The sequence below is a fragment of the Shewanella sp. genome, assembly GCF_041630135.1.
GTDB lineage: Bacteria > Pseudomonadota > Gammaproteobacteria > Enterobacterales > Shewanellaceae > Shewanella.
The window spans coordinates 1-45,434 of sequence record NZ_JBFKLW010000029.1 but is presented as its reverse complement, the minus strand read 5'-3'; the positions used below and the strand labels follow the sequence as shown (position 1 = coordinate 45,434).

General features: G+C 50.6%; 45 protein-coding genes. 22 read left to right on the top strand and 23 right to left on the bottom strand.

Annotated features, from left to right (window positions below; all coding sequences use genetic code 11):
* Positions 1 to 1,070: methyl-accepting chemotaxis protein (locus ABYK60_RS09965; RefSeq protein ID WP_372871865.1), on the bottom strand; the 1,070-nt coding region annotated here is incomplete at its 3' end.
* 425 nt (positions 1,071 to 1,495) lie between these two features.
* Between ABYK60_RS09965 and pheS the strand changes: the two genes are divergently transcribed.
* The 5 genes from pheS (at position 1,496) to ABYK60_RS09940 (ending at position 7,227) form a co-directional block, all read left to right on the top strand.
* The gene (pheS, locus tag ABYK60_RS09960) at positions 1,496 to 2,479 is read left to right on the top strand and encodes a phenylalanine--tRNA ligase subunit alpha (protein WP_372871864.1); all 984 of its coding nucleotides are present in this window, start codon (positions 1,496 to 1,498) and stop codon (positions 2,477 to 2,479) included.
* A gap of 15 nt (positions 2,480 to 2,494) precedes the next feature.
* Complete coding sequence (pheT, locus tag ABYK60_RS09955; protein WP_372871863.1) at positions 2,495 to 4,882, top strand: phenylalanine--tRNA ligase subunit beta; 2,388 nt, start codon at positions 2,495 to 2,497, stop codon at positions 4,880 to 4,882.
* Positions 4,883 to 4,885: 3 nt separating this feature from the next.
* The gene (gene ihfA, locus ABYK60_RS09950) at positions 4,886 to 5,182 is read left to right on the top strand and encodes an integration host factor subunit alpha (RefSeq protein ID WP_126167093.1); all 297 of its coding nucleotides are present in this window, start codon (positions 4,886 to 4,888) and stop codon (positions 5,180 to 5,182) included.
* An 81-nt stretch (positions 5,183 to 5,263) separates the two neighbouring features.
* A complete protein-coding gene (gene lpxM, locus ABYK60_RS09945) occupies positions 5,264 to 6,190 on the top strand; it encodes a lauroyl-Kdo(2)-lipid IV(A) myristoyltransferase (RefSeq protein WP_372871862.1) in 927 nt (308 codons plus the stop codon).
* Positions 6,191 to 6,246: 56 nt separating this feature from the next.
* Complete coding sequence (locus ABYK60_RS09940; protein ID WP_372871861.1) at positions 6,247 to 7,227, top strand: diguanylate cyclase; 981 nt, start codon at positions 6,247 to 6,249, stop codon at positions 7,225 to 7,227.
* Between the two features lie 31 nt (positions 7,228 to 7,258).
* Here ABYK60_RS09940 and hisIE read toward each other — a convergent pair whose 3' ends face one another.
* Genes hisIE through hisG form a run of 8 tightly spaced genes read right to left on the bottom strand, consistent with a single transcriptional unit; the run spans position 7,259 to position 14,543 of the window.
* Entirely contained in the window at positions 7,259 to 7,885 is a 627-nt protein-coding gene (gene hisIE, locus ABYK60_RS09935; protein WP_372871860.1) for a bifunctional phosphoribosyl-AMP cyclohydrolase/phosphoribosyl-ATP diphosphatase HisIE, read from the bottom strand.
* A 6-nt stretch (positions 7,886 to 7,891) separates the two neighbouring features.
* Positions 7,892 to 8,671: an imidazole glycerol phosphate synthase subunit HisF gene (gene hisF, locus ABYK60_RS09930; protein ID WP_372871859.1), complete on the bottom strand. Its 780-nt coding sequence runs from the start codon at positions 8,669 to 8,671 to the stop codon at positions 7,892 to 7,894.
* Complete coding sequence (hisA, locus tag ABYK60_RS09925) at positions 8,653 to 9,390, bottom strand: 1-(5-phosphoribosyl)-5-[(5-phosphoribosylamino)methylideneamino]imidazole-4-carboxamide isomerase (RefSeq protein ID WP_372871858.1); 738 nt, start codon at positions 9,388 to 9,390, stop codon at positions 8,653 to 8,655. Before hisA ends, hisF begins: the two co-directional genes overlap by 19 nt.
* Positions 9,387 to 10,130, bottom strand: coding sequence for an imidazole glycerol phosphate synthase subunit HisH (gene hisH / locus ABYK60_RS09920; RefSeq protein WP_372871857.1), 744 nt, complete (start codon positions 10,128 to 10,130; stop codon positions 9,387 to 9,389). The genes hisA and hisH overlap by 4 nt, the downstream gene beginning before the upstream one ends.
* Positions 10,131 to 10,166: 36 nt before the next feature.
* Positions 10,167 to 11,234, bottom strand: a complete 1,068-nt coding sequence (gene hisB / locus ABYK60_RS09915) for a bifunctional histidinol-phosphatase/imidazoleglycerol-phosphate dehydratase HisB (RefSeq protein WP_372871856.1) — start codon at positions 11,232 to 11,234, stop codon at positions 10,167 to 10,169.
* Positions 11,235 to 11,253: 19 nt separating this feature from the next.
* Positions 11,254 to 12,342 carry a histidinol-phosphate transaminase gene (gene hisC / locus ABYK60_RS09910; RefSeq protein WP_372871855.1) on the bottom strand — a complete coding sequence of 363 codons (1,089 nt, stop codon included), beginning with the start codon at positions 12,340 to 12,342 and terminating at the stop codon, positions 11,254 to 11,256.
* Positions 12,339 to 13,646 carry a histidinol dehydrogenase gene (gene hisD / locus ABYK60_RS09905; protein ID WP_372871854.1) on the bottom strand — a complete coding sequence of 436 codons (1,308 nt, stop codon included), beginning with the start codon at positions 13,644 to 13,646 and terminating at the stop codon, positions 12,339 to 12,341. Before hisD ends, hisC begins: the two co-directional genes overlap by 4 nt.
* Before the next feature lie 3 nt (positions 13,647 to 13,649).
* A complete protein-coding gene (hisG, locus tag ABYK60_RS09900; RefSeq protein ID WP_372871853.1) occupies positions 13,650 to 14,543 on the bottom strand; it encodes an ATP phosphoribosyltransferase in 894 nt (297 codons plus the stop codon).
* 461 nt (positions 14,544 to 15,004) lie between these two features.
* Here hisG and ABYK60_RS09895 point away from each other — a divergent pair, with 461 nt between their 5' ends.
* From ABYK60_RS09895 to rnd, 8 genes are all read left to right on the top strand, one after another.
* On the top strand, positions 15,005 to 17,050 hold the full coding sequence (locus ABYK60_RS09895; RefSeq protein WP_372871851.1) for an ATP-dependent DNA helicase: 2,046 nt from the start codon (positions 15,005 to 15,007) through the stop codon (positions 17,048 to 17,050).
* 117 nt (positions 17,051 to 17,167) lie between these two features.
* The gene (gene tsaB / locus ABYK60_RS09890; RefSeq protein WP_240590653.1) at positions 17,168 to 17,878 is read left to right on the top strand and encodes a tRNA (adenosine(37)-N6)-threonylcarbamoyltransferase complex dimerization subunit type 1 TsaB; all 711 of its coding nucleotides are present in this window, start codon (positions 17,168 to 17,170) and stop codon (positions 17,876 to 17,878) included.
* 144 nt (positions 17,879 to 18,022) lie between these two features.
* Entirely contained in the window at positions 18,023 to 18,352 is a 330-nt protein-coding gene (locus ABYK60_RS09885; RefSeq protein WP_372871850.1) for a hypothetical protein, read from the top strand.
* Between the two features lie 61 nt (positions 18,353 to 18,413).
* The gene (locus tag ABYK60_RS09880; protein WP_372871867.1) at positions 18,414 to 19,061 is read left to right on the top strand and encodes a M50 family metallopeptidase; all 648 of its coding nucleotides are present in this window, start codon (positions 18,414 to 18,416) and stop codon (positions 19,059 to 19,061) included.
* A gap of 85 nt (positions 19,062 to 19,146) precedes the next feature.
* Positions 19,147 to 19,956: a class I SAM-dependent methyltransferase gene (locus tag ABYK60_RS09875; protein WP_372871849.1), complete on the top strand. Its 810-nt coding sequence runs from the start codon at positions 19,147 to 19,149 to the stop codon at positions 19,954 to 19,956.
* A 166-nt stretch (positions 19,957 to 20,122) separates the two neighbouring features.
* On the top strand, positions 20,123 to 21,004 hold the full coding sequence (locus ABYK60_RS09870) for an alpha/beta fold hydrolase (RefSeq protein ID WP_372871848.1): 882 nt from the start codon (positions 20,123 to 20,125) through the stop codon (positions 21,002 to 21,004).
* Between the two features lie 166 nt (positions 21,005 to 21,170).
* Positions 21,171 to 22,847 carry a long-chain-fatty-acid--CoA ligase FadD gene (fadD, locus tag ABYK60_RS09865; RefSeq protein WP_372871847.1) on the top strand — a complete coding sequence of 559 codons (1,677 nt, stop codon included), beginning with the start codon at positions 21,171 to 21,173 and terminating at the stop codon, positions 22,845 to 22,847.
* A gap of 62 nt (positions 22,848 to 22,909) precedes the next feature.
* Positions 22,910 to 24,037 carry a ribonuclease D gene (rnd, locus tag ABYK60_RS09860; RefSeq protein WP_372871846.1) on the top strand — a complete coding sequence of 376 codons (1,128 nt, stop codon included), beginning with the start codon at positions 22,910 to 22,912 and terminating at the stop codon, positions 24,035 to 24,037.
* 45 nt (positions 24,038 to 24,082) lie between these two features.
* Here rnd and minE read toward each other — a convergent pair whose 3' ends face one another.
* The 3 genes from minE to minC are packed head-to-tail and all read right to left on the bottom strand — an operon-like array spanning position 24,083 to position 25,868.
* Complete coding sequence (gene minE / locus ABYK60_RS09855; protein ID WP_372871845.1) at positions 24,083 to 24,340, bottom strand: cell division topological specificity factor MinE; 258 nt, start codon at positions 24,338 to 24,340, stop codon at positions 24,083 to 24,085.
* A 2-nt stretch (positions 24,341 to 24,342) separates the two neighbouring features.
* Complete coding sequence (gene minD / locus ABYK60_RS09850; protein ID WP_372871844.1) at positions 24,343 to 25,152, bottom strand: septum site-determining protein MinD; 810 nt, start codon at positions 25,150 to 25,152, stop codon at positions 24,343 to 24,345.
* Positions 25,153 to 25,181: 29 nt separating this feature from the next.
* Entirely contained in the window at positions 25,182 to 25,868 is a 687-nt protein-coding gene (gene minC, locus ABYK60_RS09845; protein WP_372871843.1) for a septum site-determining protein MinC, read from the bottom strand.
* Positions 25,869 to 25,987: 119 nt separating this feature from the next.
* Between minC and ABYK60_RS09840 the strand changes: the two genes are divergently transcribed.
* From ABYK60_RS09840 to ABYK60_RS09830, 3 genes are read left to right on the top strand one after another with little or no spacing between them, the layout of a single operon-like run.
* Positions 25,988 to 26,266, top strand: a complete 279-nt coding sequence (locus tag ABYK60_RS09840; RefSeq protein ID WP_372871866.1) for a YcgL domain-containing protein — start codon at positions 25,988 to 25,990, stop codon at positions 26,264 to 26,266.
* Between the two features lie 37 nt (positions 26,267 to 26,303).
* Positions 26,304 to 27,299: a lytic murein transglycosylase gene (locus ABYK60_RS09835; RefSeq protein ID WP_372871842.1), complete on the top strand. Its 996-nt coding sequence runs from the start codon at positions 26,304 to 26,306 to the stop codon at positions 27,297 to 27,299.
* Between the two features lie 39 nt (positions 27,300 to 27,338).
* Complete coding sequence (locus ABYK60_RS09830) at positions 27,339 to 27,782, top strand: YcgN family cysteine cluster protein (RefSeq protein WP_372871841.1); 444 nt, start codon at positions 27,339 to 27,341, stop codon at positions 27,780 to 27,782.
* Positions 27,783 to 27,862: 80 nt separating this feature from the next.
* On the opposite strand, the gene dsbB is transcribed toward ABYK60_RS09830, so the two are convergent.
* Positions 27,863 to 28,372 (bottom strand): disulfide bond formation protein DsbB, encoded by a 510-nt coding sequence (gene dsbB / locus ABYK60_RS09825; RefSeq protein WP_372871840.1) that lies wholly within the window; start codon positions 28,370 to 28,372, stop codon positions 27,863 to 27,865.
* Positions 28,373 to 28,473: 101 nt separating this feature from the next.
* Positions 28,474 to 30,060, bottom strand: a complete 1,587-nt coding sequence (gene nhaB, locus ABYK60_RS09820) for a sodium/proton antiporter NhaB (protein WP_372871839.1) — start codon at positions 30,058 to 30,060, stop codon at positions 28,474 to 28,476.
* Positions 30,061 to 30,368: 308 nt separating this feature from the next.
* On the opposite strand from nhaB, the gene fadR reads away from it, so the two are divergent.
* On the top strand, positions 30,369 to 31,082 hold the full coding sequence (gene fadR / locus ABYK60_RS09815) for a fatty acid metabolism transcriptional regulator FadR (protein ID WP_372871838.1): 714 nt from the start codon (positions 30,369 to 30,371) through the stop codon (positions 31,080 to 31,082).
* Positions 31,083 to 31,140: 58 nt separating this feature from the next.
* Here fadR and ABYK60_RS09810 read toward each other — a convergent pair whose 3' ends face one another.
* The 4 genes from ABYK60_RS09810 to sodB all read right to left on the bottom strand — a co-directional run bounded on the left by ABYK60_RS09810 (position 31,141) and on the right by sodB (position 36,771).
* The gene (locus tag ABYK60_RS09810) at positions 31,141 to 32,661 is read right to left on the bottom strand and encodes a SpoVR family protein (protein WP_372871837.1); all 1,521 of its coding nucleotides are present in this window, start codon (positions 32,659 to 32,661) and stop codon (positions 31,141 to 31,143) included.
* Between the two features lie 9 nt (positions 32,662 to 32,670).
* A complete protein-coding gene (locus tag ABYK60_RS09805) occupies positions 32,671 to 33,939 on the bottom strand; it encodes a YeaH/YhbH family protein (RefSeq protein ID WP_372871836.1) in 1,269 nt (422 codons plus the stop codon).
* A gap of 58 nt (positions 33,940 to 33,997) precedes the next feature.
* Positions 33,998 to 35,932, bottom strand: a complete 1,935-nt coding sequence (locus ABYK60_RS09800) for a PrkA family serine protein kinase (RefSeq protein WP_372871834.1) — start codon at positions 35,930 to 35,932, stop codon at positions 33,998 to 34,000.
* A 254-nt stretch (positions 35,933 to 36,186) separates the two neighbouring features.
* Positions 36,187 to 36,771 carry a superoxide dismutase [Fe] gene (gene sodB, locus ABYK60_RS09795; protein WP_372871833.1) on the bottom strand — a complete coding sequence of 195 codons (585 nt, stop codon included), beginning with the start codon at positions 36,769 to 36,771 and terminating at the stop codon, positions 36,187 to 36,189.
* A gap of 242 nt (positions 36,772 to 37,013) precedes the next feature.
* On the opposite strand from sodB, the gene grxD reads away from it, so the two are divergent.
* Positions 37,014 to 37,346: a Grx4 family monothiol glutaredoxin gene (gene grxD / locus ABYK60_RS09790; RefSeq protein ID WP_011760032.1), complete on the top strand. Its 333-nt coding sequence runs from the start codon at positions 37,014 to 37,016 to the stop codon at positions 37,344 to 37,346.
* Between the two features lie 114 nt (positions 37,347 to 37,460).
* Here the strand turns inward: grxD and ABYK60_RS09785 are convergent, their stop codons facing one another.
* Positions 37,461 to 38,690, bottom strand: coding sequence for a uracil-xanthine permease family protein (locus ABYK60_RS09785; protein WP_372871832.1), 1,230 nt, complete (start codon positions 38,688 to 38,690; stop codon positions 37,461 to 37,463).
* Positions 38,691 to 38,900: 210 nt separating this feature from the next.
* On the opposite strand from ABYK60_RS09785, the gene ABYK60_RS09780 reads away from it, so the two are divergent.
* Positions 38,901 to 40,067 (top strand): DUF2066 domain-containing protein, encoded by a 1,167-nt coding sequence (locus ABYK60_RS09780; protein WP_372871831.1) that lies wholly within the window; start codon positions 38,901 to 38,903, stop codon positions 40,065 to 40,067.
* Between the two features lie 87 nt (positions 40,068 to 40,154).
* Positions 40,155 to 40,865: a DnaA inactivator Hda gene (gene hda, locus ABYK60_RS09775; RefSeq protein WP_372871830.1), complete on the top strand. Its 711-nt coding sequence runs from the start codon at positions 40,155 to 40,157 to the stop codon at positions 40,863 to 40,865.
* Between the two features lie 149 nt (positions 40,866 to 41,014).
* On the opposite strand, the gene ABYK60_RS09770 is transcribed toward hda, so the two are convergent.
* The 3 genes from ABYK60_RS09770 to ABYK60_RS09760 all read right to left on the bottom strand — a co-directional run bounded on the left by ABYK60_RS09770 (position 41,015) and on the right by ABYK60_RS09760 (position 43,324).
* Positions 41,015 to 41,419, bottom strand: a complete 405-nt coding sequence (locus ABYK60_RS09770; protein ID WP_372871829.1) for a DUF2069 domain-containing protein — start codon at positions 41,417 to 41,419, stop codon at positions 41,015 to 41,017.
* The gene (arsC, locus tag ABYK60_RS09765) at positions 41,416 to 41,766 is read right to left on the bottom strand and encodes an arsenate reductase (glutaredoxin) (protein WP_372871828.1); all 351 of its coding nucleotides are present in this window, start codon (positions 41,764 to 41,766) and stop codon (positions 41,416 to 41,418) included. Before arsC ends, ABYK60_RS09770 begins: the two co-directional genes overlap by 4 nt.
* Positions 41,767 to 41,857: 91 nt before the next feature.
* The gene (locus ABYK60_RS09760) at positions 41,858 to 43,324 is read right to left on the bottom strand and encodes a M48 family metalloprotease (protein ID WP_372871827.1); all 1,467 of its coding nucleotides are present in this window, start codon (positions 43,322 to 43,324) and stop codon (positions 41,858 to 41,860) included.
* Between the two features lie 103 nt (positions 43,325 to 43,427).
* Here ABYK60_RS09760 and ABYK60_RS09755 point away from each other — a divergent pair, with 103 nt between their 5' ends.
* Positions 43,428 to 43,655, top strand: coding sequence for a sulfurtransferase TusA family protein (locus ABYK60_RS09755; RefSeq protein ID WP_372871826.1), 228 nt, complete (start codon positions 43,428 to 43,430; stop codon positions 43,653 to 43,655).
* A 36-nt stretch (positions 43,656 to 43,691) separates the two neighbouring features.
* Positions 43,692 to 44,795 (top strand): AI-2E family transporter, encoded by a 1,104-nt coding sequence (locus ABYK60_RS09750; RefSeq protein WP_372871825.1) that lies wholly within the window; start codon positions 43,692 to 43,694, stop codon positions 44,793 to 44,795.
* A gap of 104 nt (positions 44,796 to 44,899) precedes the next feature.
* Here ABYK60_RS09750 and bcp read toward each other — a convergent pair whose 3' ends face one another.
* Positions 44,900 to 45,364, bottom strand: coding sequence for a thioredoxin-dependent thiol peroxidase (bcp, locus tag ABYK60_RS09745; protein WP_372871823.1), 465 nt, complete (start codon positions 45,362 to 45,364; stop codon positions 44,900 to 44,902).
* Positions 45,365 to 45,434: the final 70 nt, after the last annotated feature.

The window sequence follows — 45,434 nt, the reverse complement described above, 5'->3', positions numbered from 1 at the left end:
GCTTCGATGGCAGCGTTCAGTGCAAGCAGGTTGGTCTGCTCTGAAATGGCATTAATGGTGGTGACCACTTCATCAATTCGACTGGCGTTTTCATTCAAAACAGTAACGGCATCGGCTGCAGTGGCAATTTCATTCGACAACTGGCCGATAGCCGCAACTGTTGTGGCAATATCAGCCGAACCCGCAGCAACCTGTTGATTGGCCTCTTGAGTTTCCAGTGATGAACGTTCAGCGTTTCCTGCGACTTCCCGAACCGCAGCTGTCATTTCTTCCATGGCAGTGGCCAGTGAATCGAGGTGGGCTCGCTGATTTGCTGCCAATGCCTGGCCGTTTCGGGCATTGTTACGGAAAGCGTCTACCACATTACGAATTTGTGATGTGGCGGAACTGATGTTTTTCACCAGGTTATGTTGACGTTCCACCAGAGTATCAATGCTGACAGCCAGAATACTGAATTCATCTTTTACTTCAAAAAAGTTCAACCGACTGGCCAGATCGCCATCAGCGGCGCGTTTCAGCGCCATGACTGTGGTGTAGAGTGCTCCGCCCACAAATGTTGAAATATAGTAGCTGAACAGGAAGATGATAATAAGGCAAGCGGCGACAGCGCCACCTACAAATAACAAGTTATCGTCTGTCGATAGCTGTATGTCCTTGCTTGAAATACTTTGAATGGTGACGTACTGGCTATTGCCTACACTACTTACCACTTTGTATTGGCCACGCTCCTCAAAGGTTCCCCCTCCCTTACGAGCCAGCTGAGCACTCTTTCCATCAATACTGTTAACTGACTCCACACGGGTATCGAATGGAAGGCTCTGAAGAAAGGATTGATGTTTGTCTTCGGGAAGTAAGCTAAGAGCCTGTGTAACCACCTGATTCGTTAAGTCTACTTGTGTTGCGGCTCGGTCAAGATGACTTTGAACTAGCGTATCGCTGAAGCGAACGTTCAATACAAAAGCCAAAATTAGCAACATGATTACAGGGACTGTTGCAAGAATGGCAAATTTGGTTTTTAGCGTCATGTGGATGAGATATTGATCTATCCAACGAAATTTCACTTCTTTCATCGATTACCTCTGGTAGGCGTGGCTGCGCGTGACCCTATGTGTATCGGTCTCCCTGAGGAGAACTTTATTGTTGCAGCCTGGATTATGCTTGTATATGAATACTTTTTATTCAATATGTTGTCGTAGAGTATTCTCAGCATAGAGCACAGCAACAATTTTACATCTCACCAACATGGCTCGCCAGTGATCCAGTAACTTAAAAGTGTTACGCAGGTATAAAAGTACAAATGCTATCTTTTGAAAGGCGTCGGAAAATACGGGTTTTTTTCCGATCTTAACGCCAATTATGCCTAGTCAAATACATTCGACTACCGTAAAATTTCCCTCTTTTGTTATTTTTTGACAAATCAAGCGGCAAAGAACGTCGACATGTCGTGAATTCCCCTGGCAAAAGAAAGATGGGGGCAAATGCAGTGGAAGAGAAAATGCAGCAATTAACAGAGATTGTGGAACAGGCTCTGGCCGCCATTGAACAGGCGCCGGATCTGAAGGTTCTGGATGATATTCGGGTTGACTATCTGGGCAAAAAAGGCCGGATCACCGATATGATGAAACTCATGGGCACCCTGAGTGCGGAAGAAAAGCCCAAGTTTGGTCAAGCCGTTAACGACGCTAAGCAGGCAGTGCAGAAAGCTCTGTCAGAGCAAATTGAACAGTTCAAGGCCCGAGAACTGGAAACCAAGCTGGCCGCAGAGCAAATCGACGTGACTCTGCCCGGACGCACCCTGGAAAACGGCGGACTGCACCCGGTAACCCGCACCATCGAACGTATTGAGTCGTTTTTTGGTGAACTTGGCTTTACCGTGAAGCACGGCCCCGAAATTGAAGATGACTTCCACAACTTTGATGCACTGAACATTCCTGAGCATCATCCGGCCCGTGCCGATCACGACACCTTTTATTTTAATCCCAAGGTGATGCTGCGTACCCAAACTTCCGGCGTGCAAATCCGCACCATGGAAAACGAGAAGCCGCCTTTGCGAATTATCTCTCCGGGCCGTGTATACCGTAACGACTATGATATGACTCACACGCCGATGTTCCATCAGGTTGAAGGCCTGCTGGTGGATGAGCATGTGAACTTTGCCGAGCTCAAGGGCATACTGCATGACTTCCTGCGTAACTTCTTCGAAGAAGATTTGCAGGTGCGCTTCCGTCCATCTTACTTCCCCTTCACCGAACCCTCTGCCGAAGTGGATGTGATGGGCAAAAATGGCAAATGGCTCGAAGTGCTGGGCTGCGGCATGGTACACCCGAACGTACTGCGCAGTGTGGGCATCGACCCTGAGAAATATTCCGGCTTTGCTTTTGGTATGGGCGTTGAGCGTTTGACCATGTTGCGCTACGGCGTAAACGATCTGCGCGCCTTCTTCGAAAACGACCTGCGTTTCCTCAAGCAATTCAAATAACGGAGCAAATTAGTAATGAAATTCAGTGAATCCTGGCTTCGTGAATGGGTAAACCCAGCCATCAGCCGTGACGACTTGAGCCATCAAATCACCATGGCCGGCCTGGAAGTGGACGGTGTGGATGCGGTGGCTGCCGATTTTAACGGCGTATTTGTGGGTGAAGTGGTTGAATGTGGCCAGCACCCGGATGCAGACAAACTGCGTGTGACCAAGGTCAACGTGGGCGGCGATGCGTTGCTGGATATTGTTTGCGGTGCGCCAAACTGCCGTTTGGGCCTCAAAGTAGCCGTGGCTACCGTGGGCGCCGTGCTGCCCGGTGATTTCAAAATCAAGAAGGCCAAACTGCGTGGCCAACCTTCTGAAGGCATGCTGTGTTCCTACAGCGAGCTGGGTATTGATATCGAAAGCGATGGCATTATTGAGCTGCCGCTGGATGCGCCTATTGGCACCGATATCCGTGAATACCTCGACCTGAACGATGCAGTAATCGACGTTGATCTGACCTCCAACCGTGCAGACTGCCTCGGTATGGCCGGTCTGGCCCGCGAAGTGGGTGTGCTGAACCGAGCCGAAGTCAGTGAACCCAGCTGGGAAGCGGTTGTGCCTGCCACCGAGCAGGGTATCGACATCAGCCTGAGCGCGCCTGAAGGCTGCCCACGTTATCTGGGGCGCGTTGTTCGTAATGTGAATGTCAAGGCCGAGTCGCCAGAGTGGATGAAAGAGAAGCTGCGTCGCAGCGGTATTCGCTCAATTGACCCAATAGTCGACATCACCAACTATGTACTCATTGAATTTGGTCAGCCAATGCATGCCTTTGACCTTGCCAAAGTCGACGGCAAGATTGAAGTGCGCTACGGCAACGGTGAAGAAAAACTCACGCTGCTCGATGGCAGCGAGATCACTGTGCCAAACGATACCCTGGTGATTGCCGACAGCAGCAAAGCGCTGGCGTTGGCTGGTGTGTTTGGTGGTGAGTATTCAGGCGTTGGTGAAGCAACCCAGGACATTCTGCTGGAATGCGCCTTCTTCGCACCATTGGCCATTATGGGCAAGGCTCGTAAACTCGGTCTGCACACAGATTCATCTCACCGCTTTGAGCGTGGTGTTGACCCTGAACTGCAACACAAGGTAATGGATCGCGCCACCCGTTTGGTGCTGGACATTTGTGGCGGTGAAGCTGGCCCAGTATGTGAAGCCAAAGCCGATGAATTCCTGCCCAAAGCTAAGCAGATTGTACTGCGCCGCGCCAAGCTGGATAAAACCCTCGGTCATGTTATTCCTGACAGCGATGTGGAAGAAATCCTCAGCCGTCTCGGTTTTGGTGTTGAAGCCGAAGCAGGGCAGTGGCAGGTTACTACAGCCACCTATCGCTTTGATATGGCAATTGAAGAAGATCTGATTGAGGAAGTTGCCCGTATCTACGGTTACAACAACATCCCCAACAAGGCGCCGATAGCCGCGCTGCGTATGTCTGATCATAAAGAATCCGCCATCAGCGTGAAAAAGGTGCGTGGTTTGCTGGTTGCCCGTGGTTTCCAGGAAGCAGTTACCTATAGCTTTGTTGATCCTAAATTGCAGCAACTGGTACACCCGGGTGCGCAGGCGATGATCCTGCCTAACCCAATTTCCAGTGAAATGTCGGCCATGCGCCTGTCCATGTTCACCGGATTACTGAATGCCGTAGGCTATAACCAGGCGCGTCAGCAGGGGCGTGTACGCCTGTTTGAGACAGGTTTGCGCTTTGTGCCTGATGCCAATGCAGAATCCGGCGTAAGGCAGCAAGCCATGCTCGGTGCAGTGATCGCGGGCCCCCAGAGTGATGAACATTGGTCGATGGAGAGCAAAACCGTTGATTTCTTCGATCTTAAGGGCGATTTGGAGGCCATTATTGGCTTGACAGTTTCAGGATCAGAATTTAGCTTTAGAAGAGCGACACATTCGGCCCTTCACCCAGGCCAATGTGCTGAAATACTGAGAAATGATCGAGTCATTGGCTACATTGGTGCCGTGCATCCGACCCTTGAAAAGCCATTTGGCCTGAACGGCAAAACCATCGTATTTGAGCTGGAATTGGACGCGCTGCTGACCGCCAACTTGCCTGTAGCCCAGGCTGTGTCTAGGTTCCCGGCCAACCGTCGCGACATCGCTGTGGTAGTGGATGAAACCCTTGCAGCAGCCGATGTGATAAAAGTGATAAGAAAAGTTGGCGAAAATCAGTTGGTTGGCGTAAACTTGTTCGATGTATACCAGGGTAAAGGTGTTGAGCCCGGTAAAAAGAGCCTGGCTATCGCACTGACGTTACAAGACAACACTCGCACACTTGAAGAAAAAGAAATCGCAGAAGCAGTAGATACTGTGGTTTCGGCCCTCAAGTCCGAGTTCAACGCATCGTTGAGGGATTAAAGTATGGCACTTACCAAAGCCGAAATGGCAGAGCATCTTTTTGAAACGCTTGGTATTAATAAGCGGGTCGCGAAAGAGATGGTAGAGGCGTTTTTCGAAGAAATCCGAACCGCCCTCGAAAGTGGTGAGCAGGTCAAGCTGTCTGGTTTTGGTAACTTTGACCTTAGGGATAAAAACCAAAGACCGGGGCGCAATCCAAAAACCGGTGAGGATATCCCGATTTCTGCCCGTCGCGTAGTGACTTTCCGTCCCGGACAGAAACTGAAGAGCCGTGTTGAAACGGCCAATTCAGAAAAGTAATATCGAAACACACCGAGGGAAAGCCACTCATTCGAGTGGCTTTCCTGTTTTTGTTGTTAAAAAGAGGCTTAAAGCAAGTAGATGCGTTATTTCGACCGACGTTTTTATTGGGGACTTTTACACCCTCGGTTGTGGGGAACCTGGCTAGCGATAGGGGTTCTGTTTCTGTTTGGGGTCACACCAGCCGTCATTCGCGATCCCTTTGCCAGAGCACTTTCCAGGCTGGTGCTCAGAATTGCCAAAAAACCAATCAAGGTAGCCAGAGCAAATATTCGTGCCTGTTTTCCTGAAAAATCTGACGTCGAGGTCGAGGCGTTGATACGGGAAAATGTGGCGCAATTTGTAGTTATTTTAATTGCACAGGCAGAGTTGCTATTTCGAAGTAAAGAACATTTACGTCGTCGGGTCCAGATTAACGGGTTTGAGAATGTGAAGTCTGCCCGGGATGCTGGCCAAGCGATTATATTTATCATGCCACACGTATGGGGTATTGATTACGCCGGACTTAGACTCAATTTGGAGTTGCCCATGGTGACCATGGCCAAAGCACACCGGAATGAGCTTTTTAACTGGTTTTCCAATCGAATTCGAAGCCGCCTCGGTGGTCGTGTTTATATGCGGGAGGCTGGATTAAGGGTATTGATAACTGAAATGAAACAAGGGAACAGTTTCTTTTATTTACCCGATGAAGATTTAGGGCCGGATCAGAGTGTTTTTGCTCCGTTATTTGCAACAACAAAAGCGACACTGCCTGTTGTAGGGCGTCTTGCCGCTGCCGGTAAAGCCCGTGTTATGCCTGTCAGCATTGGTTATAACGATAAATCCCATCAATTCGTCCTGACAGTATTGGCTCCGATTGAAGCGTCGAATATGGCGGGCAAAGAAAACGAAGCGCTGGCACTTAACAAAGCGGTTGAGGAAGTCATCACTGCCTACCCTGAACAATATATGTGGTTTTTAAAGTTTCTCCGTACCCGGCCTGAAGGCGAAGATTCGATATACAACTAAAGACGTAACTGTTGTGGCCAACTATAATGAGGGTATGCCTACCATCCGGAGACGCCATGTTGACCGCCCCAATTCCCTTCGATGAAACTGAGCGATTAGAAGCCCTCCGTGGCCTACGCATTCTCGACACGGAAGCTGAGGAAAGATTCGACCGGCTGACCCGCCTGGCTAGAAGGCTGTTTGATGTACCTATCTGCTTGATAAGTTTGGTAGATCAGGACAGGCAGTGGTTTAAGTCATGCTTGGGACTCTCTGCCACAGAAACAAGCAGAGATATCTCTTTCTGTGGCCATGCCATTATGCAGTCGGATATCTTTATTGTTGAAGATGCGCTGGGAGATGACAGGTTTTCGGATAATCCATTGGTAAGGGGTGATCCCTATATTCGATTTTATGCGGGTTTCCCTTTGACGTTGAGCAGTGGTTATCGAATGGGCACGCTTTGCATTATTGACAGAAGGCCCAGGCAATTTGACGCTGAATCCTATAAAGACCTGGAAGATTTAGGCAAGTTAGTGGTGTCAGAACTTGAAACGATACAAACTGCCACATTGGATCCTCTGACAGGGCTGAGTAACCTGCTTGGTTTTGAACTGCTGGCCAAGCAATGTTTTGCGAAATGCCAGCGACAAAAACAGGATGCCACCCTTTTTTTCTTTGATTTGGATTACTTTAAAGAAATTAATGACCGTTTTGGGCATCACGAAGGAAATGAGGCGTTAAAGGCTTTTGCTTCCATTTTGAAGGATGCGTTTCGTGAATATGATGTTATAGCACGCCTTGGTGGTGATGAGTTTGTTGCTCTGGTAAGCCATGACCACACGCTTTCGCCCTCAATTGGAATCCTGCATCGGCTAAGACAAAATTTAGTTAACCATAATATGTCTATTCCGGTGGGATACCAATTGGAGTTCAGTTGTGGCACGGCGAGGTATAACGAATCGGTTCCCAGAGGTCTGGAGGCTCTGCTGAAGGATGCAGATTCAAATATGTACCGTGAGAAGCGGCAACATCATGAAATTCATGACAATCAATAGTAATTGGGGGCTGATGCAAGCCCCCATATTGTTACTTTGCTTGTATATGCCTTCTATATAGATTTTCAGTTATATCGCTTAATGTCATCTGCTGATCTTCAAGCAGTACCATCAGGTGGAACAGCAGATCCGAGGCTTCATCAACCAGCTCTTGTTTATCATGAGTGGCGGCAGCAAGGGCTGTTTCCAGACCTTCTTCACCTACCTTCTGGGCAATGCGCTTTGTGCCACTGGCAAACAGGGAAGCAGTATAACTGCTTCCACCTTCACCGGCATCACAGGCTTTTTTCCTGGCCTTAATTAAGGTTTCCAGCGCGGCAATAAAGCTGTGGTTGCCATCTGGCCAGCATGACTCTGTGCCTGTGTGGCAGGTTGGGCCTTTGGGCAGAACCTGCACTAACAGGCTGTCGTTGTCACAGTCGGCGGCAATGCTGATAAGGCTCAGCACATGGCCGGACGACTCGCCCTTGGTCCAAAGCCGCTGCTTACTGCGGCTGAAAAAGGTGACCATGCCGGTCTGCAGGGTCTTTTCCAGTGCGGCCTTGTCCATATAGCCCTGCATCAGCACTTTGCCGCTTAAGTGGTTTTGCACAATAGCGGGAATGAGTCCGTCTTGTTTGTCCCAGTCGAGACGGTTTAAAAGGGTTTCGTCAGCCATGGGCCATTACTCCGTTAACCTGATGGCAATCCCCTGACATGCAAGGAATTGTTTAAGCTCACCTATATTGATAATGCCTTTGTGAAACACACTGGCGGCAAGTGCGGCATCAACCCGGGCATCGATGAACACCTCGGCAAAGTGGGCCATGGTGCCGGCACCGCCGGAGGCTATCAGCGGCACATCGCAGATGGCCCTTACCTTCAGCAGCTGCTCAATATCATAGCCCTGACGCACACCATCCTGATTCATCACATTCAGCACTATCTCGCCGCAGCCCTGGCGCTGCACTTCTTCAACCCAATCCAGGGTGTGCCAGCGGGTGTCTTTGGTGGCGGCTTCATCGCCGGTAAACTGCTTTACGGTGTAGTTGCCGCTGCCTGCATCATAAAAGCTGTCGATACCCACCACCACACATTGGCGACCAAATTCATCGTGCAGCCTGCGAATAAGGTTGGGATCCGACAGGGCAGGCGAGTTGATGGAAATTTTATCGGCGCCGTAGGCCAGAATTTCCCGCGCCTGAGCTGCCGTTCTAATACCGCCAGCCACACAAAAGGGGATGTCGATACGCTCGGCAATGCGGCTAACCCAGGATTTATCTACTACGGCACCTTTGGCACTGGCGCTGATATCGTAAAATACCAGCTCATCGGCACCTTCTTCGGCGTAGCGGGCGGCGAGGGGGACTATATCGCCAACAATCTCGTGGTTGCGAAATTGCACGCCCTTAACCACTTTGCCGTCTTTCACATCGAGGCAAGGCACTATGCGTTTGGCCAGCATGCAATTGCCTCCTTTGCAGTAAATACGCCGGTAAGCAGTGCCTTACCGATAATGATGCCGCTGGCTCCGGATTCCCTCACGGCTTTTACGTCTTCCAGGGTGGCGACGCCGCCACTGGCCTGCCACTGTACATCGCTAAAGCGCGCGGCCAGTTCTCGGTAAAGCGCTGTGTTGGCGCCGGTCATGGTGCCATCGCGGCTGATATCGGTTACCAGTGCGTGTTTAAGGCCTGCGGGCATAAAGGTATCCACCAGGGATTCCAGCGACTTTCCGCCGCCCTGTTGCCAGCCGTGAACTGCCACCATCTTGTTGCCCTGGGCATCGATATTGACATCGAGGGCAAGACAAATGACGTCGCCGCCATATTTATCAAACAGGTTCAGTACTACCTCGGGTGATTTGACCGCCAGCGAGCCAATCACAACCCGGGCAACGCCCGCATCCAGCAGGGCATCAACGTCAGCGGCGCTGCGAATGCCTCCGCCAACCTGCAGCGGGGTGGACAAAGCGGCGGAAATCTCTTCAATTAACTTGGTTTGCCTTTTGTCGGGATCTTTTGCGCCGGTCAGATCAACAAGATGCAAGAGCGCTGCGCCGTCTTGCTGATAACTCAGCAATTGCGTTTTGGGATCCAGAGAAAATTCGGTCTTTTTGGCGTAATCGCCCTGAAACAGGCGCACCACCTGACCTTCAATAAGGTCGATTGCAGGAATGATCATGATTGCTCCAAGGTGTCGACATTGGCTTGCGCCGGTGAATTTTCAATAAGCCCCGGTTCAGCAGTTGTAAGCCCCAGGTCGGCCAGTGTGAGTCTCAGAAAGTTTTTCAGGATTTTGGCGCCGGTGGCAGCGCTTTTCTCCGGGTGGAACTGCACTCCCATAAAATTATCTTTGGCGATTGCCGCACTGAAGGCTTCGCCATACTGGCAGCTAGCGATGGTGGTTGCGGACTCGGGGGCGCAGAAGGAGTGCACAAAATACACCCACTCGCCAGCTTCAATGCCGGCAAACAGCGGGTGACCGGACACCTTAAGCTGATTCCAGCCCATGTGGGGCAAAGGTTGGCTGCGTGCATCCAATTCGCGAACTTCACCAGGGATAATATCAAGGCAATCAATATCTTCACCCTTGGCACCGCGCTCGTGTGAACGGGTCATCAACAGCTGCATCCCAAGGCAGACGCCGAGCACCGGCTGGCGCAGGGTTGGAATGAGTTTATCAAGCTCTCTGGCTCTCAGGGCGTCCATGGCTGCCGCTGCCGTGCCAACGCCGGGCAGTACCAGTCTTGGTGCGGCGCGAAGGACATCCGGCTCGCAGCTTACCAACACCTTTGCGCCGAGGCGCTCAAAGGCAAACTTCACCGAGCTTAGATTGGCGCAGCCGGTGTCAATGATGACCAAATCGGCGCTTGCGGCTGCTTCAGCCGCGGAGCCGGCCGATATAATGGACTCTTTCATCAAAGCATTCCTTCTCTCATCAAAGCATTCCTTCTCACGTCAGAGCACGCCTTTTGACGATGGCAGGGCATCACCTTCAATGGCAACAGCCTGGCGCAGGGTGCGGCCCAGTACCTTGAACAGGGCTTCTACCTTGTGGTGATCGTTATCGCCATCACAGCCGATGTGTAAGGTGCAGCGCAGGCCGTCGGCGAAGGAGCGGAAGAAGTGCGGCACCATTTCGGTAGCCATTTCGCCCACTTTATCGCGGCTGAAGCTGGCATCAAACTTGATAAACGGCCGACCCGAGATGTCCATCAAACACTGACCCGAGGCTTCATCCATGGGCAGGGCAAAACCGAAACGGCCGATGCCGCGCTTGTCACCCAGGGCCTGGCGCAGTGCATCCCCCAGCGCCAGCGCTGTATCCTCCACGCTGTGGTGATCGTCAATTTCAAGGTCGCCATCGACGTTGAGCTTGAGGCTGAAATTACCGTGGGTGGCGATTTGATCGAGCATGTGGTCGAAAAAGCCGATGCCGGTGTCGATTTGATTGTTGCCGGGGGTATCGAGATCAACTGTGACCCGAATGTCGGTTTCGCGGGTAGTGCGCACCACTGTGGCGCAGCGACCTTTGGCGAGCAGCGCATCGGCAATGGCGCTCCAGCCGAGGGTTTCACGCTGATACTTAAAGCTCCTGATGCCCATGGCGTTGCCAAGCTCGACATCGGTGTCGCGATCGCCAATCACAGCCGAAGCGGTGAAATCCACCAGACCTTGGGTCAGGAAGGATTTAACCAACCCGAGTTTAGGTTTGCGGCAGCTGCAGTTTTCATCATTGAAGTGCGGGCAAATCAGCACCTCATCAAACGTAACGCCCTGACTTTCAAAAACCTGCATCATCAGGTTGTGGGGCGCATCGAAATCTTCCTGGGGGAAAGATGGGGTGCCGAGGCCATCCTGATTACTGACCATAATCAGTCGATAACCGGCTTTTTGCAGCCGCAGCAGCGCGGGAATGGCGTTTGGCTCAAACACCAGCTTGCTTAGACTGTCGACCTGCTTATCTGTTACCGGCTCTTCAATCAGGGTGCCATCGCGGTCGATAAAAAGCATTTTCTGGGGCATGGGTACTCTGTCCTTATGATTATTTGCTGTCGATGCGGCCGATGGCCTCGATAATGGAATCCGTCTCTTGTTCGCTGGTGTAGCTGATGCGAATGGCATCTTTAAGCCTTGGGTGGCTGTAGCGTCTGGCGACTATGCCGGCGTTTGCAAGAGCTGCGGCCAGTGCTTCCACATCATTGCTGAAGGCGAGCACATAGTTACCGCCGCTTGGCATGACGCGAAGGCCTGCATCTGTGAGCGCTGCCGAGAGTCTTGCGCCTTGCTTATTCAGCAGTACCACATCGGCGCACATTCGGGCGACGCCCTGCACGGAAAGGGCTTTTTCAGCAATCACTGATACAGGCACAGGCACAGGATAGGGCGCAATCACCCGCATCACCAGTTCACACACCGAGGCGCTTGCCAGCAGGAAACCGCAGCGGGCACCGGCGAGACCAAAGGCTTTTGACAGGGTGCGTAAAATCACCAGATTCTCAAATTCTGCCATCAAGCCTGTGGCACTTTGGGCGGGTGAGCCGTCTGGGTTGCGGGCAAATTCGATGTAGGCTTCATCAACCACCACCAGCGCATCGGGGAAGGTTTTCGCCACCCGCGCGATTTCACCAAGCGACAGCAGGGTGCCGGTTGGGTTATTGGGGTTGCAGACAAACACCAATTTGCTGCCTGTTAAGGCCGATATGTCGTCAGGAAGGCTGAAGTCTTCTGCCAAAGGCAGAGTATTGACCGCCACATTAAAGGTGGCCGCGCTGATGGCGTACATGCCATAGGTTGGGCTGAAAATGCCGATGCTGTCTTTGCCGGGCACACAAAAGGTGCGAATAAGCAGTTCAATGGCTTCATCGGCGCCGCGGCCACATATCAGTTCATTGGCCGCAACGCCGGCGTACGCCGCATAGGCGGCAATCAGCCCGGGTGGCTGGCACTCCGGGTAGCGGTTGGCGCCATCAATGCCGGTGCGGTTAAAGGGCGACTCATTGGCGTTCACCCAAATTTCGCCGCTGCCACCGATGCGCCGAGCGCTCTGGTAGGGCTCCAGGCTTAAAAGCTCAGGGCGAGCGAGGCGGGCAGCCAGGCTATCCGCTGGAATTGTGTTTACCTGAGATGTCATTGACCATTCTCCTCACGTGCGATGGCATCAAGCCTTACTTTTACCGCATTTTTGTGGGCATCCAGTGACTCGGCCGCAGCCAGTGTCATCACAGTTTGACCAAGTCCTTTCAGTCCGTCCGCAGTTAATTCCTGCACCGTAAAGCGGCGACAAAAATCAGCCAGCGACAGGCTGGAGACGGTTTTGCTGTAACCGTAGGTGGGCAGCACGTGGTTGGTGCCTGAGGCATAGTCGCCAACTGATTCCGGCGTAAAGGCGCCTAAAAATACCGACCCTGCCGCACGAATACGTGGCAGCAGCGCCCTTGGCTCCCGGGTTTGAATGATCAGGTGCTCCGGGGCATAGAGGTTGGAGACCATTGCAGCTTCATCCAGGGTATCAGTCATGATAATGCGACTGCATGACAGCGCACCTTCTGCGGTATCTCTTCGTGGCAGCAACGCAAGCTGGCGCTCAAGTGCCGCTTCAACGGCCTTGGCCTGGGCGCTGGAGTCGGTGATAAAAATCACCTGTGAGTCACTGCCGTGTTCTGCCTGAGATAAGAGGTCGGCAGCAATAAACTCAGGACTGGCCGTATCATCGGCTATTACCAGCACTTCGGAAGGACCGGCTGGCATGTCGATGGTGACGGCAGCCTGGGTATCCCTTGCCACCTGGGCCTTGGCTTCGGTCACATACCGATTGCCGGGGCCAAAAATTTTATCGACTTTTGGCACGCTTTCGCTGCCGTAGGCGAGCGCAGCAATTGCCTGGGCACCACCTATCTGGAACACATCGGTAATGCCGCACACGCTGGCCGCGTAAAGAATGGCGTCATCAATGGGCGGTGGGCTTACCAGCACCCGCTTGGTACAACCAGCGATAGAGGCAGGCACTGCCAACATCAGCACAGTGCTGATAAGGGGTGCGCTGCCGCCGGGAATATAAAGCCCCACCTTTTCAATAGCTTCACTTTTAAGCTCACAGCGAACACCCGGCTGGGTTTCCAGGCTGATTTCACTGAACTGCTGGGCGCTGTGAAAGCGGGCAATATTGGCGCGGGCGGCGTTGATGGCATCTTTAAGCTCGGGGCTGACGCGCTCGCAGGCTGCCGCGATGGCCTCAGCACTCAGCCTCAGCGTATCAATTTGGGTATTGTCGAAGCGCGCCGCGTATTCAATCAGGGCCTTGTCGCCGCCACGCTTCACATTGTCAAGAATGTCACTGACCGATGTCGCCAGACTGTCGTCACCCACCAGAGGTGAGCGGGACAGTGCCTGGCGCTTGGCATCCTCGTTTAAGCAGTTCCAGACCAAGGTTTCCATCGTTTACCCCATCATTTTTTCGATTGGCATCACCAGAATCGAGCTGGCGCCAAGAGCGGTCAGTTCTTCCATGGTGTCCCAGAACAGGTCTTCGGTGCTGACCGCGTGGATGGCAACCCGATTGGTCTCATCATTGAGCGGCAGCACAGTGGGGTTTTCGGCGCCGGGCAGCAGGGCGACGACTTGCTCCAGCGTTTCGGTTGGGGCGTGCAGCAGGATGTACTTGCTTTCACGGGCACGGATAACCCCATTAACCCGGGAGAGGATTTTATTGATAAGTGCCTGCTTGGCATCGCTTTGTGGTGTGGTGGACTGAATAATACAAGCCATGGAGCGGAAGATGACTTCAGTTTCGTATAGGCCGTTGGCTTCGAGGGTAGCACCGGTCGACACCAGATCGCAGATACCATCGGCAAGACCGGCACGGGGCGCCACTTCTACAGATCCTTTTAATTGGCAGCCCTGATAGGATATGCCTTTATTTTGCATAAAACGTCGTAGCAGGTTGGGGTAGGAAGTAGCGATCCTAAGGCCTTCCAGCGAGCTTGCATCGCCATAAACAAATTCGGTGGGTACCGCCAGCGACAGGCGGCAGGCACCAAAGTCCAATTGTCTGAGCTTAACAACTTTCGCGGCATTGCCGAGGCACTCGCGCTCAAGTTGCTCTTCTTCCAGCACGTTTTCACCGACTATGCCCAAATCGACTACGCCGTCCATCACCAGACCTGGGATGTCATCGTCACGCACCCGCAAGATATCCACGGGCATATTGTCGGCGTGGGCGATAAGCCGCTGTTCATTCACGCTGAATTTTACCCCGCAGCTTTTCAGCAACTGTTGGGATTCGGTGGACAGGCGTCCGGATTTTTGGATGGCGATTCTCAGTCTGGCAGTCATGGCGAAATATCCTGGTATCTAAAGTAATGTTTAAAATCAAAAGCTTTGGTGCAAAGAAAAACCCCCGGAATTCCTTCCGGGGGTTGTCCTGAAACTTTAGATCATGACCGCCAGAAGGAATGCACCTTCGGCAGTGAGCTTCCGAAGGCTACCGCTTATGATGGTGATGATGGTGCTTGGCAGTCGAAAGCTGGAACATGTGTCGTTAATCCTGTGTCTGGCGCCGTGCGCTCGTTACATTTGCTGTCTGGCCGAATTTATCGGACGCTTTTTACACTAATGACTTTGGGGACGCTTTGCAAGGGTGTTTTTCGTCAACATTAAAAAAGTTCAGCTTTGCATGAATATTCACGTTGAACATGCCTGTTTTGCTGGCTTTGTTTTGCTGCGCTTGTGACAGACAGTGAAATCGGCATAATGCACTCAACCCAGCGCTGAATTCCCCCGACATCGGAGCCTGTTTGTCTTCCCAATCCGCTGCCAACAACCTGATAGTCCGCACCCAAGCCGTCTTCGATGAAGATGGGGTGCTGTCACGTTTTATTCGTGGTTATCGGCGCCGTGAGGTGCAGCAGCAGATGGCAGAGGAAGTGGCATCTTGCTTAAGCTATACCCATAAATTGGTGCTGGAGGCCGGTACAGGTGTGGGCAAAACCTTTGCCTACCTGGTACCGGCGCTATTGAGTGGCAAGCAGGTGATAGTCAGTACCGGCAGTAAAAATTTGCAGGAGCAGCTGTTTTACAAAGATCTCCCCGCACTCTTGCAGATGCTCAATCTCAGCGTTCCGGTAAGCATTTTGAAGGGGCGCAGCAATTATTTGTGCCAGCGGCTAATGGCTGCGCAGATGGATGCGGCTTTCAGTCACGATGAGAAGCTGTTGGATGATTTACTGAAGCTCAATCAATTCGCACAAGCCACTGAAGATGGTGACCTTGGTAATCTGACCGGAGTGGCCGAAGATGCCCGCGCTATCAGTCTGGTGGCCAGTGCTCAGGATAGCTGCACCGGTCAGCGCTGCGCCTTTTATGATGAGTGTTTTACCCGTAAAGCCCGTGCCCGGGCAATGAATGCCCGATTGATTGTGGTGAACCATCATTTGTTCTTTGCTGACAGGGTGCTGAAAGACACAGGTTTTGCCGAACTCTTACCCGATGTGGATGCGGTGATATTTGATGAGGCGCACCTATTGCCTGATATCGCCATTCAGTATTTTGGCTCTCAGCTTTCCACCGGCAGTTTGCGACGGCTGCTTGATGGCATAGAGCGGCTCACCGAAGGTGAGCTTGGCGATACCCAGGGGCTTAAGCTATTGCCGCAGCGTGCCCGGGTTAAGTTGGATGCCTGGCAAAATTGCCTGCTTGATGCAGGCAGCAGTGATTTCAGGCAACTGCTTAAAGATAAAACAGCAGCATTGGCCGCAGGTGAGCTGATTGGCGAACTCTCGGCACTGGAAGCTCTGCTGCTCGCCAATGTGGGGCGCAGTGAGCCACTTGATGATTTTGCCGTTAAGCTACCGGAGCTTAAGCAAAAGCTCGAGCGTTTTATTGCCTGTGATGATCCTGGTTCTGCTTATGGTATCGATATCGGTGAGCGCCATTTGATGCTTCGTATTTCCCCCATCGATATTGCCAAGGCGTGCCGTGAGTTGTTCAGCGAAGACACCGCCTGGGTGTTTACCTCGGCGACTTTGCAGGTGGAGCGCAGCCTGCAGTTTTTTACCCGTGAGCTTGGGCTGACATCGCCAGTACCAGCTTCAGCCAAGCGTTCTCAATCCAGCCGGACTCAATCCAGCATTGCTCAATCCACTCGCACCCAATCCAGTACTGCTGGTGCCAAATCCTCAATGTGCAAAGAAGTGCTGCTCGACAGCCCCTTCGATTACCCCAGGCAATCCCTGTTGTGCGTGCCGCGCCGTCTTGGCAGCGTTGCCAATCAGGATGCCATGGTGCGCCAGCTCACCGAGGTGTGTCTGAAACTGATTAAGGCCGCCAAGGGGCGCACCTTTATCCTCTTTACCAGCCACCGGATGATGGAGGCCGTCGCCCGCTCCCTGGTGGGTCGCTGCCACTATCCACTGCTGGTTCAGGGGCAGGGCGGTAAGCAGCAATTACTATCCAAATTCAGACAGTTGGGTGAAGCGGTGCTGCTTGGCACCGGCAGTTTTTGGGAGGGGGTAGACGTGCGCGGCAAGCTGCTGTCCTGCGTGATTATCGATAAGTTGCCCTTTGCCTCACCGGATGACAGTCTCTACAAAGCCCGCGCCAGTCGGGTGGAGGCCAGAGGTGGCGATCCCTTTCTGGAAATTTCGCTGCCCCAGGCGGTGATTGCCCTGAAGCAGGGTGCTGGCAGGCTTATCCGCGATGAAACTGATCGCGGCGTCCTGGTGATTTGCGATAACCGTCTGGTGAATCGGCCCTACGGTCAGGCATTTTTGCAATCTTTGCCGCCGATGGCACGTACCCGTGACCTGGATGCTGCATGCGCATTTTTAGAGGCAATTGACTGAATTTAATCCGACTGCTGGTCTTAGCCGTTTTATGGCCGGCGGTTTATCGGGTAAAATCATCGCAATGACCGACTGGGCCCCCTTTCTGTGGCCAACGATTTTGGAAACTCATACCCCATGACGCAGCCTATTGCACTGCCGGACAATCCGGTGATCCTCGCGCTCGACACCTGTACCGAAGCTTGCTCTGCCGCGCTTTTTGCCAAGGGTGAAACCTATGCCGATATGGCTGATGCCCCCCGTGAGCACAGCCAGCGCTTGCTGCCCATGATTGATGGGCTGTTAAACGAGGCCGGGCTCAGCATTAGCGATGTCAACATCATTGCCTACGGCCGTGGCCCCGGCAGTTTTACCGGCATTCGTATCTGTACCAGCATGACCCAGGGCTTGGCACTTGGTCGCGAGCTGCCGGTGATTGGTATTTCTACCTTGGCCGCCATGGCGCAGGAAGCGATGGAAAAGAGCGGTGAAACCCGGGTGCTGTGCGCTATTGATGCGCGCATGTCTGAAGTCTATGTGGGTGAGTACCGGATGCAGGATGGCGTGGCAACCTTGGTGGGCGAAGAAACTGTATTGCCACCGTCAATGGTGAAGGTATCTGATGGCGTCAGACTGGCCTGTGGCACGGGTTTTGATACCTATCCTGAGCTTTTGACTCTTGGGCATGGCCTGGAGCTTAGTGCTGAGGTGAAATTTCCTGCCGCCGAAGCTATGCTCACATTAGCAAGGGACGGCATTGCCCGTGGCCTGCACACCGCAGTGGATGACTTGGAGCCTGTGTATCTTCGTGATACGGTGGCGTGGAAGAAATTGCCGGGACGCGAATAGTCGCGACGCGAACAAGTGTGCCGCTTTTGTGGCTTAGTAGGCGGACTTCGCTGGAAGCTTTCCCGGAAACCCCATTGGCGCGCTCTCCAATTAGCGCGCTTGGTAAGCAGGTTTCCCACACCCAGAGTAAAGGAGTGATTGGCGGTGCATATTCAATCGGCACAGCTTGAATTCTTTTCTGCCCGGGGCATTAAGTTGCCCGGGGCCGCGGGTGTGCTGTCAAATCCTGCCGCACAAAACGGCGAGCACGGTAAGACAAGCGCTACTACGGCAACTGATAGCCGTGGTCAGCTTCCCCGTGAGCGGGGCGAGTCGGCGAAATTTTTACTGCAAGAATACCAGGATGGTCAGGGGAGCGTCGATTACGACATCCCCGGCCGTTCCCGTGAAGCCATTTCCGAATATCTTTTGAATCAACATGCTCAGCGGCGCGAGGAAATACGTGCCATGGTGGGCGTGGATCTCTATGCCTGAACCGCGCGCAGAGTTTGCTGCTATCCCCGAGACGGCCCCAGCCAACAGTCCCTTGCAGTTTATGGTGCTGCTCGCTCTTGCCGGCGCCGTGACTTACGTGCCTTATCTTGGCGTGCCCTTTAAATGGCTTGAAAGCTTTTTCCATGAGTTATCCCACGCGCTGGCAACCTTGATCACGGGCGGCGTGGTCAGTCATATCCAGCTTTTTCCCAATGGCGCGGGACTGTGCTTCTCAGCAGGTGGCAGCCCGGTATTGATTGGCTTTGCCGGATACGCCGGGGCCGCGCTGTGGGGGTTGCTGCTGTTTATGATGGCGAGCTGGCCAAAGGGGATCCGGCCTGCATTTACACTACTGGGTGCACTTGTGTTGGTGGTACTGCTCTTCTATGCCCGGGATGTGCTGACCATTGGCATTCTGATTGTGCTTTCGGGGCTGTTTTTTCTGCCGTTAAAACTCGCTGGCGCTGCTTGGCTGGTGTCCATGTTGCGTTTTATGGCGCTGATTGTGCTGCTCAATGCCATCAAAAGCCCCACCTACCTATGGGGGCTCGATGGTCAGGGTGATGCAGAGCTGCTCGCCGGGCTCATCTGGGTGCCGGCATTTGTGTGGATTGGATTGTGGCTGCTGATTGCCGCCGGGTGTCTGTGGCTGTGTTGGCGGCGGGTGCTTGGTCCAGGTGCTGGGCCAGGTAATTGCAACAAAATATGAATCCGTCTTGGCAATTCTGCTTTGCCTTGGTAGCTTCGAGGTCTCTTCCCGCCGGGATAGGCTGATGAAATTCAAGGAGAACAGGATGAAGACGTTGTTAGCGGCCTCCGTGGTTGCGCTGATTGGATTAAGCGGTGCGGCCAGTGCCACCACCCTTGATGAAGCCCTGAAGAACGATTTGCGTCAGGCATCGAGTATGGAGCGGGATAAGTATCGCCACCCAGGTGAAACCCTGAGCTTTTTCGGTGTTGATGGCCAAAAGACGGTGATTGAACTCTGGCCAGGTGGTGGCTGGTACGCCGAGATCCTTGCGCCTCTGCTGGCCAGAAACGGCCAGTATATTGCGGCTAACTTTGAAACCAATCCTGCCCCAGAGGCGAAAAATCCAGCTTATCAACTTCGTCTTGGTAAAGCGCTGGAAAGCTGGATTGAAACCAACGCTGCTAAAGTCGGCAACGCCAAAACGGTGACTTTTGACCCACCGCATAAGACTGCCCTTGGTGACAGTGGCAGCGCCGATGTGGTGCTCACATTCCGCAATATCCACAACTGGGCCATGGCTGGTCAGGCTGAAACCATGTTTGCCGCGGCATTCGATGTGCTTAAAGAAGGCGGCGTGCTCGGTGTGGTGGAGCACAGGGCAAACGAAGGCATGAGCCTCAAATCGGGTTACATGACAGAATCTGAGGTGATTAAACTTGCAGAGACTGCAGGTTTTGTGCTGGCAGCCAAAAGCGAAATCAACGCCAACCCCAAAGACACCAAGGATTATGAGCAGGGTGTCTGGACCTTGCCGCCATCGCTGCGCCTTGGTGAGCAGAACAAGGACAAGTACCTTGCCATCGGTGAGAGCGATCGTATGACCCTAAAGTTCGTAAAAGCGACAACCAAGTGAGTCTTGGCGTTTTTTGTGGATAAATAACAGGTAATCGCTCTGCGACCATGGGATAATGCCGGCCAAAGTGCCGGTGTTTTTTTGTGAGGCAGTGGCAGCGCGTGAGAACTGAGCCGCAAAAGAGAATTGCCAACGAATTGACATGCAGGGGGCAGGGAGCTTTGCCATGAACACCATTGCCGTAACAGAGTTAACGCTCAAACTGCCGCATATACAACTGGCGGCAACAGAGTATGGTGATGCTCATAAACCGCTGTTGTTGGCACTGCATGGCTGGCTAGATAACGCCAGCAGCTTTGCGCCGCTCGCCGAAGTGTTAACGGATTACCGGCTACTCGCCATTGATTGGCCGGGCCACGGAGATTCGCAGCACAGGCCCGGTAGCTACCCATTGCACTGGATTGACTATCTTTATGATTTACATGGGGTGCTGATGCACCTTAAAGGGCAGGGAGTGAGGCCCAGGGCGATTATCGGCCACTCGCTCGGTGGCATTGTGGCGTCAGCCTATCTTGGCAGCCATCCGGATGCGACCGACGCACTGGTGCTGATTGAGGCCTTGGGACCATTAACTGAACGGCCGGGGAAAACCCCTGAACGACTTGCCAGAAGTTTTGATAGTCACTGGCAATGGGTTACCAGTACTTCGGAGCCTAAGGTTTACACCAGTTTCGATACTGTGATTGAGGCAAGACATCGTCTGACCGGGCTTGATAAAGCGGCCTGTGAGCTGCTGCTTCGGCGCAATTTTACCGTTACTGAAGCTGGGGTAGTGGCCAAAACAGATCCCAGGCTTAAACTGGATTCACCCATGCGGCTAACGCCAGCCCACGGCGAAGCTTTTATCCGGGGCTTTGCGCTGCCGAGTTTGCTGCTGATGGGCGATAGTGGCTATGAGCAACTGAAAACCTTGTTTGAGCTTAGTGCTCCTTTGTATCAAAACTTAACTCAGGTGCAGCTCTCGGGCGATCATCATTTGCACATGACCCATCCACAAGCGTGCGCGGCGGCCATTAACGCGTTTTTGGCATCCCAGGCGCAGGGGTAAAAAAGAGGCTGGGCTTTTTTGCTCATTTGTGTGATGATTGTCAAAAATTTAAACGCTCGTATGATTTCAAGCGTAATTTAATAATAACAAGTTAAAACAACCGTATCGGTGATCTCTCCAGCCGTATTCGAGCCTCACCGTTACCTCGGGGTTTTAGGAGATTTTTGTGGACAAGCCTTGGATTAATCATTTGCCACATGATGTGCCTGCCGACATAGATGCAGGCCGTTTTGACAGTCTGGTCGCCATGTTTGAACAGGCGGTACGTGACTATGCTGATCAGCCCGCCTTTATCAATATGGGCGCCGTGCTGACCTACCGCAAACTCGAAGAGCGCAGCCGCGCCTTTGCCGCTTATTTGCAAAACGAGCTCGGTCTGAAAAAGGGCGATCGCGTCGCGCTGATGATGCCGAACCTGCTGCAATATCCCATTGCGCTCTTTGGTGTGCTGCGCGCCGGGCTTGTGGTGGTTAACGTCAATCCCCTTTACACCCCGCGGGAACTTAAGCATCAATTGATTGACTCTGGTGCCAAAACCATTGTTGTCGTGTCTAACTTTGCCCGCACGCTGGAAGAAGTAGTGGATGAGACTCCGGTGGAGAGCGTTATTGTCACCGGCCTTGGCGATCTGCTGAGTGCACCCAAGCGCACTTTGGTGAACTTTGTGGTGAAGTACATCAAAAAGCTGGTGCCCAAGTACGATTTGCCCCATGCCATTTCATTCAGAAAGGCGCTGCAAAAAGGCCGCCGTCTGCAATATGTAAAACCCGAGCTGACCAACAGCGATCTGGCGTTTTTGCAGTACACCGGCGGAACCACCGGGGTATCCAAGGGTGCCATGCTTACCCACGGCAACGTAACAGCCAACGTGTTGCAGGCCAATGGTGCCTACGCGCCGCTGCTGGTCGATGGCAAAGAGTTTGTGGTTACAGCCTTGCCGCTGTATCACATCTTTGCCCTGACGGTGAACTGTCTGCTGTTCCTGCACAAGGGCGCCAATAACCTGCTGATCACCAATCCCCGCGATATTCCTGCGTTTATTGCGGATCTGAAAAAGTATCCTTTTACTGCGCTCACCGGGGTGAACACCCTGTTTAATGCCTTGGTGAATAATGAAGAATTCACTCAGCTGGACTTTTCACGCCTCAAGCTTTCCATCGGCGGCGGCATGGCAGTTCAGCGGGCTGTGGCTGATAAGTGGCAAAACATCACAAAAACCCGGCTGCTGGAGGGTTATGGTCTGACGGAAGCATCACCTCTGGTGACCTGCTGCCCTTATAACCTTGAAGGTTACAATGGCTCTATCGGATTCCCAGCACCTTCTACAGAGATGCAGGTGCGTGATGACGATGGCAAGGTATTGGCTCAGGGTGAAACCGGTGAGCTGTATGCCCGAGGCCCTCAGGTCATGAAAGGTTACTGGCAGCGTCCGGAAGAAACCGCCAAGGTGATTGATACCAACGGCTGGCTTGCCACCGGCGACATCGGTTACATGGACGAACAGGGCTTCTTCTACATTGTCGACCGTAAGAAAGACATGATCCTGGTATCCGGTTTTAATGTGTTCCCCAACGAGGTGGAAGATGTGATTGCCATGCATCCCAAGGTGGTGGAAGTGGCTGCTGTTGGTGTGCCCAACGAAGTAAGCGGTGAAGTGGTGAAGGTGTTTGTCGTTGCCAAAGACAAATCTTTGACCGAAGGCGATATTATCAAGCATTGTAAACATCATTTAACGGGCTATAAGATCCCCAAACTGGTAGAATTCAGGGACGAGTTACCTAAAACCAACGTGGGCAAAATATTGCGCCGTGAGCTAAGAAACGAAGAGCTTAACAAGGCGTGATAGAAAAACCGGCGTAAAGCCGGTTTTTTAATGTTCGGTTATTTTCAGAGGGGAGAGAAAGTTTGCTGGAGTTTCAATACGTAAAGGACGATGAAACCCTGGGGGCACTTGTTGAGCAGTATCGTCAAAGCCCGGTGCTGGTGCTGGATACCGAGTTTGTCCGAACCCGGACCTACTATGCCAGATTGGGACTTATTCAGGCGTACGATGGCAAGACATTGGCCTTGATTGACCCGCTGGATATTCAGGATTTGTCTCCCTTTTGGTCACTGCTGACCGAACCCGGCATTGTGAAACTGGTCCATTCCTGTTCTGAAGATCTGGAAGTGTTCGCCCGTTATGGCAAGGTACAACCTGCGCCGCTGTTTGACAGCCAGATAGCTGCCGCCTTGTGTGGTCTTGGCCATGGCGTAGGCTATGCCAAACTGGTTGAAGAATGTCTGGGGCAAACACTTGATAAAGGCGAATCCCGTACAGACTGGATAAAGCGCCCTCTGAGCGATGCCCAGTTGCAATATGCCGCCAATGACGTGTTCTTTTTATATCAGCTCTATCCCATGCTGGCACAAAAACTCAATGCGCTTGGTCGTCTGGACTGGCTGTTGGAGGAAGGCGCCCGCCTCACAGAAGGTCGGCTTGAGCGCCCCTCTCCAGACACGGCGTTTCTCAAAGTGAAAAATGCATTTCAGCTAACGCCCAAGCAGCTGGCGTACCTTAAGGTGCTGGCGGCCTGGCGTCTGGAGCGGGCACTGGACCGGGATCTGGCCCTTGGCTTTGTGATTAAAGATCACGCCCTTATCGCTTTGGCAAAAAAGCAGCCTAAATCATTAAGTGATTTGCTGAAAATCAATGACTTGTCTGAGCATGAAAAACGTATTCATGGCAAAGAGCTGCTGAAGGTGTTGCAACGCGCCGATTTGGCAAATTTACCAGAGCCAATCGATGTACTGGCGTTGAAGCCAGGTTACAAGCAGGCATTCAAGGCCATCAAGGCGGTGCTGACCGAGGTGTGTGAGCGTGAAGGTTTGCCTGCAGAGCTGTTCTGCTCCAAGCGTCATATTCATGAATACCTTGAATATCGCTGGCAGGTACAGCAGTCCTCACCGCAACCTTTATTGCTGCAAGGGTGGCGTGGTGCACTGGCGGCAGATTGCTTGGCTGAACTTAAGGATACTGAACTATCCGGTTGAAACAATAGTGAAAAGCCGTCCAGTGGACGGCTTTGTTCAATTTGTTTACCGGTCAGGTAGTGTTACGTTCAGTTCAAGTACCGACAGGTTATCGTCGTTCTGCTCAAGTTGAACGGATACCTGTTCTTCGGAAATATGAACGTACTTACGGATCACCTCGATAATCTCCTGCTTCATTTGCGGGAAATAGTCCGGTGCATCGCGTTCACCCCGTTGATGAGCCACGATAATTTGCAGACGTTCTTTGGCCATCGAGGCCGTGTTAGCTTTTTTATTGCTTCTGAAGTAATCGAGTAAAGACATAATCAGCTACCAAAGATCCTTTTCAACAGGCCCTTCTTCTCTTCGGTAACGAAGCGAAGGGGAAGTTCTTCGCCGAGCAAACGGCCTACAGTATCGCTGTAGGCCTGGCCGGCATCGCTTTCCTGATCGACAATCACAGGTACGCCTGAGTTGGAAGCACGCAATACTGCCTGAGATTCAGGGATAACACCCAGCAATTTGATGGCAAGGATCTCTTCCACGTCAGACACGCTCAGCATTTCCCCATTTTTTACCCGAGTAGGGGAATAGCGGGTCAGCAGCAGATACTCCTTGATGGGTTCCAAATTTTGCTCAGCACGGCGGGACTTGCTTTGCAAAATACCCAGGATGCGGTCTGAGTCACGCACAGAGCTCACTTCCGGATTGGTGGTCACAATGGCTATGTCGGCGAAATACAGCGCCATCAGCGCTCCGGTTTCGATACCGGCAGGGGAATCACAGACTATGAATTCAAAATCTTTAGACAAATCATCCAGTACCTTGCCCACACCTTCGCGGGTAAGTGCATCTTTATCGCGGGTTTGAGACGCCGGTAATACGAATAGCTTTTCGCTGCGCTTGTCTTTGATCAGTGCCTGATTCAGGTTGGCTTCGCCATTAATCACATTGACAAAATCGTATACTACGCGGCGTTCACAGCCCATGATTAGGTCGAGATTACGCAGGCCAATATCGAAGTCGATAACCACTGTTTTATGGCCTCTCATTGCTAAGCCTGTAGCGATCGCCGCGCTGGAGGTTGTTTTACCTACACCGCCTTTTCCTGAAGTGACAACAATAATTTGTGCCATGCTAATTACTTTCCTTTAATTCTGCCCCATCACAATGGCAGTGATTCTACTGTTAGTGTGTCGCCTTCAAGGCGAACACAGCCGCTTTTCGCAGTTACACCGTGCTTTTGTAAGTTTTCAGTCAGCCAGTATTGACCCGCGATGGAAATGAGTTCGGGCTCCAGGGATTTGGCCAGGATAACGGCATCTTTGGCGCCATTGGCTCCGGCCATGGCTTTGCCCCGTAAAGCACCATAAATATGTATGCTGCCATCTGCAATCACTTCGGCGCCATTGCCAACGGCACCAATCACTACCAGGTCGCCATTTTTAACGTAGATTTGTTGTCCGGAACGTACGTTTTGCTTAACGATTCGGGTAGTTTTGGGCAATGAGGGCGGTGGCACGCCGGCACTTTGGCCGTTGGTTGATTTGCCAGCCTTAACGATGGCAAGCCCGAGGGATTTTGCCTGTTCTGCTATCTCTGTGGCAGCAGAAGTCACGCCCACAATTACCAGTTGGCGTGATACGAGAAGTTGCTTGAGTTTGGATAAATCAAGTTCGCCGTCAGCAATTGCAGCGAGATTAAGCACCAGCGGTGCTCCGATGAAAAATTGTGGCGCCTGGGCGAGTTTACTGTCCAATTCGGCGGCAAGGCTGTCCAAATTTGCACTGTTGATATGCAAAACAGAAAGCGTGAAAGAAGATCCCTTTAATTCAAGGCTTGCTTTTGGCATCCCCGTAAATCACTCCAAATCTAATCAGTCTTGTGCTGATCTACATTTTTCTAAAGAGCCCATGTTATAGTGTGCCCCTATCACTGGCAAGTTTGATATTTTCGGAAATTAGTCCTTTTATGATATGCGCTGTGTACAAGAGTAGCCGTAAGGAAGAAACCTTTTTGTTTTTACCTAAGAGGGATGACTTCAGTCAGGTGCCCGAACCACTGATGCAAATGTTTGGTCAACCTAAACTGGTCATGCTGTTACCTCTGGATAAAAAGGACAAACTGGGTATTGCCGATATCAATAAGGTTCGCACAGAACTTGAGTTGAAGGGCTATTATTTGCAAATCCCTCCACCAAAAGAGAATTTACTGACAGAACATCGCCGCAGCTTAGGTGTAGAAAATTAATTTCGCCAGACTGATTAACACGGAGGAGTTCATCATTGTGAAGTCGACATTCTTTATATTCCTATTGGCATCTGGGCTGATTTGCTCTGCCGCTGTTGCAGATGAATCCCGGCAAGGCAGTTTTGCCGAGTACCTTGAAGGGTTAAAGCGTGAAGCTGCAGAACAGCATGGTATGCGTCAGGAGTCTCTTGCAACAATCTTCCCGCAGATAAAGCAGTTTCGTTTGGCGAAAAGCCAAGATGAAGATGTCCCTGAGTCAACCGTGGCCGGCAGTCTTGAGCTGTACTTACCAGATACGCTGTCCGATGCTTTGGTAAGCGAAGCCCGCTTTCAATATCAAGGGCATAACGAAACTCTCAACCGGATTGGAGAACTCTATGGTGTTCAACCCCGCTTTATAGTTGCACTCTGGGGGTTGGAGTCGCGTTTTGGCCGTCCATCTGCGGCTTATCCTGTATTGTCGGTTACTGCATCTCAGGCTTACAAGGGTAAGCAGGAGGCCTTTTTTAAAGAGCAATTTTTTGCGGCGCTGCAGATCCTTGATTCCAGCAGTTGGCAGGTAGACGACCTGCTCGCCGGTGTAGATGGTCGGATGGGACAGCCAAGAATGCTTCCTGAATACTACTTGGATTTTGCCAAAGACGGTGACGATGATGGCAAAGCCGACATTTGGACTAATCCCTCAGATGTGTTTGCGTCCATTGCTTCTTTTTTAAAGAAATCGGGATGGCGTGAGGATGAAACTTGGGGGCGTCAGGTAAAAATACCGGCCGATTTTGATGAGTCTCTTGCTGGCGGTATAAAGAGGGGCTTTGCAGAATGGCAGGCGCTAGGGGTTCGGCGCTTTGATGGTTCTGATCTGCCTGCCCGCAATGACATGCAGGTCAGCATGGTGATGCCGGACGGGCCGAAAGGACGGGTTTATCTGGTGTATGACAACTATCTCGCTTTGAAAAAATGGCGTGATGATGATTATTTTGCTCTTGCATTGGTGCATCTGTCAGATCGCATCAAGTTTCAACTGGGAGAATAAGCTATACTCCCGCCCTTTACAGCGTGATTGGTATTGGTTGTGACTGAGTTCTGGAAACATAAGCGCCTCGCGGAAATGACCGTAGAGGAATGGGAGTCCCTGTGTGACGGCTGCGGAAAATGCTGTTTGAATAAGCTTATCGATGATGAAACCGATGAGCTTTATTACACTAACGCAGCCTGCAAACTGCTGGACAGAGACGCTTGTCACTGCCGTCATTACCCGGAAAGATTTACCTTTGTACCTGGATGTGCCGCGATTACTGCAGATAATATTGCCAGTTTGACCTGGCTTCCAGATAGCTGCGCTTATATCCGTTTATTTCACGGACGTGATTTACCTTCCTGGCACCCGCTTTTGACTGGCAGTAAAGAAGCGATGCACGCCGCAGGTATGTCAGTGAAGGGCAAGGTGGTGTGCGAAACCAAGGTACGTGATATGGAAGATCATATAGTGCTTTGGCCGTTGAAAGATATTGACTGATACAAAGTCTGAAGACGTTGAAATAGAAATAAAAAACGCCCGTAAGGGCGTTTTTTATTTCGTAGATGAATGACCGGTTGTCATGATGACTTTTTGATAAGTGGGATCAGAAATACCAGCAGTGCCAACAGATACACACTGAAAGCGACTATCATCCATTCACCCATGGTCACACCGGCAAATTGCCAGGGGATGTCGGTGCACATGCCGGTGGGCATAAACACGTCCGGCAGCCATTCATGCAGAGGCATCCAGGCAGGAAATTCCGGCAGGAAAGAACAGGTTGAGAACGGATTGGGGTTATTTTGCATGTCCACCAGTTCAACAGCAAGCTTGAGCCCCCATACACTACTAACCCCCCAAAGGAGGCCAGCCAATAGACGCATGACGCGACTTAGCGGCGCAATTAGCCCGATTAAGCCTGCGCCAAGCAGACCAAACACGGCGAGTCGCTGATAGATGCACATTACACAAGGGTCTAGCTTCATTCCGTATTGGAAATACAGCGCTGACAATTCCAATGAGAGTGCGCTTAAAGCCAAGATTGCCCACGACAGGCGGCTGTGTGCGAAAGTTATCAGGCTGGACATAGAGTCTCCATGAAAAAAGCGTTCCATAAAAAAGCCCGCACACTGAGGTGCGGGCTATGACTGACTTTACTCAAGCTATTTGCTTGAGTCAATCTGACAGATCAATGACCAACTGCGGCTTTACCCATGGCTTCAGCAGCAGAGTGGTGATTGATAAAATGCCCTTCGTAAAAGTACTGAGTCATGTCAGTAAGAAAACCGGTTTCAATGGCGAGGATGCCAACAATTGACAGTACTATGGTGTAAGGCAGTGCCATCATCACCATACGGCCATAGGACAGGCGAATAAGCGGTGCGATTGCAGAGGTTAACAGAAACAGGAAGGCTGCCTGGCCATTTGGTGTTGCAACCGATGGCAGGTTGGTGCCGGTATTGATGGCTACCGCAAGCAGATCAAACTGGTCTCTGGTAATTTGACCGTTCAGTAACGCGGCTTTGACTTCATTTATATATACGGTCCCAACGAAGACATTGTCACTGACCATGGAAAGCAAGCCGTTTGCGATATAAAAGATAACCAGCTGCACATTGCCTTCATAGCTAAGGGCCCACTGGATTACCGGGGCAAACAGTTGTTGATCGATGATCACGCCGACAACCGCGAAGAAAACCGCCAGCAAGGCTGTGAAGGGCAGTGCTTCTTCGAATGCTTTACCCAGTGCATGTTCATCCGTTACGCCATTTAAAGCGGTATTCAGGATGATGACGGACAGTCCAATCAAACCTACTGAGGCCAAATGTAATGCCAGGCCTACTATCAGCCAAATACCAACCAGAGCCTGAACGATGAGTTTTACCTTATCCTTATTGGTCCGACGGGCGTCTTCGTAGGCATCATATTCCGATAAAATCCGATGAACCGTTTCAGGCAGCTCAGCGCCGTAACCAAAAATTCTGAATTTCTCAACCAAAAAACAGGTAAGAAGACCCGAGATGAACACTGGTACTGTGACAGGCGACATGCGAATAGCAAATTCGGAAAATTGCCAGTTGGCCTGTGCCGCGATAATCAGGTTTTGTGGTTCACCAACCATGGTGCATACGCCGCCAAGAGCCGTACCCACACCAGCGTGCATTAACAGGTTTCTCAGGAAACCACGAAAGGATTCCAATTCGTTATGGTTAAGTTGTTCCGCAGATTCCGATGTATGATCGTGATCCGAGCTGAAATCTTTGCCTGATGCAACCTTATGATAAATTGAGTAAAATCCTACAGCGACAGTGATAATTACCGCGATAACAGTCAGTGCATCCAGAAACGCGGATAAAAAGGCCGAGGCAATACAGAACATCATTGACACGGCGATTTTAGAACGAACCTTGGTCAGCATTTTGGTGAAGGCGAACAGCAGTAACTGCTTCATAAAGTAGATACCGGCCACCATAAACACCAGCAGCAGCAGTACTTCAAGGTTGGCTTCTATTTCATGCAACACCTGAGAGGGGCTGGTCATCCCAATGATAACTGCTTCGATGGCAAGTAAACCGCCTGGTTGAAGCGGGTAACATTTCAGTGCCATTGCCAAGGTGAAAATAAATTGGATCACTAATACCCATCCCGCAATAAAGGGATTCAGATAAAAGAGAACTGGATTAATGATTAGAAACGATAAAATAGCGAGTTTGTACCATCTGGGCGAATTACCCAGAAAGTTGGCAAAAAGCGACTGACTAAGAGTCGATTGCATGTTCCCCTCTCCCATATGCTTGAAAATAAATGAGGATTATAGTTGTTTTGAGTATCTCTGAAGACATTACTTCAGTCTAGCCTAAACCTTAACTCAAAGTGATGCAGAATAGTCAATCCTTCCTTCCAAAAAGCAGATCAGAACAACAAAATAAGACGGTGGCTCCGGGTTAATGTTCTATTTTTGAGCGATAAGGGCGGCGGAAGCTTTAACAGGCAATGCGAAAGTAATTAGGGAGGTTTCCATTTTTTACCGCTCTGGTATGATCAGTGCCCAACAAGAGGACAAACCACTGGAAAATGGGGCTGATGATCATCAATGCCAAAGGTCCTGCGAGTTTCGCAGAGAAATACATAGTGCGTTCCATCTGGGAAAATAAATTCCCTCCCGGCTCCATTCTTCCCGCCGAGCGTGAATTGTCAGAGCTGATAGGCGTTACCCGCACCACCTTGCGTGAAGTGTTACAGCGTCTCGCCCGTGATGGCTGGTTGACCATTCAGCACGGTAAACCGACCAGGGTTAATAACTTTTGGGAAACCTCAGGTCTGAATATTCTTGAAACCATTGCGGATTTAAATCCGGAGGGGTTTCCGGTATTGGTCGATCAATTGCTGTCGGCCCGCACCAATGTCAGCGCCATCTACTTCCGTGGTGCGGTGCGTCACAACCCGGATACCGCAGTGGAAGTACTGGGTAAAATTCACGGCATGCCAGATACTCCAGAGGCCTATGCCGACTTTGATTACGATTTACACCACACCCTGGCGTTTTCATCAGGAAACCCGCTCTATGTACTGATCCTGAATGGATTTAAGGGCCTCTATAGTCGTGTGGGTCGTTATTACTTCTCCAGTGCAGAAGCCCGAAAGTTGGCATTGGATTTTTATATCGAACTGGAGCAGCTGGCTAAACGTCGAGCCTACGTTGAGGTGCCAGCTTTGATGCGAACCTACGGTATCAACAGTGGCAAAATGTGGCAAAAGCTTAAAGATGACATGCCTGCTGATATTCATTTGGAATAGCGGGTATAATTTTTTGGGAAACCACATTGAAAAACGCAGCCAGAAGCTGCGTTTTTTATTACACCATTTTGCTATCTTGGCTTTGTGGCGGGCATCTTCCAATTTCTTTCAATGTACCGTCCGGTTCTTCCTGCTCCAGTACAACGGTAAATCCCCATAGTCTGTGGAGATGCTTGAGTACTTCCAATGAGCCTTCAGCGAGTGGAATATTATTAAATGGAACATACCTTAAGGTGACTGAGCGGTCACCCATCACTTCTACATTATGTACCTGAATATTGGGCTCTATATTCGCCAGATTATACTGCTGAGACAGCATGTTTCTTATGTCGCGGTAGCCTTGTTCATTGTGAATTGCTGATATCGACAGATAATTTTTTCGTTCGTCGTCAACTATGCCAAACAGCTTAAGTTGCCGGATTAAGTGTGGTGAAAGGTACTGGCTGATAAAGCTCTCATCTTTAAAGTTAGACATGGCAAAGTGGAGGGTGTCCAACCAGTTGCTTCCAGCAATTTCAGGAAACCAAACTCTGTCTTCTTCTGTCGGGTTTTCACAGATCCGTCGGATATCAGTGAACATGCTGAAACCTAAAGCATAGGGGTTAATACCTGAGTAATAGCGACTGTTGTATGCAGGTTGAGCGATAACACCTGTGTGACTTTGCAAGAATTCCAGCATAAAGCGATCGGTTACCAAACCCTCATCGTAAAGATGATTGAGTATGGTGTAATGCCAAAAGGTTGCCCAGCCTTCGTTCATTACCTGTGTTTGCTTTTGCGGGTAGAAATACTGACCCATCTTACGCACAATGCGCACAATTTCTCGCTGCCAAGGTTCCAGTAGTGGTGCATTTTTTTCGATAAAATAAAGAATGTTTTCCTGTGGCTCGGCAGGAAAGCGCTTTTTGGTCTGCTTGGTTTTCTCTGTGGCTCCCGTTGGAACAGTGCGCCAGAGGTCATTAACCTGACTTTGCAAGTACTCTTCACGCTGTTTTTGTCGGGCTTTTTCTTCCCGGAAAGAAATTTCTGATGGGCGCTTATATCTGTCAACACCATAATTTTGCAGCGCATGGCAGGAGTCAAGAATATTTTCGACGGCCTCCACACCATAGCGTTCTTCACATTCCGCAATGTAATTTTTTGCAAATACCAGATAGTCGATAATTGAACTGGCGTCTGTCCAGGTCTTAAACAGATAATTGCCTTTAAAAAAACTGTTGTGCCCATAACAGGCATGAGCCATAACGAGTGCTTGCATGGTAATGGTGTTTTCTTCCATTAAATAAGCAATGCAGGGGTTGGAGTTGATGACAATTTCATAAGCCAGCCCCATCTGTCCGCGCTTATAACTTTGTTCAGTTTGTATAAAACGCTTTCCGAAAGACCAGTGGGTATAGCCAATTGGCATACCTATACCTGCATAAGCATCCATCATTTGTTCGGCGGTGATGACCTCGATTTGGTTGGGATAGTGATTGAGACGATAATGGGTCGCCACACGTTCTATTTCCTGCTGATAGCTTGCCAGCAGATCAAATGTCCAATCAGGCCCATCGCTCAGTGGTTTGCGTTTCCCCATAAAGCCCCCTTAAACCGCCTGCTTTTTAAATAACTCTCTGAATACAGGGTAGATATCCTCGGCCTGACGAATGTGTTGTACGGCCATATTCTCGAATCTCTGCACAAGAGATTCGTATTCGCGCCAGAGAGTCTGGTGAGCACGGTTGGTGATTTCGATATAGCTGTAGTAGCGAACCATGGGCAGTATTTGCTTTTCGAGAATTTGCCCGCAGGTTGGAGAATCATCAGCCCAGTTATCACCGTCAGAAGCTTGGGCTGCATAAATATTCCACTCATCTGCCGGATAGCGTTCTTTTTGTATATCAACCATAAGCTTAAGTGCGGATGATACTATAGTGCCGCCTGTCTCCTGAGAGTAAAAAAACTCGTGTTCATCCACTTCTTTGGCTTGGGTGTGATGGCGGATATAGACCACTTCAAGATTTTTATAGGTTCGGGTTAAAAACAGGTACAGCAGGATATAGAAACGTTTCGCCATGTCTTTTGTTGCCTGATCCATAGATCCCGATACATCCATCAGGCAAAACATGACTGCCTGACTGGACGGGACTTCACGCTTGGCAAAGTTGTTGAAACGCAGATCGAAGGTGTCGATGAAAGGCACGGCATCGATTTTCTTTATTAATTGCTGAATTTCTTCTTTCAGCGCTAATATGCGCTCGGCATTACCTCCGGGAGTATTTTCCAATTCAAATAATTCGCTTTCCAATACCTTCAGCTGCTTTTTTTTAGCGGCGCTCATGGCGGTTCGACGGGCGAGGGATGATCTTAGCGACCTGACAATATTGATGTTGGCAGGTACTCCGTCATTGGTAAACCCGGCTCTGTAGATTTGATATTCAACTAATTTATTAAGTCTGTTTTTTTGTAGATTGGGCAACTCCAGATCTTCAAACAGGAGTTCAAGATATTCATCCTTAGAGATCTGAAAAACAAAATCGTCATTTCCCTCGCCGGAATCAGAAGCCTCGCCCTGGCCACCGCCCTGGCCACCACCCTGTGGAGGCCTGTCAATTTTATCACCGCGAGTAAACTGATCATTGCCCGGGAAGACCCGTTCTCGATATCCCCCCTTACCCTGATGAAACATGGGTTCAGTAATATCGCGGGTTGGGATGCTTATTTGCTCCCCCTTGTCCACATCGGTAACACTGCGACGGGTGACCGCGTCGCTCACAGCTTTTTTGATCTGCTTTTTATACCTGTTGATAAACCGCTGCCGGTTTACGGTACTTTTTCCCTTGGCATTTAAACGCCTATCGATAAAATTCGCCATACGCACCTCCCCAAACCAAGTTGCCCGCCTGCTAAAGGGCGGGCATTGGTTAGTAGTATCAAGACGATTTACGTACCCGCAGATACCACTCGGATAGCAGGCGAACCTGTTTCTTGGTGTAGCCTTTCTCCATCATTCGGTTGACGAAATCATCATGCTTGCGTTGATCATCTGTGGAGGTTTTAGCGTTGAAGGAAATCACCGGCAGCAAATCTTCGGTATTGGAGAACATTTTCTTCTCGATGACGGTTCTGAGTTTTTCGTAGCTGGTCCAGTTGGGGTTTTTACCCTCATTATTGGCACGGGCGCGCAGCACGAAGTTGACGATTTCATTTCGAAAATCTTTGGGGTTGGAAATGCCTGCCGGCTTTTCGATTTTTTCAAGCTCTGCGTTAAGGGCAGAACGGTCAAACAGTTGTCCGGTCTCAGGATCGCGATATTCCTGATCCTGGATCCAGAAATCAGCATAGGTGACATAGCGATCAAAGATGTTCTGACCGTATTCTGAATAAGACTCAAGATAAGCGGTCTGAATTTCTTTGCCGATAAATTCCACATATTTGGGAATGAGATAGCCTTTTAAAAACTCCAGATAACGCTCGGCGGTTTCGCCGGGGAATTGTTCTGCTTCAATCTGTTTTTCGAGCACATAGAAGAGGTGTACCGGATTGGCAGCGATTTCTGTGTGGTCGAAATTAAACACCCTCGAGAGGATTTTAAAAGCGAAACGGGTTGAAAGGCCGTTCATGCCTTCATCCACTCCGGCATAGTCGCGGTATTCCTGATAGGACTTGGCTTTAGGGTCGGTATCTTTGAGGCTCTCGCCATCATATACCCTCATCTTCGAATAGATTGACGAGTTTTCAGGTACTTTTAATCGAGAGAGCACACTGAACTGAGCCAGAGTCTCCAGGGTGCCCGGGGCACAGGGAGCTTGTGTTAATTCAGAGTTTTGAATTAGCTTCTTGTAGATCTGTATTTCTTCAGTTACCCGCAAGCAGTAGGGCACTTTGACAATGTAAACGCGGTCGAGGAAGGCCTCGTTGTTTTTGTTATTTTTGAAGCTGGACCACTCCGATTCGTTGGAGTGCGCAAGAATAATACCACCAAAGGGCAGAGCTGAGAGTCCTTCCGTACCATTATAGTTACCTTCCTGAGTGGCCGTCAGCAGAGGATGCAGCACCTTGATAGGGGCTTTGAACATCTCCACAAACTCCATCAGACCTTGGTTGGCGCGGCATAAAGCACCTGAATAGGAGTATGCATCGGCGTCATTCTGGGCAAAATGCTCTAATTGACGGATATCGACTTTACCAACCAAAGATGAAATATCCTGGTTGTTTTCGTCGCCCGGTTCGGTTTTAGCCACAGCAATTTGATCCAGTACTGATGGAAAAACCTTTACTACCTTGAAGCGGCTGATATCACCACCGAAGTCATGCAGGCGTTTTACTGCCCATGGAGACATAATGGATTTGAGATACCGCGCAGGGATCTCGTATTCGCTCTGAAGCAGTTTTCCATCTTCATCGGCATCGAATAAACAAAATGGGTGGTCATTGACGGGGCTTCTTACTCCGTCAGCACTCAGTACGTAGATTGGTACCTTTTGCATCAGTGCCTTGAGTTTTTCAGCCAGAGAAGATTTCCCCCCACCCACCGGACCCAGCAGGTAAAGAATTTGCTTTGCTTCTTCGAGCCCCTGCGCTGAGTGTTTGAGATAGGCCACTATCTGTTCGATGGCGTCTTCCATCCCAAAGAAGTCTTTAAAAGCCGGATAACGCGAAATGAGTCGATTAGAAAAAATTCTGCTAAGAACCGGATTTTTGGATGTATCTATGAGTTCCGGATCGCCAATAGCCAACAGCAGCCTCTCCGCTGCGGTCGCGTAAGCGCTCTTGTCCTGTTTACATATTTCAAGAAACTCCTGGAGTGAATATTCTTCTTCGAGTTTCTTTTCATAGCGCTGTTGGTAATGTTCAAAGATGCCCATGCTAACCCCCTGAAACGCCATTGATGAGTTACAAGAAGCCTGAATTCGAGTGGCTCCCTATCTGTAATCTTAGACATAAAATCTTGAGCTGTGTCAAAAAAATATCTGAAAAAACAATGACAAATAGTTGCAAAAGCAACAGTTGCATCTGCTTATATTCGGAGCGGCAGTAAAAATATTAGGGGACGATTCGGGAAAGAGATGCAAAAAAAAGGAGCCTGAATGGCTCCTTAAGGAATTCTAATGTCTTTGGATTAGCCAGCAAAGTTCTGGTTAACGAAGTCCCAGTTTACCAGTTCCCAGAAGTGAGCCAGATAGTCAGGACGAACATTGCGGTAATCGATGTAGTATGCGTGCTCCCATACGTCTACAGTCAGGATTGGGGTGACTGAATCGTTGGTCAGCGGGGTGGCCGCGTTGCTGGTGTTAACGATAGCAACAGAACCGTCGGCATTCTTCACCAGCCAGGTCCAGGCACTGCCGAAGTTGTTCACCGCAGCATCGGTAAACTTGGCTTTAAATTCTTCAAAAGAGCCAAAAGCAGCATTGATTGCATCGGCTACCGGGCCTGTGGCAGCACCGCCACCATTTGGCGACAGACAGTTCCAGTAGAAGGTGTGGTTCCAAACCTGTGCGGCGTTGTTGAAGATACCGCCGGTAGAGGTCTTCACGATCTCTTCCAGACTTTTGCCTTCGAACTCGGTACCTGGGATCAGACCGTTCAGTTTCACCACATAGGTGTTGTGGTGCTTACCGTGGTGGTACTCGATGGTTTCCTGGGAAATATGGGGTTCCAGCGCGTTCTTTGCATAAGGCAGTGGTGGTAATTCGAATGCCATTAGTATCTCTCCATGGACGATTATACGTTTGTCACGTTTTTGCTCACTGGGCAGTATTGTACTCGGAAAATCCATGATGTGAATCATTGTTTGGGCTTTTAAGGCGATAGTACTTATCGAAAAATCAAATAACGACATAACCTTACAAACTGTGGGATTTTGTTCCGTCTCCCTCTGGCGTACAATAAGGCCCACATGTGACACCTTAATATCCCTGTGGGGATGCAAAGCCAGGAATCAAAATGGAAACAGTAGAAAGAATTAAGCAGCAAATCGCTGAAAACCCAATCATTGTGTATATGAAGGGTTCTCCAAAGCTGCCAAGCTGTGGTTTCTCCGCCCGTGTTGCTGAGATGATGATCAATATCGGTGAACAGTTTGCTTACGTAGACATACTCCAGCATCCGGATATCCGTGCTGAGCTGCCGAAGTACGCAAACTGGCCAACCTTCCCGCAGTTGTGGGTTGAAGGTGAGCTTATCGGCGGTTGTGACATTCTGACTGAGATGTTCCAAAAGGGCGAACTGCAGCCGTTGATTAAAGAAGTGGCCGCCAAGTACAAGACTGAGGAATAAGTCCACGTTTTTGGACCAATGCGCCTTAATAAAAAGCCCCGCTAAGCGGGGCTTTTTAATGTTTGGAACTGGCTGAAATGCTGAGCCGGTAAACTCTGGCTCAAACGAATGCTATCAAGGGCTTTCGGGCTCGGGCGCAGAAGGTGGCAGCAACAGATTCATCAGGATAGCTACAATACCGCACAGACTAATGCCGGTGAGGCTGAATGAGCCAATGCCAAAGGCCATGCCGCCTATACCAAATACCAGAGTGACACCGACTATTGCAAGATTGCGTGGACACGCCAAATCCACTTGATTGCGAATAAGGGTGTTAAGTCCGACAGCGGCGATAGAGCCAAACAACAGGCACATAATACCGCCCATAACAGGGACGGGTATGGTTTGCATCAGAGCGCCAAGTTTGCCGACAAAAGCAAGCAGAATGGCGACAATCGCGGCCCAGGTCATGATTTTGGGATCGAAGTTGCGGGTAAGGGTTACCGCACCTGTTACCTCTGAATAAGTTGTGTTGGGCGGGCCGCCAAACGCTGCAGCTGCCATTGTGGCTATACCATCTCCGGCAAGGGTGCGATGTAGCCCCGGATCTTTCATAAAGTCTTTGCGGGTTACGTTGGAGATTGCAAGTATGTCACCGATATGTTCGACCGCAGGTGCTATGGCTACGGGGATCATAAACAGGATAGCCTGCCAGTGGAATTCAGGAGCGGTAAAACTGGGGATGGAAAACCATGGTGCCGCATACAGTGCATCGAAACTGACTACGCCATAAACCAGTGCAGTGAAGTAACCGGTCAGTATGCCCGCAAGGATTGGCATCAGTTTCAGAATGCCTTTGGCAAAAATTGCCACCAGAATCGTTGTGGCAAGGGATAAAAGCGAAATTACCAGTGCAGCATTAGCGTCAACCAGCACCAGGCTGCCATCTCCTGACTTGCCCAGCGCCATATTCACGGCAACTGGTGCAAGGCCAAGACCAATAATGATGATGACAGGACCAACGACCACTGGAGGCAGCAATCGGTGAATAAATCCAACGCCTTTAAGTTTAACCAGCAGCGACAGAAGCAGGTAAACACCACCTGCAGCCATCAAACCACCCATGGTAGCTGCGACACCCCATTGTTGAACGGCGTACATAATGGGCGCAATAAAGGCAAAGGATGACGCGAGGAAAATTGGCACTTGCCTGCGGGTGACTAACTGAAACAGCAAAGTGCCCACACCGGCAGTGAAAAGCGCAACGCTGGTGTCCAGGCCCGTTAATAAGGGCATAAGCACCAAGGCACCAAATGCGACAAACAGCATTTGCGCACCTTGCAGAGGAAGCAGGAGTTTGTTCATTTTTTTATATCCTGTAGGGTTAAAATCTTCTTATATTAAACGGCATTAACAAATTTGATAAGACGCTTATCCATATTTGTGAGATCCGGCATCTGTTGGCGTAAATGGTCACTTGGTATTCGCGCTGTCTGTTGCACATGGGCTGTGGTGACCAAGGTCAACTGTGATACACTGCCGCCAATTTATTTCTCTTGGGATAGACTATTTTTCATGTTGATGTCATTCCGTAAGCTGATTTTGGCCTTTGGTCTTATTGTGAATACCACGGCCGTTCTGGCGGTGCAGGTAAATCGTCTCGACGAGGCAGATGTTCCTGTGGCTTCACGCAGTGGGGTCGAATTGGAGCAGGCAATCAAAGAAGCCTTGTCCAAAGTAGTGATTAAAAATAGCGGTAGTCAGGAAGCACTGGCAAATGCTGAAGTACAATCGCTGATAAATGAAGCCCGGTCTGTGCTGAGTCAATATGGTTATGTTGAAAATAACGGCAAACTTTATGTTCGTGCCAGCTTCGACAGCGGTAAGGTCACTGGTACATTAAGGGGGGCACAGTTGCCGGTATGGGGTAAACAGCGGCCATTGACTTTGTTGTGGCTAGCAACTGACGGTGAAACCGAAAAGGTGCTGCTGGGAGACCATTCCGAGTTACTGGTTCGTAGCCAGTTCAATGACGCCAGTGCACAGACCGGTGTGCCTCTGCTGTTCCCGCTGCTGGATTTGGATGACATGATGGTCGCCAACATCAACTCGGTTCGTGGTTTTTTTCCGGATGAAATCGCCCGTGCATCAACACGCTATCAGTCAGACTTTTATGCCATTGCAACACTTGATGCAGTAGAGGGTGGTTTTGATTATCGACTCGCTCTCTACCCGCGGACTGCCAGCAATGAGCCGGGACTGGTTATTCAAACCGTGAATGAGGTTTCCGGCCGCACTGAAAATCTTGATGATGCCATCTCCGCGATGCTGGCAGGTATGAGCAGTTACTATGTGTCCCGTTACGCAGTAACAGGAACCAGTGAGGCATCTGAGACTGAGCTGGTGTTCACTGGTGTAAATAAGCTAAAGGCAGTGGTGGATATAGAAACCTATCTTGCTCAGTTGTCGATGGTAAAATCTGTCAGACTGCTGAGTATTCAGGGGGAAGATGTGCGCTTTGCATTGGGGCTGTTTGGCAGTGAAGATGAACTCAGACGCACGCTGGCACTTGAGCCAAGGCTGACTCCACTTATTAACAGCAATCCGGAAGCCAAATCGCCTGCAGCGGATAACTCCCTTCAACAAGCAGATCCCTTTGCCAATGCGGTGAATCCGGGCGATGTGCTGCAGACCCCTGAGTTGCCCGTCACGCCAAACCACTACCAGTGGCGCGGCCAATAGGGCTCATGTCTCGGAATTTTACGGCGTCCGTGTTACACTGGCGCCGTTTTTATTTCAGTGCCACCTGATTGATTGAGAAGTAGCCGAGTGACACAACAGCCTCCACTGCAATTGTCTCTGCCTGTCCATTTACCGGACGATGAAACCTTCGCCAGTTATTACCCTGCAGCGGGTAATGATGAGCTTATTGGTGCCCTGAAATCGGCAGCGGGCGGCGAGGGCAATCATGCCATCTACCTTTGGGGGCCAATCAAGTCCGGCCGAACTCATTTGATGCACGCAGCCTGTGCTCACGCCAACGAAACAGAGCGGCGCAGCTTTTATATTCCCCTTGGCATTCATGCAAGCATATCTACCGCGCTTCTGGAAGGCTTGGAACAGTTCGATCTTATCTGTATCGATGATGTGGATGCCGTAGCCGGCCACCCGCTGTGGGAAGAAGCGATTTTTGATCTCTATAACCGGGTGCTGGAGCACAAGCGTGGCAGCTTAATTGTCAGCGCCAGTGCATCCCCCATGGAAGCGGGCTTTGGCTTGCCTGATTTGCTCTCAAGGATGCACTGGGGGCTGACTTACCAACTGCAGCCGATGATGGATGATGAAAAGCTGGCAGCACTGCAACGCCGCTCAGCCATGAGGGGGTTGCAACTACCGGAAGATGTTGGCCGTTTTTTGCTGAACCGGATGGCACGTGACTTACGTACCTTGTTTGATGTGCTCGATAGGTTGGACAAGGCTTCTATGGTGCATCAACGTAAGCTGACGATCCCGTTTGTAAAAGAGATGCTGAGGCTCTGATATTTTTACTCACGGGTGAACATAAAAATGATTCAAATGAGCGTATTGCTTATACACGTGTTGAACTATTCAAAATGTTCAAAAAAAGCGCTGCTACTGCAGCGCTTTTTGCGTTTTGCCTGAACGGCTATCCAGTCCGGCTGAAGTGGCTACTGTACTGAGTCTTTTTTGGCTTTTTTCTTAAGCCCCAATCCCAATTCACGACCCCGGTGGCGGGCATAGAAGGGGAAGGTCACAGACAGCATAATCAGCAAGCCCAGTTCCAGCAGCGCAAACCAAAGCCAGTCACCGGCGATATACACCAGCGTCAGGCAGTGCAGCAGATACAGGCACAGGATAAAACTGGCCCAGGCGTGGGTGTAGGGGTTGCCTTTCAGCAATCCCGGCAGTGGCAACAACAGTGGTAACAACCAAAGGGCATTGAACACCAGAGAATATTCCTGGCTGTTTGGGCCAAGCAAAAACCAATAGCCAAGCACCAGCAACAAAGCCAGATAACCTGCGCGGTTTATTTTCAGTAAAAGCTGGGTATCAGACAGCACGGAAAACCTCAAAGAATGTCCAGAACCTTGACCGGTGGACGACCAATGGCGGCTTTGCCATTAGCGAGTACCACAGGGCGTTCAATCAGTTTAGGTGTGGCAACCATGTAGGCGATAAGCTCGTCATCATCCAGTGCCGGATTGTCCAGTTCCTGAGCTTTGTATTCATCTTCCTTGGTGCGCATCAGCTCGCGGGGGCTTACGCCAAGCAGCGATAAAATTCGGCGGATTTCAGCGGCATCCGGGGTGTCTTTGAGGTATTCAACCACTTCAACCTCTATGCCTTGTTCATTAAGCAGCGCCAGGGTTTCGCGGCTTTTGGAGCAGCGTGGGTTATGCAGGATTACGGCTTTTGTCATTGTATTATCCGTGTCACTTACCGAAAAAGTGCCGCGATGATAACAAAAAAAACGGGCTCCGTCAGGCGCCCGCTCGTGGGTATGCCGGGAATTATTTAAGCTCTTCCAGTGCTTTTTCAGCGTCTTTGAACTGACGAATACGCGCCTCGATACGTGCCAGTTGCAGCGCATCATCCTTGGTGTAACGATAGGCAAAGTTAAGCTGGTCAACGGCACCCTTATAATCAGCGGCCAGTGCCAGGTTCTCGGCGTTGGAAAAATGCTCCAGTGCCTTGTTGCCTTCTTTACGATAGGCTTCTGTCATCAGCTGATAAGGCAGTGGGTTTTGTCTGTCAAGGAACACCATGTCTTCCAAAAGCGGAATGGCCTTTTTGCTTTCACCAGCTTCAATGTAGATATTGGCCAGGTTTGCGTTTATTACCTGGGAGGTGGGTTTCAGTTTTCTATTGGCTTCAAGTAGCTCAATGGCACTTTGATAATCGTTACGCTGAGCAAGCAAATCTGTCTTGGTATCCAGATAAAACACGTTGTTGGCATCCCGAGCCAGTAGTTTATCGATAATAGCCTCGGATTCATCGAAACGCTTCAGCCGAAACAATGCCAGAGACTTACCATAAAGCGCAGCGCTTTCAAAGGCATAAGCATGTCGGGCTAATTGCTTTTCAAACAGCGCCAATGCAGATTCTTCGCTGTAGCTGGAAAAACGTACCTGAATGCGCGCCTTGGCCAGGTGATAGTTCAGGCTATCAGGAACATAGCGGTGTGGATATTGGGTTGCTCTGTTACGGGCTTCACTGATACGGGACTCCGGCAGCGGGTGAGTCAGCAGCATTTGTGGTGGTTTGGTCGTAAAACGGTAACGGCTGGCAATTTTGCCAAAAAAGTCGGCAGCGGCATTAGGATCAAAACCGGCTTCCACCAAAATTTGCATACCAATACGATCGGCTTCTTTTTCATGTAAACGGGTGTAGTTGATTTTTGACTGGGTCGCCAGCGCTTGGGTTGTGGCCAGCGCCGCCATACCTGCCTGGGGGGCGGCAATGGTCAATAATATTGCCCCGAGCAAGCCTGCAATAGTGGCTGGGCTCGATTTTTGCTGGGCCTCCAGTGACCGTGCCAGATGACGCTGGGTCACGTGAGTGACTTCGTGGGCAAGTACCGAGGCGATTTCACTCTCGGTATCGGCGTTTAAAAACAGTCCTGTGTGCACACCTACATGACCACCGAAAAATGCAAAAGCGTTGATTTCATCATTGCGCAACATAAAAAAATAAAAGGGTGTTTTCACACCTGTCGCATGTGCGACCAGTTTGTTGCCAAGTTCGGTGAGGTACTGGCTGAGAACGGGGTCATTTAGCAGTGGCGCAGAGGAGCGAATAACCCTCATATAGGCATCGCCATAGATTATTTCTTTTTCCAGACTGAAAGTATTAACCGCTGCAGTACCCAAATCCGGCAAATCGTTATTGGCGAAACTGATGGCTGGCAGGGTTAATAAGGCTGAAAGCCCGCCAGCGATGAGAGGGTTGGTCAGTCTTGAAAGAGTCAATTTACGCAAGTGAATACTGCTTCCTGTGTTGAGCCCGTTGCCGGGGGATGCTGCTTGAGCTTTGGCGTGCAAGCAAGGATAATAGCCCAGGTTTAGCTGTGGCAAGTTCATTATGATTTTTATCGATTTAACCGCGTTTCGATGTCCTGTGCCTCTGGTTCAGGTAAAGCTGGCACTGAAAAGGTTGCCGGCAGGTGAAATGCTGGAAGTTGCCTTGTTGGACAGTGCATCCCGGCGTGATGTTCCCGCTTTTTTGGAAAAACAGGGATATCTGATACAAAAGACCCGGGATGATCTACGTTGCCTTACACTTCGGATCAGCCGCAATGCACCCGATTAACACTAGGATCGCGACCTTTTTCATTAAGGAGCCCCAATGCTCGAATTCGTGACTCGCTGGTACAAGGACAAGTTCAGTGATCCCCAGGCAGTGACTCTGCTGTTTATTCTCTTTTCCCTGTGGGCCTTGATTTATTTCGCCGGAGGTTTGCTTGCGCCGTTACTGGTGGCATTGGTACTGGCATTTTTGTTGGAATGGCCGGTTGCTCAGATGAGCCGTATCGGCATTAACCGAACTACCGGTGCTTCGCTGATGTTGGTGCTGTTCGCCGGCATAATGGTATTGATGGTATTCGGCTTGGTGCCAAGTCTGTGGAAACAGGGGATGTCGCTGTTAAGTGAATTGCCGACCATGCTTGATAAGGGCATGGGCTATCTGGAAGAACTGACGCAGAAATATCCCCAATACATAAGCGCCGAGCAGGTTGTCGCCATGGAGGCAGAGCTTAAACGGATGCTCGATACACAGCACTTGCTGGATATCGGCAAACAGATACTGGGTTTTTCTGCGTCTCTGTTGGTGCTGATGGTATACACGATTCTGGTGCCGTTACTGGTATTTTTCTTTTTGAAAGACAAAGCAGAACTCATACGCGGCAGCAAGCGTTTTTTCCCCACTAACCGCGAACTTGCCCGCAAGGTATGGGGGGAGATGAATCAACAGATTTTCAATTATATTCGTGGAAAAGTGATTGAAATTATTATTGTTGGTGCCGTGAGCTATGTATTCTTCGCCTTTATGGGATTGCGATATTCAGTACTTCTTGGTGTGCTAACAGGTTTATCGGTATTGATCCCTTATGTAGGGGCAACGCTGGTCACACTGCCAATTGCGCTGGTTGGTTTTTTCCAATGGGGTTTTTCAGCGGAATTTGGTTACTTGATGCTCGGTTATGGCATTATCCAGGCGCTGGATGGTAACGTGTTGGTGCCGATTTTGTTTTCCGATGCTGTCGACTTACACCCTGTGGTGATTATTGCCGCAGTGCTGGTGTTTGGTGGCCTGTGGGGATTTTGGGGCGTATTCTTTGCGATTCCGCTGGCCTCTCTGGTCAAAGCGGTGATTAATGCCTGGCCCCGCGCAGGGGATGGCAAGCAAGAGTCTCCACCGCCGGCGGCAGATGGCGACATTATCCGGTAATTTCCCCGATACTGGTGAAATTCAAACCTTCCCGCTTGGCGATTTGGATTCAGCCAATAAAAAAGGCCTCCTGGGCCTTTTTTATTGGGGCTGAGCGGCAGATGTCAGCCCAGAGCTTCCAGAACGGTTTCGTGATGGGTTTTGGTTTTGAACTTGGTCAAATCGCGGCTGATGGTGCCATCGGTTCCCACGATAAAGCTCAAGCGGTGGATGCCATCGTACACTTTGCCCATGAATTTTTTCTCACCCCAGACGCCAAAGGCGTCTGCCACGGCGTGGTCTTCATCGGACAGCAAGTGGAAATTAAGACCATGCTTTTCTTCAAACTTTTTCAGCTTGGCCACAGGGTCAGGGCTGATGCCAAATACAGTCACGCCTTTGGCATCCAGTGCAGGTTTGCTGTCACGCAGGCCGCAGGCCTGATCGGTACATCCGGGTGTCAGCGCCTTGGGATAAAAATACACCAGCACAGGCCCGCTTTTCAGGCACTCTGCCAGCGAAATCATCTCACCATTTTGATTAGGCAAAGTAAACAGCGGCGCTTTGTCGCCTGCTTTTAAGGTATTCATTCGTCGTCCTTCTGATTAATGCCGTATTAGCTTTGCATTCTTTTAATCTGACAGACCAGCGACATTTCGT

Bases quoted from the DNA above. Each gene is read 5' to 3' on its own strand.
- pheS (WP_372871864.1), top strand. From the start codon at position 1,496: ATGCAGCAATTAACAGAGATTGTGGAACAGGCTCTGGCCGCCATTGAA.
- pheT (WP_372871863.1), top strand. From the start codon at position 2,495: ATGAAATTCAGTGAATCCTGGCTTCGTGAATGGGTAAACCCAGCCATC.
- ihfA (WP_126167093.1), top strand. From the start codon at position 4,886: ATGGCACTTACCAAAGCCGAAATGGCAGAGCATCTTTTTGAAACGCTT.
- lpxM (WP_372871862.1), top strand. From the start codon at position 5,264: ATGCGTTATTTCGACCGACGTTTTTATTGGGGACTTTTACACCCTCGG.
- ABYK60_RS09940 (WP_372871861.1), top strand. From the start codon at position 6,247: ATGTTGACCGCCCCAATTCCCTTCGATGAAACTGAGCGATTAGAAGCC.
- hisIE (WP_372871860.1), bottom strand. From the start codon at position 7,885: ATGGCTGACGAAACCCTTTTAAACCGTCTCGACTGGGACAAACAAGAC.
- hisF (WP_372871859.1), bottom strand. From the start codon at position 8,671: ATGCTGGCCAAACGCATAGTGCCTTGCCTCGATGTGAAAGACGGCAAA.
- hisA (WP_372871858.1), bottom strand. From the start codon at position 9,390: ATGATCATTCCTGCAATCGACCTTATTGAAGGTCAGGTGGTGCGCCTG.
- hisB (WP_372871856.1), bottom strand. From the start codon at position 11,234: ATGCCCCAGAAAATGCTTTTTATCGACCGCGATGGCACCCTGATTGAA.
- hisC (WP_372871855.1), bottom strand. From the start codon at position 12,342: ATGACATCTCAGGTAAACACAATTCCAGCGGATAGCCTGGCTGCCCGC.
- hisD (WP_372871854.1), bottom strand. From the start codon at position 13,646: ATGGAAACCTTGGTCTGGAACTGCTTAAACGAGGATGCCAAGCGCCAG.
- hisG (WP_372871853.1), bottom strand. From the start codon at position 14,543: ATGACTGCCAGACTGAGAATCGCCATCCAAAAATCCGGACGCCTGTCC.
- tsaB (WP_240590653.1), top strand. From the start codon at position 17,168: ATGACGCAGCCTATTGCACTGCCGGACAATCCGGTGATCCTCGCGCTC.
- ABYK60_RS09880 (WP_372871867.1), top strand. From the start codon at position 18,414: ATGGTGCTGCTCGCTCTTGCCGGCGCCGTGACTTACGTGCCTTATCTT.
- ABYK60_RS09875 (WP_372871849.1), top strand. From the start codon at position 19,147: ATGAAGACGTTGTTAGCGGCCTCCGTGGTTGCGCTGATTGGATTAAGC.
- ABYK60_RS09870 (WP_372871848.1), top strand. From the start codon at position 20,123: ATGAACACCATTGCCGTAACAGAGTTAACGCTCAAACTGCCGCATATA.
- minE (WP_372871845.1), bottom strand. From the start codon at position 24,340: ATGTCTTTACTCGATTACTTCAGAAGCAATAAAAAAGCTAACACGGCC.
- minD (WP_372871844.1), bottom strand. From the start codon at position 25,152: ATGGCACAAATTATTGTTGTCACTTCAGGAAAAGGCGGTGTAGGTAAA.
- minC (WP_372871843.1), bottom strand. From the start codon at position 25,868: ATGCCAAAAGCAAGCCTTGAATTAAAGGGATCTTCTTTCACGCTTTCT.
- ABYK60_RS09840 (WP_372871866.1), top strand. From the start codon at position 25,988: ATGATATGCGCTGTGTACAAGAGTAGCCGTAAGGAAGAAACCTTTTTG.
- dsbB (WP_372871840.1), bottom strand. From the start codon at position 28,372: ATGTCCAGCCTGATAACTTTCGCACACAGCCGCCTGTCGTGGGCAATC.
- nhaB (WP_372871839.1), bottom strand. From the start codon at position 30,060: ATGCAATCGACTCTTAGTCAGTCGCTTTTTGCCAACTTTCTGGGTAAT.
- fadR (WP_372871838.1), top strand. From the start codon at position 30,369: ATGATCATCAATGCCAAAGGTCCTGCGAGTTTCGCAGAGAAATACATA.
- ABYK60_RS09810 (WP_372871837.1), bottom strand. From the start codon at position 32,661: ATGGGGAAACGCAAACCACTGAGCGATGGGCCTGATTGGACATTTGAT.
- ABYK60_RS09805 (WP_372871836.1), bottom strand. From the start codon at position 33,939: ATGGCGAATTTTATCGATAGGCGTTTAAATGCCAAGGGAAAAAGTACC.
- ABYK60_RS09800 (WP_372871834.1), bottom strand. From the start codon at position 35,932: ATGGGCATCTTTGAACATTACCAACAGCGCTATGAAAAGAAACTCGAA.
- sodB (WP_372871833.1), bottom strand. From the start codon at position 36,771: ATGGCATTCGAATTACCACCACTGCCTTATGCAAAGAACGCGCTGGAA.
- grxD (WP_011760032.1), top strand. From the start codon at position 37,014: ATGGAAACAGTAGAAAGAATTAAGCAGCAAATCGCTGAAAACCCAATC.
- ABYK60_RS09785 (WP_372871832.1), bottom strand. From the start codon at position 38,690: ATGAACAAACTCCTGCTTCCTCTGCAAGGTGCGCAAATGCTGTTTGTC.
- ABYK60_RS09780 (WP_372871831.1), top strand. From the start codon at position 38,901: ATGTTGATGTCATTCCGTAAGCTGATTTTGGCCTTTGGTCTTATTGTG.
- arsC (WP_372871828.1), bottom strand. From the start codon at position 41,766: ATGACAAAAGCCGTAATCCTGCATAACCCACGCTGCTCCAAAAGCCGC.
- ABYK60_RS09755 (WP_372871826.1), top strand. From the start codon at position 43,428: ATGATTTTTATCGATTTAACCGCGTTTCGATGTCCTGTGCCTCTGGTT.
- ABYK60_RS09750 (WP_372871825.1), top strand. From the start codon at position 43,692: ATGCTCGAATTCGTGACTCGCTGGTACAAGGACAAGTTCAGTGATCCC.
- bcp (WP_372871823.1), bottom strand. From the start codon at position 45,364: ATGAATACCTTAAAAGCAGGCGACAAAGCGCCGCTGTTTACTTTGCCT.